At 66.3% G+C, this 55,873-nt stretch carries 56 protein-coding genes and 1 pseudogene (2 of these 57 running past the window's edge); 28 read left to right on the top strand and 29 right to left on the bottom strand.

Annotated features, from left to right (window positions below; genetic code table 11):
• Nucleotides 1–347 carry the beginning of an isocitrate/isopropylmalate dehydrogenase family protein gene (locus M0765_RS03280; protein WP_258502016.1) on the bottom strand. 685 nt of this gene lie to the left of the window's left edge, so the window shows 347 of its 1,032 coding nt (coding positions 1–347); its start codon is at nt 345–347; its stop codon lies beyond the left edge, outside the window.
• Between the two features lie 298 nt (nt 348–645).
• Here M0765_RS03280 and metG point away from each other — a divergent pair, with 298 nt between their 5' ends.
• The 3 genes from metG to M0765_RS03295 are packed head-to-tail and all read left to right on the top strand — an operon-like array spanning nt 646 to nt 4,695.
• On the top strand, nt 646–2,754 hold the full coding sequence (gene metG / locus M0765_RS03285) for a methionine--tRNA ligase (protein ID WP_258502017.1): 2,109 nt from the start codon (nt 646–648) through the stop codon (nt 2,752–2,754).
• Between the two features lie 20 nt (nt 2,755–2,774).
• Entirely contained in the window at nt 2,775–2,972 is a 198-nt protein-coding gene (locus tag M0765_RS03290; RefSeq protein ID WP_258502019.1) for a hypothetical protein, read from the top strand.
• A gap of 46 nt (nt 2,973–3,018) precedes the next feature.
• The gene (locus M0765_RS03295) at nt 3,019–4,695 is read left to right on the top strand and encodes a SulP family inorganic anion transporter (protein ID WP_258502020.1); all 1,677 of its coding nucleotides are present in this window, start codon (nt 3,019–3,021) and stop codon (nt 4,693–4,695) included.
• A gap of 16 nt (nt 4,696–4,711) precedes the next feature.
• On the opposite strand, the gene M0765_RS03300 is transcribed toward M0765_RS03295, so the two are convergent.
• Entirely contained in the window at nt 4,712–5,215 is a 504-nt protein-coding gene (locus tag M0765_RS03300; protein ID WP_258502021.1) for an outer membrane protein assembly factor BamE, read from the bottom strand.
• A 39-nt stretch (nt 5,216–5,254) separates the two neighbouring features.
• Between M0765_RS03300 and M0765_RS03305 the strand changes: the two genes are divergently transcribed.
• The 7 genes from M0765_RS03305 to M0765_RS03335 all read left to right on the top strand — a co-directional run bounded on the left by M0765_RS03305 (nt 5,255) and on the right by M0765_RS03335 (nt 10,836).
• Nucleotides 5,255–5,461, top strand: coding sequence for a DUF3460 family protein (locus tag M0765_RS03305; protein ID WP_126748409.1), 207 nt, complete (start codon nt 5,255–5,257; stop codon nt 5,459–5,461).
• Between the two features lie 70 nt (nt 5,462–5,531).
• Nucleotides 5,532–6,368 carry a segregation and condensation protein A gene (locus tag M0765_RS03310; RefSeq protein ID WP_258502022.1) on the top strand — a complete coding sequence of 279 codons (837 nt, stop codon included), beginning with the start codon at nt 5,532–5,534 and terminating at the stop codon, nt 6,366–6,368.
• A gap of 32 nt (nt 6,369–6,400) precedes the next feature.
• Entirely contained in the window at nt 6,401–7,984 is a 1,584-nt protein-coding gene (gene nadB / locus M0765_RS03315; protein WP_258502023.1) for an L-aspartate oxidase, read from the top strand.
• Nucleotides 7,985–8,055: 71 nt separating this feature from the next.
• Complete coding sequence (gene panB, locus M0765_RS03320; protein ID WP_258502025.1) at nt 8,056–8,955, top strand: 3-methyl-2-oxobutanoate hydroxymethyltransferase; 900 nt, start codon at nt 8,056–8,058, stop codon at nt 8,953–8,955.
• A gap of 12 nt (nt 8,956–8,967) precedes the next feature.
• A complete protein-coding gene (panC, locus tag M0765_RS03325; RefSeq protein ID WP_258502026.1) occupies nt 8,968–9,819 on the top strand; it encodes a pantoate--beta-alanine ligase in 852 nt (283 codons plus the stop codon).
• Entirely contained in the window at nt 9,816–10,454 is a 639-nt protein-coding gene (gene queE, locus M0765_RS03330) for a 7-carboxy-7-deazaguanine synthase (RefSeq protein ID WP_258502027.1), read from the top strand. Before panC ends, queE begins: the two co-directional genes overlap by 4 nt.
• A gap of 19 nt (nt 10,455–10,473) precedes the next feature.
• The gene (locus M0765_RS03335) at nt 10,474–10,836 is read left to right on the top strand and encodes a 6-carboxytetrahydropterin synthase (RefSeq protein WP_258502028.1); all 363 of its coding nucleotides are present in this window, start codon (nt 10,474–10,476) and stop codon (nt 10,834–10,836) included.
• Nucleotides 10,837–10,965: 129 nt separating this feature from the next.
• Here the strand turns inward: M0765_RS03335 and nadA are convergent, their stop codons facing one another.
• The 6 genes from nadA to M0765_RS03365 all read right to left on the bottom strand — a co-directional run bounded on the left by nadA (nt 10,966) and on the right by M0765_RS03365 (nt 15,332).
• The gene (gene nadA / locus M0765_RS03340; protein WP_258502029.1) at nt 10,966–12,087 is read right to left on the bottom strand and encodes a quinolinate synthase NadA; all 1,122 of its coding nucleotides are present in this window, start codon (nt 12,085–12,087) and stop codon (nt 10,966–10,968) included.
• 11 nt (nt 12,088–12,098) lie between these two features.
• Entirely contained in the window at nt 12,099–12,977 is an 879-nt protein-coding gene (gene nadC / locus M0765_RS03345) for a carboxylating nicotinate-nucleotide diphosphorylase (protein ID WP_258502030.1), read from the bottom strand.
• 26 nt (nt 12,978–13,003) lie between these two features.
• Nucleotides 13,004–14,050 (bottom strand): NAD(P)H-dependent glycerol-3-phosphate dehydrogenase, encoded by a 1,047-nt coding sequence (locus M0765_RS03350; protein WP_258502032.1) that lies wholly within the window; start codon nt 14,048–14,050, stop codon nt 13,004–13,006.
• Between the two features lie 24 nt (nt 14,051–14,074).
• Nucleotides 14,075–14,539: a protein-export chaperone SecB gene (gene secB, locus M0765_RS03355; protein WP_126748400.1), complete on the bottom strand. Its 465-nt coding sequence runs from the start codon at nt 14,537–14,539 to the stop codon at nt 14,075–14,077.
• A gap of 128 nt (nt 14,540–14,667) precedes the next feature.
• Complete coding sequence (grxC, locus tag M0765_RS03360; protein ID WP_126748399.1) at nt 14,668–14,928, bottom strand: glutaredoxin 3; 261 nt, start codon at nt 14,926–14,928, stop codon at nt 14,668–14,670.
• A 20-nt stretch (nt 14,929–14,948) separates the two neighbouring features.
• Nucleotides 14,949–15,332 (bottom strand): rhodanese-like domain-containing protein, encoded by a 384-nt coding sequence (locus M0765_RS03365; protein ID WP_274708855.1) that lies wholly within the window; start codon nt 15,330–15,332, stop codon nt 14,949–14,951.
• A 105-nt stretch (nt 15,333–15,437) separates the two neighbouring features.
• Here M0765_RS03365 and gpmA point away from each other — a divergent pair, with 105 nt between their 5' ends.
• The 3 genes from gpmA to M0765_RS03380 all read left to right on the top strand — a co-directional run bounded on the left by gpmA (nt 15,438) and on the right by M0765_RS03380 (nt 18,587).
• On the top strand, nt 15,438–16,181 hold the full coding sequence (gene gpmA, locus M0765_RS03370) for a 2,3-diphosphoglycerate-dependent phosphoglycerate mutase (RefSeq protein ID WP_126748397.1): 744 nt from the start codon (nt 15,438–15,440) through the stop codon (nt 16,179–16,181).
• A 104-nt stretch (nt 16,182–16,285) separates the two neighbouring features.
• Complete coding sequence (locus tag M0765_RS03375) at nt 16,286–17,728, top strand: S41 family peptidase (protein WP_258508102.1); 1,443 nt, start codon at nt 16,286–16,288, stop codon at nt 17,726–17,728.
• Nucleotides 17,729–17,825: 97 nt separating this feature from the next.
• Nucleotides 17,826–18,587, top strand: a complete 762-nt coding sequence (locus M0765_RS03380) for a HesA/MoeB/ThiF family protein (RefSeq protein WP_258502034.1) — start codon at nt 17,826–17,828, stop codon at nt 18,585–18,587.
• A 47-nt stretch (nt 18,588–18,634) separates the two neighbouring features.
• On the opposite strand, the gene M0765_RS03385 is transcribed toward M0765_RS03380, so the two are convergent.
• A complete protein-coding gene (locus M0765_RS03385; protein WP_258502035.1) occupies nt 18,635–20,644 on the bottom strand; it encodes an AsmA family protein in 2,010 nt (669 codons plus the stop codon).
• Nucleotides 20,645–20,875: 231 nt separating this feature from the next.
• On the opposite strand from M0765_RS03385, the gene M0765_RS03390 reads away from it, so the two are divergent.
• Nucleotides 20,876–21,280 (top strand): response regulator, encoded by a 405-nt coding sequence (locus M0765_RS03390; RefSeq protein ID WP_258502037.1) that lies wholly within the window; start codon nt 20,876–20,878, stop codon nt 21,278–21,280.
• A 67-nt stretch (nt 21,281–21,347) separates the two neighbouring features.
• Here the strand turns inward: M0765_RS03390 and M0765_RS03395 are convergent, their stop codons facing one another.
• Nucleotides 21,348–21,980, bottom strand: a complete 633-nt coding sequence (locus M0765_RS03395; protein WP_015866882.1) for a response regulator — start codon at nt 21,978–21,980, stop codon at nt 21,348–21,350.
• A 131-nt stretch (nt 21,981–22,111) separates the two neighbouring features.
• Between M0765_RS03395 and M0765_RS03400 the strand changes: the two genes are divergently transcribed.
• The 6 genes from M0765_RS03400 to M0765_RS03425 all read left to right on the top strand — a co-directional run bounded on the left by M0765_RS03400 (nt 22,112) and on the right by M0765_RS03425 (nt 25,689).
• Entirely contained in the window at nt 22,112–23,431 is a 1,320-nt protein-coding gene (locus M0765_RS03400) for a CHASE3 domain-containing protein (RefSeq protein WP_258502040.1), read from the top strand.
• Between the two features lie 207 nt (nt 23,432–23,638).
• A complete protein-coding gene (locus M0765_RS03405; RefSeq protein WP_157615369.1) occupies nt 23,639–23,803 on the top strand; it encodes a DUF1328 domain-containing protein in 165 nt (54 codons plus the stop codon).
• A gap of 54 nt (nt 23,804–23,857) precedes the next feature.
• Nucleotides 23,858–24,235, top strand: a complete 378-nt coding sequence (locus tag M0765_RS03410) for a hypothetical protein (RefSeq protein WP_258502042.1) — start codon at nt 23,858–23,860, stop codon at nt 24,233–24,235.
• A 35-nt stretch (nt 24,236–24,270) separates the two neighbouring features.
• Nucleotides 24,271–24,654: a phage holin family protein gene (locus M0765_RS03415; protein WP_258502049.1), complete on the top strand. Its 384-nt coding sequence runs from the start codon at nt 24,271–24,273 to the stop codon at nt 24,652–24,654.
• On the top strand, nt 24,641–25,135 hold the full coding sequence (locus M0765_RS03420; protein WP_258502050.1) for a hypothetical protein: 495 nt from the start codon (nt 24,641–24,643) through the stop codon (nt 25,133–25,135). Before M0765_RS03415 ends, M0765_RS03420 begins: the two co-directional genes overlap by 14 nt.
• On the top strand, nt 25,132–25,689 hold the full coding sequence (locus M0765_RS03425) for a ferritin-like domain-containing protein (protein WP_258502051.1): 558 nt from the start codon (nt 25,132–25,134) through the stop codon (nt 25,687–25,689). Before M0765_RS03420 ends, M0765_RS03425 begins: the two co-directional genes overlap by 4 nt.
• An 81-nt stretch (nt 25,690–25,770) precedes the next feature.
• On the opposite strand, the gene M0765_RS03430 is transcribed toward M0765_RS03425, so the two are convergent.
• The 19 genes and pseudogenes from M0765_RS03430 to serA form a co-directional block, all read right to left on the bottom strand.
• Nucleotides 25,771–26,292 (bottom strand): BON domain-containing protein, encoded by a 522-nt coding sequence (locus M0765_RS03430; protein ID WP_258502052.1) that lies wholly within the window; start codon nt 26,290–26,292, stop codon nt 25,771–25,773.
• Between the two features lie 150 nt (nt 26,293–26,442).
• Entirely contained in the window at nt 26,443–27,276 is an 834-nt protein-coding gene (locus M0765_RS03435; RefSeq protein ID WP_258502054.1) for a DUF429 domain-containing protein, read from the bottom strand.
• A gap of 1 nt (nt 27,277) precedes the next feature.
• Nucleotides 27,278–28,158: pseudogene (locus M0765_RS03440) on the bottom strand (EamA family transporter).
• 56 nt (nt 28,159–28,214) lie between these two features.
• Nucleotides 28,215–28,637 (bottom strand): BLUF domain-containing protein, encoded by a 423-nt coding sequence (locus tag M0765_RS03445; protein WP_126748385.1) that lies wholly within the window; start codon nt 28,635–28,637, stop codon nt 28,215–28,217.
• A 2-nt stretch (nt 28,638–28,639) separates the two neighbouring features.
• On the bottom strand, nt 28,640–29,371 hold the full coding sequence (gene folE / locus M0765_RS03450) for a GTP cyclohydrolase I (RefSeq protein ID WP_258502055.1): 732 nt from the start codon (nt 29,369–29,371) through the stop codon (nt 28,640–28,642).
• Between the two features lie 64 nt (nt 29,372–29,435).
• Nucleotides 29,436–30,188: an endonuclease/exonuclease/phosphatase family protein gene (locus M0765_RS03455; protein ID WP_258502056.1), complete on the bottom strand. Its 753-nt coding sequence runs from the start codon at nt 30,186–30,188 to the stop codon at nt 29,436–29,438.
• Nucleotides 30,185–30,658: a dihydroneopterin triphosphate diphosphatase gene (nudB, locus tag M0765_RS03460; protein ID WP_258502058.1), complete on the bottom strand. Its 474-nt coding sequence runs from the start codon at nt 30,656–30,658 to the stop codon at nt 30,185–30,187. Before nudB ends, M0765_RS03455 begins: the two co-directional genes overlap by 4 nt.
• A gap of 7 nt (nt 30,659–30,665) precedes the next feature.
• Complete coding sequence (gene aspS, locus M0765_RS03465; protein ID WP_258502059.1) at nt 30,666–32,471, bottom strand: aspartate--tRNA ligase; 1,806 nt, start codon at nt 32,469–32,471, stop codon at nt 30,666–30,668.
• 33 nt (nt 32,472–32,504) lie between these two features.
• Nucleotides 32,505–33,125, bottom strand: a complete 621-nt coding sequence (locus M0765_RS03470; RefSeq protein WP_258502061.1) for a DUF502 domain-containing protein — start codon at nt 33,123–33,125, stop codon at nt 32,505–32,507.
• Between the two features lie 23 nt (nt 33,126–33,148).
• A complete protein-coding gene (locus M0765_RS03475) occupies nt 33,149–33,490 on the bottom strand; it encodes an FmdB family zinc ribbon protein (RefSeq protein WP_157615393.1) in 342 nt (113 codons plus the stop codon).
• 183 nt (nt 33,491–33,673) lie between these two features.
• Entirely contained in the window at nt 33,674–35,113 is a 1,440-nt protein-coding gene (locus tag M0765_RS03480; protein ID WP_258502062.1) for a sodium:solute symporter family protein, read from the bottom strand.
• Between the two features lie 12 nt (nt 35,114–35,125).
• On the bottom strand, nt 35,126–36,691 hold the full coding sequence (gene ubiB, locus M0765_RS03485) for a ubiquinone biosynthesis regulatory protein kinase UbiB (protein WP_258502063.1): 1,566 nt from the start codon (nt 36,689–36,691) through the stop codon (nt 35,126–35,128).
• Nucleotides 36,688–37,257, bottom strand: a complete 570-nt coding sequence (locus tag M0765_RS03490; protein ID WP_157615399.1) for a ubiquinone biosynthesis accessory factor UbiJ — start codon at nt 37,255–37,257, stop codon at nt 36,688–36,690. Before M0765_RS03490 ends, ubiB begins: the two co-directional genes overlap by 4 nt.
• Before the next feature lie 48 nt (nt 37,258–37,305).
• Nucleotides 37,306–38,331 (bottom strand): Tim44 domain-containing protein, encoded by a 1,026-nt coding sequence (locus M0765_RS03495; protein WP_258502064.1) that lies wholly within the window; start codon nt 38,329–38,331, stop codon nt 37,306–37,308.
• Nucleotides 38,332–38,365: 34 nt separating this feature from the next.
• On the bottom strand, nt 38,366–39,097 hold the full coding sequence (gene ubiE / locus M0765_RS03500) for a bifunctional demethylmenaquinone methyltransferase/2-methoxy-6-polyprenyl-1,4-benzoquinol methylase UbiE (RefSeq protein ID WP_126748374.1): 732 nt from the start codon (nt 39,095–39,097) through the stop codon (nt 38,366–38,368).
• Nucleotides 39,098–39,251: 154 nt separating this feature from the next.
• Nucleotides 39,252–39,665 (bottom strand): DUF971 domain-containing protein, encoded by a 414-nt coding sequence (locus tag M0765_RS03505; RefSeq protein WP_258502065.1) that lies wholly within the window; start codon nt 39,663–39,665, stop codon nt 39,252–39,254.
• Entirely contained in the window at nt 39,665–40,120 is a 456-nt protein-coding gene (locus M0765_RS03510) for an HIT family protein (RefSeq protein WP_258502066.1), read from the bottom strand. The genes M0765_RS03505 and M0765_RS03510 overlap by 1 nt, the downstream gene beginning before the upstream one ends.
• Nucleotides 40,117–43,995: an FAD/FMN-binding oxidoreductase gene (locus tag M0765_RS03515; RefSeq protein WP_258502068.1), complete on the bottom strand. Its 3,879-nt coding sequence runs from the start codon at nt 43,993–43,995 to the stop codon at nt 40,117–40,119. The genes M0765_RS03510 and M0765_RS03515 overlap by 4 nt, the downstream gene beginning before the upstream one ends.
• 86 nt (nt 43,996–44,081) lie before the next feature.
• The gene (gene serA / locus M0765_RS03520) at nt 44,082–45,314 is read right to left on the bottom strand and encodes a phosphoglycerate dehydrogenase (protein ID WP_258502070.1); all 1,233 of its coding nucleotides are present in this window, start codon (nt 45,312–45,314) and stop codon (nt 44,082–44,084) included.
• A gap of 225 nt (nt 45,315–45,539) precedes the next feature.
• Between serA and ugpB the strand changes: the two genes are divergently transcribed.
• The 8 genes from ugpB to flhA all read left to right on the top strand — a co-directional run.
• Nucleotides 45,540–46,997, top strand: a complete 1,458-nt coding sequence (gene ugpB, locus M0765_RS03525) for a sn-glycerol-3-phosphate ABC transporter substrate-binding protein UgpB (protein ID WP_258502071.1) — start codon at nt 45,540–45,542, stop codon at nt 46,995–46,997.
• Nucleotides 46,949–47,830: a sn-glycerol-3-phosphate ABC transporter permease UgpA gene (gene ugpA / locus M0765_RS03530; RefSeq protein ID WP_258502072.1), complete on the top strand. Its 882-nt coding sequence runs from the start codon at nt 46,949–46,951 to the stop codon at nt 47,828–47,830. Before ugpB ends, ugpA begins: the two co-directional genes overlap by 49 nt.
• A 45-nt stretch (nt 47,831–47,875) precedes the next feature.
• A complete protein-coding gene (gene ugpE, locus M0765_RS03535; protein ID WP_258502073.1) occupies nt 47,876–48,724 on the top strand; it encodes a sn-glycerol-3-phosphate ABC transporter permease UgpE in 849 nt (282 codons plus the stop codon).
• A gap of 43 nt (nt 48,725–48,767) precedes the next feature.
• Nucleotides 48,768–49,775 (top strand): sn-glycerol-3-phosphate ABC transporter ATP-binding protein UgpC, encoded by a 1,008-nt coding sequence (ugpC, locus tag M0765_RS03540; RefSeq protein ID WP_258502074.1) that lies wholly within the window; start codon nt 48,768–48,770, stop codon nt 49,773–49,775.
• 6 nt (nt 49,776–49,781) lie between these two features.
• Nucleotides 49,782–50,528: a glycerophosphodiester phosphodiesterase gene (ugpQ, locus tag M0765_RS03545; RefSeq protein WP_258502075.1), complete on the top strand. Its 747-nt coding sequence runs from the start codon at nt 49,782–49,784 to the stop codon at nt 50,526–50,528.
• Nucleotides 50,529–50,616: 88 nt separating this feature from the next.
• Nucleotides 50,617–53,016 carry a DUF3772 domain-containing protein gene (locus tag M0765_RS03550; RefSeq protein ID WP_258502077.1) on the top strand — a complete coding sequence of 800 codons (2,400 nt, stop codon included), beginning with the start codon at nt 50,617–50,619 and terminating at the stop codon, nt 53,014–53,016.
• Nucleotides 53,017–53,150: 134 nt separating this feature from the next.
• Nucleotides 53,151–54,293 carry a flagellar biosynthesis protein FlhB gene (flhB, locus tag M0765_RS03555; RefSeq protein WP_258502078.1) on the top strand — a complete coding sequence of 381 codons (1,143 nt, stop codon included), beginning with the start codon at nt 53,151–53,153 and terminating at the stop codon, nt 54,291–54,293.
• Nucleotides 54,290–55,873, top strand: partial view of a flagellar biosynthesis protein FlhA gene (flhA, locus tag M0765_RS03560; protein ID WP_258502079.1) — the 5' portion only. The gene runs 504 nt beyond the window's last position; 1,584 of the gene's 2,088 nt are visible here — the first part of the coding sequence; the start codon lies at nt 54,290–54,292; its stop codon lies off the right edge, out of view. Before flhB ends, flhA begins: the two co-directional genes overlap by 4 nt.

Consider the following 55,873-nt stretch of genomic DNA (forward strand, 5'->3'; position numbering starts at 1 on the left):
ACCATCAGGTCGATCTTGTCGAAGCGGCCGCCCGGAACGATGGTGCGGGCGGGGCGCAGGTTGGCGTACAGCTGGAATTCTTCGCGCAGGCGCACGTTCGACGAGCGGTAGCCGCCGCCCGACGGGGTTTCGAGCGGGCCCTTGAGCGCCAGGCGGGTGCGGCGGATGCTGTCCAGCGTGGCCTGGGGCAGCGGATCGCCCGAGGCCTTGACGCCGCCGAGGCCGGCAATCTGGCGGTCCCACTCGAACGGGGCCTTCAGCGCATCGAAAGCCGCCAGCGTGGCGTCGACGATTTCGGGGCCGATGCCATCGCCGGGGATCAGGGTTGCGGGAATGGGGCTGGTCATCGGAAAACTCGCTTTCTGTGTATCTATCTTGTATATCTCTTCGCCATATCAGGAGGGAGCGTTGGCGAAATGCGCGGCATGGAGCATACGTCGCGCCGGAGACACCCCGCCGGCTTTCGGGTCACTCGGGGTCCGGCAGCTCGTATTTGCGGCGCGGCGGCGAAGCCGTAATCCCGGCCAATCGGGCGGTGAGATCGGCGGCATTGGGCAGGGTGCGATGCAGCCACCTAAAATGCCCGGTTCCCGGAAGCGGCCGCCTCTGAAGCCAGTCAGCCACTCCCCGAAAGCGCCCTTCCCGATGTCCGCCCCGCGCAAGCTCTTCGTTACCACCGCCCTGCCGTATGCCAACGGCAAGTTCCATATCGGCCACATGATGGAATACATCCAGGCCGACATCTGGGTGCGGAACCAGCGAATGAATGGGGCCGAGGTCAACTTCGTCTGCGCCGACGACGCGCATGGCGCGGCCATCACCATTGCGGCCGACAAGGCCGGCGTGACGCCGCAGGCCTTCGTGGCCGAGATCGCGGCGGGCCGCAAGCCCTACCTCGACGGCTACTACATCTCGTTCGACAACTGGCACTCGACCGACGCGCCCGAGAACCACCAGCTCGCGCAGGACATCTACCGCGACCTGCGCGCCAACGGCCTCATCGAAACCAAGAGCGTCGAGCAGTTCTACGACCCGGCCAAGGGCATGTTCCTGGCCGACCGCTTTATCAAGGGCGAGTGCCCGAACTGCCACGCCAAGGACCAGTACGGCGACAACTGCGAGGTGTGCGGCGCCGTGTACGCCCCCACCGAGCTGATCAACCCCTACTCGGCCCTGTCGGGCGCCAAGCCGGAGCTGCGCAGTTCCGAGCACTTCTTCTTCAAGCTCTCGGACCCGCGCTGCGAGGCCTACCTGAAGGACTGGACCGCGGCCCCCGGCCATGTGCAGCCCGAGGTGCAGAACAAGATCCGCGAGTGGCTCTACAAGGACGACGAGGGCAAGGGCGGCCTCGGTGACTGGGACATCAGCCGCGATGCGCCCTACTTCGGCATCGAGATTCCCGATGCGCCGGGCAAGTACTTCTACGTGTGGCTCGACGCGCCCGTGGGCTACCTTGCCTCGCTGAAGAACCTGCTCGACAAGCGCTGCATCGAGCTCGGCGGCGACGGCATCTCGTACACCGAGTACATGGCGGACCCCGACCTGGAGCAGGTGCACTTCATCGGCAAGGACATCATCACCTTCCACACCCTCTTCTGGCCCGCGATGCTGCACTTCAGCGGCCGCAAGGCGCCTGATGCGGTGTACGTGCACGGCCACCTGACGGTGAGCGGCGAAAAGATGAGCAAGAGCCGCGGCACCGGCATCGACCCGCTCAAATACCTCTCGATCGGCCTCGACCCCGAATGGCTGCGCTACTACATCGCGGCCAAGCTCAACGGCCGCAACGAAGACATCGACTTCAACCCCGAAGACTTCGTGGCGCGCGTCAACAGCGACCTGGTCGGCAAGTACATCAACATTGCGAGCCGCGCGGCCGGCTTCATCGGCAAGCGCTTCGGCGGCAAGCTGGGCGAGATTTCGGCGGACGGCGACGCGCTGCTGTTTGCGCTGCGCGACGCGGCGCCGCAACTGCATTCGCTGTACGACGGCCGCGACTACGCCCGCGCGCTGCGCGAAGTGATGGCGCTGGCCGACAAGGTGAACGAGTACGTCGACCAGAACAAGCCCTGGGAACTGGCCAAGAAAGAAGGCCAGGAGGCGCGCCTGCACGACGTGTGCACGGTGTGCATCGAGGCTTTCCGCCTGCTCACGCTGTACCTGAAGCCGGTGCTGCCGGCGCTTGCCGTGAACGTCGAGGCCTTCCTCAAGATTGCGCCGCTGACCTGGGCCGATGCCGCGCAGGCGCTGCCGGTCGGTCATGCCATCGGCGAATACAAGCACCTGATGCAGCGTGCCGACGCGAAGATGGTCGACCAGCTGTTCGATGCGCCCGAGCCGGTAGCGGCAGCGGCAGCGGCAACGGCCATTGAAGCCACCACCGGTGCGCTGCCCGGCGGCGAGGCCATTGCGCCCACCATCACCATCGACGACTTCGCGAAGATCGACCTGCGCATTGCGAAGATCGTGGCCTGCGAGAAGGTCGAAGGCTCGACCAAGCTGCTGCGCCTGACGCTCGACGCGGGCGAGGAAAAAACGCGCAACGTGTTCAGCGGCATCGCCTCGGCCTACCAGCCCGAGCAGCTCGTGGGCAAGCTCACGGTGCTGGTTGCCAACCTGGCGCCGCGCAAGATGAAGTTCGGCATCAGCGAAGGCATGGTGCTGGCCGCCAGCCATGCCGACGAAAAAGCCAACCCCGGCATCCATGTGCTCGAACCCTGGCCCGGCGCCACGCCCGGCATGCGGGTTCGCTGATTTCGCGAGAGGACCGCACCATGCTGAAACGCACCATCCTTCTGTTGTCATTCGCGGCCATGCTGAGCGGCTGCGCGGTGGTGACCGTGGCAGGTACCGCCGTGAGCGTGGGTGCCGGCGCCGTGGGCCTGGCCGCCGATGCCGCCATTGGCACCGCGCGCATCACCGGCAAGGCCGTGGGCGCGGCGGCCGACGCGGTGATTCCCGACAGCGACTGAACCGCGCGGCCGGCCATGCCGGCATGGGGTACACAATGGGTGCCCCATGCATTCACCGCTGAACATCACCCGCTTCCGCCCACGCCTGCTGGACGCCATGGCGGGCTACGACCGGGGGCGCTTCTTCAAGGATCTGGGCGCGGGCGCCACCGTCGGCATCGTGGCGCTGCCGCTGGCCATGGCCTTTGCCATCGCCTCGGGGCTCAAGCCCGAAGCGGGCATCTGGACGGCGATCATCGCGGGCTTCCTGATCTCGCTCCTGGGCGGCTCGGCGGTGCAGATCGGCGGGCCGGCCGGCGCCTTCATCGTGATCGTCTACGGCATCGTCGAACGCTACGGCCTGGCGAATCTTCTGATATCGACCGCCTGCGCCGGCGTGCTGCTGTTCGCGGCGGGGCTGTTCGGGCTCGGCCGGCTGGTGCGCTTCGTGCCGCTGTCGATCGTGGTCGGCTTCACCAACGGCATTGCGGTGCTCATTCTGCTGTCGCAACTCAAGGACCTGCTCGGGCTCACGGTGGAGAAGATGCCGGCCGACGTGTTCTCGCAGCTGCACGCGATGGCGCTGCAGATCGGCACCTTCAACCCCTACGCCTTCGCGCTGGGGCTGGCCTGCGTGGTCGGCCTGATGGTCTGGCCGCTGCTGCTGCAAGGTGAGTCGAAGGTGGGCCATGCGGTGCAGCGGCTCGCGGGGCGCATCGCGCGAACCCGCGCGGTGCAGGTGGGCGCGCGCATGCCGGGGCCCATCGTCGCGCTGGTCACGCTCACGCTGGTGTCGTGGGGTTTCGAGCTGCCGGTGGAAACCATCGGCACGCGTTTCGGCGGCATTCCCGAAGGCCTGCCGACCTTCGCGCTGCCCGATTTTTCGTGGGAAACGGTCAAGCAGCTGGTCACGCCGACGCTGACCATTGCGCTGCTGGGCGCCATCGAGTCGCTGCTGTGCGCCCGCGTGGCCGACCAGATCAGCGGACAGCCGCGCCACGACCCCAACCAGGAACTGATGGCGCAAGGCATCGCCAACCTGGTGACGCCGTTCTTCGGCGGCATGCCGGCCACCGGCACCATTGCGCGGACGGTGACCAACATTCGCTCGGGCGGCAATTCGCCGATTGCGGGCATCGTGCATGCGGTCACGCTGATGGTGGTCGTGCTGCTGGCGGCGCCGCTCGCGCGCCATGTGCCGCTCGCGGTGCTGGCGGGCATTCTGGTGTTCGTGGGCCTGAACATGGGCGAATGGCGCGAGTTCACGCCCGGCCAGCTGCGGCACTTCAGCCGCCATTACCGGCTGCTGATGCTCGGCACCTTCTTTCTCACGGTCGTTTTCGACCTGACGGTGGCGGTGCAGGTGGGCATCGTGCTGGCTTGTGCGCTTTTCATCCGCCGCATGAGCGGGCTTTTCAGCGTCGAGCTGGTCACGATGCAGCCGCCGGTGCTTACCTACCGGCTGTATGGTGCGCTGTTCTTCGGGGCTGCGGCCAAGCTGGACGAAGCCGTGAATGCGGCCGAGAGCGCGCCGCGCGGCATGACGGTGGTGCTCGACGCCACGCACCTCATCTACCTGGACGCGACGGGCGTCGACGCGCTGCGCCAGCTGCACCGCGCGGTGCTGGCGCGCGACGGGCTGTTGCGCCTGGAATCGCTGCAGCCGCAGCCGCTCGAGGTGATCGTGCGCTCGGGGTTTGCCGAGGAGCTGACGAGCGGCCGGCCGCACGACGCGGAGGGCTAGGGCCCCCGTTCAGGCCTCAGTTCGCCTCGGTACTCCGGTCGGGCGAAGAGCCGCTGCGCACCACGCGCTGGTCGTCGTTGAGCGTGGCGGTAAACACCATGGGCGAACTGGGCGGCTGCACCCAGCGCCATTCCCATTCGGTTTCGCGCTTGAGCGCGTAGGGCGTGACCTTGGCGGGCTTGCCGAGCATCTTGCGCAGGTCTTCCATCATCATGCCCGGCTGCACCCTGGCAAAGTTCTCGGGCGTGAGCACCTGGCGCAGCGCGCTCATCTTGCCGTCGGCGCCGATGGTGATCATGTAGTTTTTCTGGCCCTGCGGCTGGCGGTTGTACTCGAGCACGCGGCCGTTGGGCACGTCCCAGATGTTCTCGGGCTCGCCGAACCGGGCGCGCACATCGGCCTCGGTCGAGACGCCCTCCTCCAGTTCGTCGATGCGCTGCGGGTCGCATCCCGCAAGCCCCATAACCACCGCCAGCAAGGCCGCTGCCGTGCCGATCCGCCACTGTTGTCGTCGCTTCATGCCATCCCCGGTAAAATTCGCGCTACAAAGGTCCAGTCTATGTCCATCTTCCGCCGCCCCCACTACACCTCCGAGATCACCAGCTTCATCGAGGAGATGAAAGAAAAGAAGCCGACGCTGGAAGCCGAACAGCGCGCCGGCCGGGCCCTGCTGTGGGACAAGCACCTCGACCGCAGCCTGCTCGAGGAATACAGCGAAGCCCGCGTGCCGCAGCAGCCGTACGTCTACCAGACCCAAAGCAAGTAATGGTGCCCAGCCGGCATCCATCGTTGGCCGTCATCGCGCCTGCAGCTATTGAAATGATAGCAAGCGCCCGATGAAGGACAACGAGGACAACGACACGCTCGTGGCCAGCATGCCCGAGGTGGTCGACCAGGTCGCGCTCGCCAGGCTCTATGGCGAGCCGTTGTTCGCGATGCCGAAGGACCTGTACATCCCGCCCGAGGCGCTGCAGGTTTTTCTGGAGGCCTTCGAAGGCCCGCTGGACTTGCTGCTCTACCTCATCAGGAAGCAGAACTTCAACATTCTCGACATCCCGATGGCGGGGCTCACGCGGCAATACCTGAGCTACGTCGACGAGATTCGCCAGACCAACCTGGAGCTCGCGGCCGAGTACCTCCTGATGGCCGCGATGCTGATCGAGATCAAGTCGCGCATGCTGCTGCCGCCCAAGAAGGTGGCCGACGGCGAAGAGGCCGAAGACCCGCGCGCAGAGCTGGTGCGCCGCCTGCTCGAATACGAGCAGACCAAGCTGCAGGCCGCCTCCATCAGCGCCATGCCGACCTACGGGCGCGACTTCTGGAAGGGGCAGGTCTACATCGAGCAATCGCTCAAGCCCCGCTTCCCCGACGTGAACGTGGTCGAGCTGCGCGACGCGTGGGCCGACATCATGAAGCGCGCCAAGCTCATTCAGCACCACAAGATTTCGCGCGAAGAACTCAACGTGCGCGAGCACATGAGCATCGTGCTGCGGCACCTGCAGGGGCAGCGCTTCGTCGAGTTCGAAAAGCTGTTCGACGTGTCTCGCGGCGCGCCGGTGCTGATCGTCACCTTCATCGCGATGCTCGAGCTTGCGAAGGAAACGCTGATCGACATCACGCAGGCCGAAGCCTTCGCGCCCATTTACGTGCGGCTGGCGTACTCGCCGGCCTGAGCTTGCCGGCACTTGCCCCTGTGAATTCCGCCGTGCGCGACTTCGACGTCCTCATCGTCGGCAGCGGCCTCGCAGGCCTCTCGGCGGCGCTGCACCTGGCGCCGACGCACCGCGTGGCGGTACTGACCAAGCGCGCACTGAACGACGGCTCCAGCGCCTGGGCGCAGGGCGGCATTGCGGCCGTGCTGGCCGCGGGCGACAGCTTCGATGCGCATGTGGAAGACACGCTGGTGGCCGGCGCCGGGCTCTGCGACCCCGAGGCCACGCGCTTCGTCGTCGAGCATGCGCCCGAGGCCATCGACTGGCTGCGCGAACTTGGCGTGCCGTTTTCCGCAGAAGCCGACGGCGGGCTGCACCTGACGCGCGAAGGCGGCCACAGCCAGCGCCGCATCGTGCATGTGACGGACGCCACCGGCGCGGCCGTGCAGCAGACGCTGATCGAGCGCGTGCGCCGCACGCCGAGCATCACCCTCTTCGAGCACCACACGCTGGTCGACCTGATCACCGGGCCCAAGCTGGGGCTGGCCGACCCGGCTTGCCTGGGCCTGTACGCGCTGGACGACGAGACCGACGAGGTGCTGAGCTTTCGCGCGCCACACACCATCCTGGCGACGGGCGGGGCGGGCAAGGTCTACCTCTACACGACCAATCCGGATACGGCCACGGGCGACGGCATTGCCGCGGCCTGGCGCGCGGGCTGCCGGGTTTCGAACATGGAGTTCATCCAGTTCCACCCCACGTGCCTGTACCACCCGCATGCGAAGTCCTTCCTGATCAGCGAAGCGGTGCGCGGCGAAGGCGGGCTGCTGAAGCTGCCCGAATCGGCGGGAGGCACCCGCTTCATGCCCCAGCACGACGAGCGCGCCGAACTCGCGCCGCGCGACGTGGTGGCGCGCGCCATCGACTTCGAGATGAAGAAGCACGGCCTGGACTGCGTGTACCTGGACATCTCGCACCAGAGCCCGGCGTTTCTGAACGAGCACTTTCCCAACATCCTCGCGCGCTGCGCGGAGCTGGGCATCGACATCACGCGGGAGCCCATTCCCGTGGTGCCGGCCGCCCATTACACATGCGGCGGCGTGCTGAGCGACCTGGCCGGCCGCACCGATGTGCCGGGCCTCTACGCCATCGGCGAGACCGCCTGCACGGGCTTGCATGGCGCGAATCGCCTGGCGAGCAACTCGCTGGTCGAGTGCATGGTGTTCGCGCGTGCCGCGGCCGGCGCCATTGCGGCGGCTCCGGGGCGCAGCAGCGTCGATCTGCCGCAGTGGGACGACAGCCGCGTGACCGATGCCGACGAAGCCGTGGTCATTTCCCACAACTGGGAAGAGCTTCGGCGCTTCATGTGGGACTACGTGGGCATCGTGCGCACCAACAAGCGGCTGGAGCGCGCAAGCCACCGAATTGCGCTGCTGCAGGCCGAGATCCACGAGTTCTACGCCCACTTTCACGTGACGCGCGACCTGCTGGAACTGCGCAACCTGGTGCAGGTGGCCGAACTCATCGTGCGCTCGGCGCAGGCCCGGCATGAAAGCCGCGGGCTGCATTTCAGCCGGGACTATCCTTCGCTTGCCGAGCCCTCCGCGCCGACGGTATTGACGCCGCCGGGGCGCTGACACCCCACCGCTTCAACTTTTCTTCACTCAAGGATGCCCGGCCACCGACGCCCGCAGGGAGAACCCCAACCATGTCGAACACCACCGCAACCCCTTCGTCCGAGACGCCGGCAGCCGCCACGCCCTACGGCACGCTGCCCCCGGCCTCGCCACCCGCAACGCGCAAGCCCGTGAGCCTGCCGCGCCTGGCCGACATGCATGCGCGCGGCGAGAAAATCTCGATGCTCACCGCCTACGACGCCACCTTCGCGGCCATGGCCGACGCGGCGGGCGTCGATTGCCTGCTGGTCGGCGATTCGCTCGGCATGGTCTGCCAGGGCCTGAACAGCACGGTGGGCGTGAGCCTGGACACCATGCGCTATCACACCGACAGCGTTTCGCGGGGCCTGCGCCGTGTGCAGGGCACGGCCTGGCTGATTGCCGACCTGCCCTTCGGCAGCTACCAGGAATCGCGCGAACAGGCCCTGCGCAGCGCCACCGTGCTGATGCAGGCGGGCGCACACATGGTCAAGCTCGAAGGCGGCGGCTGGACCACGGAGACGGTGCGCTTTCTGGTCGAGCGCGGCATTCCGGTGTGCGCGCACCTGGGCCTCACGCCGCAGACCGTGCATGCGCTGGGCGGCTACCGCGTGCAGGGCAAGGGCGATGCTGGAGCACTGCTGAAGCAGCATGCGCACGCATTGCAGGACGCGGGCGCCGCAATGCTGGTGCTCGAGATGGTGCCGGCCGCACTGGCCGCCGAGCTCACCGCTGAACTGAAGCACTGCGCGACCATCGGCATTGGCGCGGGCAAGGGCACTGCCGGCCAGGTGCTGGTGTTGCACGACATGCTGGGCATCAACCTCGGCAAGATGCCGAAGTTCGTGCGCAACTTCATGGCCGATTCCTCGAGCATCGCGCAGGCCCTCGAAGCCTATGTGCGCGCGGTGAAGGACGGCAGCTTTCCCGACGACCGACTGCACGCCTGGTAAGGAGCACAGACCATGTACATCGCACACACCATCGCCGAGCTGCGCGAGCACCTTTCGGCTTTCAAGCGCCCGGCCTTCGTGCCCACCATGGGCAACCTGCACGACGGCCACCTGGCGCTGATCGAACAGGCCAGGCCACTGGGCGACGTGACGGTGGCGAGCATCTTCGTCAACCGCCTGCAGTTCCTGCCGCACGAAGATTTCGACACCTACCCGCGCACCTGGGACAGCGACTGCGAGAAGCTGCGCGCGGCCGGCTGCGACGTGCTGTTCGCGCCGGACGAAAAAGCGCTCTACCCCGAGCCGCAGACCTGCAAGGTGCACCCGGACCCTGCGCTGGCCGACATTCTCGAAGGCCATTTCCGCCCCGGCTTCTTCATCGGCGTTTGCACGGTGGTGATGAAGCTCTTCCAGTGCGTGCAGCCGCGCGTGGCGGTGTTCGGCAAGAAGGACTACCAGCAGCTGATGATGATCCGCCACATGGTGCGGCAGTTTGCGCTTCCCATCGACATTGTCGGCAGCGAAACCTTCCGCGCGGACGACGGGCTGGCCCTGTCGTCGCGCAACGGCTACCTGAGCGAGACCGAGCGCGCGGAGGCCGTGCAACTCTCGAAAGCGCTGAAGGCCATGGCCTCGGCCGTGCAAGCCGGCGAACGCGATTTGGCCGCAATCGAAGCGCGGGCAATGCAGACGCTCACAGAGCGCGGCTGGCAACCGGACTATCTTGTGTTGCGGCGGCGTGCCGACCTGCAGGCGCCCACTTTCGGGCTGGCCGGCGAACCGCTCGTGGCGCTGGCCGCGGCACGGTTGGGCGGTACGCGGCTGATCGACAACCTCGAAATCGAGAACCCGGCTTCTTCATGACCTACAGCGTCAAGGAAATCTTCTACACCCTGCAGGGCGAAGGCGGCCAGGCGGGCATGCCTGCCGTGTTCTGCCGCTTTGCGGGCTGCAACCTGTGGACGGGCCGAGAGGAAGATCGCGACACGGCCGTTTGCCGCTTCTGCGATACCGATTTCGTGGGCACCGACGGCACGCTCGGCGGCAAGTTCAAGACCGCCGACCTGCTGGCCGACACCATCGCTGCGCAATGGCCGGCCGGCGATGCCGAGCACCGGCTGGTGGTGCTCACCGGCGGCGAGCCGCTGCTGCAGGTGGACGCAGCACTGGTCGACGCGCTGCATGCTCGGCGCTTTCGCATTGCCGTGGAAAGCAACGGCACGGTCGCGGCGCCCGAGGGCATCGACTGGCTCTGCATCAGCCCCAAGGCCGGTGCGCCCTGGGTGCAGCAGCGCGGACAAGAACTGAAGCTGGTGTGGCCGCAGGCCGACTTCGACCTCGACACCATGGCGCGCACGGGCGAGTTCACGCATCGCTTTTTGCAGCCGATGGACGGGCCCGACCGCGTGGCCAACACCGAACTGTGCATTGCCGAATGCATGCGACAGCCCGTATGGCGTCTCAGCGTACAAACCCACAAGATCACCGGTATCCGCTGAGCGCGGGGAGACTTTTCAGATGCGATTCACCATCAGCCAACGCTTTTTCTTCGATGCCGCCCACACGCTGAAGCGCGACATCGAGGTGGAAGGCAGCCGCCGTATTCACGGCCATACGTACCACGCCGAAGTGTGGCTCGCGGGCCAGCGCGATCCCATCACAGGCATGGTGGTCGACCTGGGGCTGCTGCGCCGCCGGCTGGACGACGTGCGTGAGCTGCTGGACCATCACTTGCTGGACGACGTGGAGGGGCTGCATCCGCCGACGTTGGAGAACTTGTGCCTGTTCATTGCGGACGCCCTGCCGGACTTTCGCGCTTCGCTCGCGCGGGTGCGTGTGTGGAGAGAGGCGCTGGGGGACAGCTGCACGCTGGAGTTCTAGGGTTTTGCTCCCTCCCCTTCCGGGGAGGGTTGGGGTGAGGGCAAGCGGCCTTCACATCGCCGTCGGCCCGTTCGGCGCCGCGAGCCCCCATCCCAGCCTTCCCCCAGAGGGGGAAGGAGCAATGCGGGGTCAGGCGGCGCCTATGCCTGCCACCAGGCTTCCAGGCGCCTGGCCATTCTTGAGGCCCGCCGTAAACGCCAGCATCCGGTCAATCGGCACCCGCGCCCGCAACCCCAGCGCCGGGTCCACCTGAATCTCACCCGCGCCCGTTTCCAGCGCATTCGCCAGCTCCACCAGTCCGTTCATCGCCATCCAAGGGCAATGCGCGCAGCTTTTGCAGGTGCCCCCATTGCCCGCCGTCGGCGCCTCGATGAAAGTCTTGCCCGGATTCAGCGTGCGCAGCTTGTGCAGCATCCCGCTGTCGGTGGCAACGATGAACTCGTTCGCGTCCATGCGCTGCGCCGCACTCAAAATGGCCGAGGTGGAACCCACCGCATCGGCCAGCGCAATCACGTCGGCCGGCGACTCCGGGTGCACCAGCACCTTTGCAGCGGGGTGCGCCTTCTTCAGCAGGTCAAGCTCCAGCGCCTTGAACTCGTCATGCACGATGCAGGCGCCGTTCCAGCTGACCATGTCGGCGCCGGTCTGGCGCTGGATGTAGTCGCCCAGGTGGCGGTCCGGGCCCCAGAGAATCTTGCGGCCTTGGGCATGCAGCGCGCTCACCACATCGAGCGCGCAGCTGGAGGTGACGAGCCAGTCGGCGCGCGCCTTCACGGCCGCGCTGGTGTTGGCGTAGACGACCACGGTGCGGTCGGGGTGCTGGTCGCAGAACGCGCTGAACTCATCGACCGGGCAGCCGAGGTCGAGCGAGCAGTTGGCGTCCAGGTCGGGCATGAGCACGCGCTTCTCGGGCGAGAGGATCTTGGCGGTCTCGCCCATGAAACGCACGCCCGACACCACCAGCGTCTGCGCTGTGTGGTCGCGGCCGAAGCGCGCCATTTCGAGCGAGTCGCTCACGATGCCGCCGGTTTCCTCGGCCAGGTCCTGCAGGTCGGGGTCCACGTAGAAGTGCGACACCATCACCGCATTGCGCTCGCGCAAGAGGCGGCGAATGCGCTCCTTCAGGGCGATGCGCTCATCGGGCGAAGGTTCGGGCGGCACGCGCGCCCAGGCGTGGCGGGTGTCGCAGGCCGACCCGGCTTCTGCCACCGGTTGTTCGTAGTCGACGTCGATGACGAAAGAAGAAGCCACGGCCGCCGTCCTCAGCTTTCCTGGAATCGCATCGAAAAATCGATGGCCTTCACATCCTTGGTGAGCGCGCCGACCGAGATGCGGTCCACCCCGGTTTCAGCCAGGGTGCGCAGGCCTTCGAGCGTGACGCCGCCCGATATTTCGAGCACGGCCCTGCGTTCGTTGTCGGCCGCGTCGTTGATGCGAACGGCTTCGCGCAGCGTGGGCAGGTCCATGTTGTCGAGCAGCACCATGCGCGCGCCCGCATCCAATGCCTCGCGCAACTGCGCCAGCGTTTCTACCTCGACCTCGACAAAGGCCGCGCGATCCGCCACCGGCGCCACGGCACACAGCGCCGCAGCCACGCCGCCGGCCGCCGCAATGTGGTTTTCCTTGATGAGCACCGCGTCGTAAAGACCGATGCGGTGGTTCACGCCGCCGCCGGTGCGCACCGCGTACTTTTGCGCCAGGCGCAGGCCCGGCAGGGTCTTGCGGGTGTCGACGATGCTTGCGCGCGTGCCGCGAACGGCGTCGGCATACAGCGCAGTCTTGGTCGCAACCGCACTCAGCAGCTGAAGAAAATTGAGCGCGGTGCGCTCGGCCGTCAGCAGTGCGCGGGCCGAGCCTTCAATCTCGAGCACCGTCTGGTCGGCCGCACAGCGCTCGCCCTCGGCGCACAGCCACTCGATGCGGGCTTGCGGATCGAGCTGCCGCACCGTGGCTTCGACCCAGGGCGCGCCGCACAGCACGGCCGATTCGCGCGCCAGCACGCGGGCATGGGCCCTGCGGCCGGGGTCGACCAGCGACGCGGTCAGGTCACCGTCGGCCACGTCTTCCTGCAAGGCGCGTGCTGCGTCGGCCTGGGCCAGCGCGGCCAAGGCCGGCGCCGAAAAATCAAAGCGAGGGCTCATGGCTCTTTTTTGTCTCTTCTGTCTTGTCAGGGTGAACCGCGGGACCCGTGCGCCCGGACGGTTTCCGGCACCGGATCACGGCCAGTGAGCGAGGCGACGGCTTCCCGCGGGCTCACCCGGCCGTCGAGCAGCGCAACCACGCCTTCGGCGATGGGCATTTCCACGCCCAGGCCGCGCGCGCGCTGCACCACGGTGCGCGCGCAATACACGCCTTCGGCCACATGGCCGAGCGAGGCCACCGCTTGCGCCAGGGTCTGCCCTTGCGCCAGCAGCAGGCCCACCTTGCGATTGCGCGACAGGTCGCCGGTCGCGGTCAGCACCAGGTCGCCCAGGCCCGAAAGGCCCATGAAAGTCTCGGCCCGGGCGCCGAGCGCCAGCCCGAAGCGGGTCATTTCGGCCAGGCCGCGCGTGATGAGCGCGGCGCGCGCATTGAGCCCGAGCGCCAGGCCGTCGCACAGCCCGGTGGCAATGGCCAGCACGTTCTTGACCGCGCCACCGACCTCGACGCCGACGATGTCGTCGTTGGCATAGACGCGCAGGGCCGGGCCGTGAAAGGCGTCGACCAGCGCATCGCGCACCACGGCGTGCGGGCTCGCGGCCACCAGCGCGGTGGGGCGGCCTTCGGCCACTTCTTGCGCAAAGCTCGGGCCGCTGAGCACGCCTGCTATCAAATCTGGAGCAACCTGCGCCCAAATCTCGTGGGCGAGCAGGCCGAAGGAAGTGGGGGAAGAAGCGTCGAGCGCGGGCTCCACGCCCTTGCAGAGCCACGCAACGGGCACGGTGCAGCCACGCAGCGCAATGAGTTGTTCACGCAGGGCCGCCATGGGCGTGGCCACGATGACGAGGTCGGCGCCGGCATGCGCCTGGCCGATGTCACCGGCCCGCACGGCAAGCGAGGCCGGCAGCGCCAGCCCCGGCAGGTAGCGGGTGTTTTCGCGCGCCTTCGAAATGGCATTGGCCTGGGCGGCATCGCGCGCCCAGAGCGTGACCTCGTGGCCGACGGCGGTGCTGAGGGCCGCATTGACGGCCACCGCCGTGCCCCAGGCACCGGCGCCATGAACGCAGATCTTCATCGGCGTTGGCGGCGTTGTGCCGGTTTACTGTGCGAGGGTCGGGGCGGGCTGACCGGCGGCCTGTGCCTGCTGCTGCTCGTACATGGCCTGGAAGTTGATTTCGGCCAGGTGCACGGGCGGGAAGCCGCCGCGCTGGATCACGTCGGCCACGTTGCCGCGCAGGTACGGGTACACGATTTGCGGGCAGGCAATGCCGAGGATCGGGCCCATCTGGTCTTCGGGCAGGTTGCGGATCTCGAAGATGCCGGCTTGCTTGGCTTCGACCAGGAACACGGTCTTGTCCTGGATCTTGGTCTGCACGGTGGCCGACACGGTGATCTCGAAGATGCCTTCAGCCACGGGCTGGGCGTCCACGCCAAGCTGGATGTCGACGGTGGGCTGCTCTTGTTCGAGCAGGATGCCGGGCGAATTGGGCTGTTCGAGCGACAGGTCCTTGAGGTAGACGCGCTGGATCTGGAAGATGGGATCTTGGGCTTGCTGGTCGGCCATGGCTGAACTTTCGAGAATCAAAACAATGCCCGCTGGGGAGAGGTTCCCGCAGCGGGCTGCAGATGAATGAGCAGGCGATTATCGCCCGGCGCCCGGAACCGCTTCCGTGACACCCGGCCGATTCGTTTTCAGGCGGCTTGCAGCAGGGGCACCAGGCCGCCGCGGCTGTCGAGCGCCATCAGGTCGTCGCAGCCGCCCACGTGGGTGTCGCCGATGAAAATCTGCGGCACCGTGCGGCGCTGGGTGATTTCCATCATGGTGCTGCGGGCCTCGGGATCGGTGTCGATGCGAATTTCTTCGATCTCGTCGACGCCCTTGGACTTGAGGATCTGCTTCGCACGAACACAGTACGGGCAGAACGCGGTGGTGTACATCTTGACGGCTTGCATACGCTGTACCTTGGGAAGACTTAGGCTTTTTCAACCGGCAGGTTAGCCTCTTTCCACGCCTTGAGACCGCCGGAAACGGCTTGGGCCTGCTCGTAACCGAGTTTCTTGGCCATGGCCACGGCGCGCTGGGCACGGGCTCCGGTGGCGCACACCAGGAGCAGCGGCACGTTCTTGTTCTTGACCGCGCCGGTCAGCTTTTCTTCCAGCAGGTTCAGCGGCACGTTCTTGGCGCCGATCATGTGGCCGGTAGCGAACTCTTCGGGTTCGCGCACGTCCACCAGCACCGCGCGTTCGCGGTTGATGAGGTGCACCGCGCCCTGGGCCGTGAGGGTGCCGCCGCCGGCGCCGCGAATCAGCGGCCAGGCCAGCATGCCACCCGAGCTGAGTGCAATCAGGATCAGCATCCAGTTCGCGGTGACGAATTCGATCAATTTCACGGGGGTTCCTTGGATGGCAAACCCGGGATTTTAGAATGCTGGCTTTCCCAAGCGCTGCCAAAGGCCTCCCACATGCACAAACTGGTACTGATCCGCCACGGCGAATCGACCTGGAATCTCGAAAACCGCTTCACCGGCTGGACCGACGTCGACCTGACCGAAACCGGCATCGAGCAGGCCAAGCAGGCCGGCCGGCTGCTCAAGGCAGAGGGCTACGACTTCGACGTGGCCTACACCAGCGTGCTCAAGCGTGCCACCCGCACGCTCTGGCACACCCTGGACGAACTCGACCGCACCTGGCTACCGGTGGTGCACTCGTGGCGCCTGAACGAGCGCCACTACGGCGCCCTGCAGGGCCTGAACAAGGCCGAAACCGCCAAGAAATACGGTGACGAGCAGGTGCTGGTCTGGCGCCGCAGCTACGGCACCCCGCCGCCGGCCCTGGAAGCCGACGATCCGCGCAGCGAACGCAGCGACGTGCGCTATGCCAAGCTCTCGCCCGAGCAGATTCCGCTGACCGAGTGCCTGAAGGACACCGTCGCGCGCGTGCTGCCTTTCTGGAACGAATCGATGGCGCCGGCCATCCGCACCGGGCGCCGCCTGGTGGTGGCCGCGCACGGCAATTCGATTCGCGCGCTGGTCAAGTACCTCGACGGCATTTCGGACGACGCGATCGTCGGCCTGAATATTCCCAACGGCATTCCGCTGGTCTACGAGCTCGACGACGACCTGAAGCCCCTGCGGCACTACTACCTGGGCGACGCCGCGGCCGCCGAAAAGGCCGCCGCGGCGGTCGCCTCGCAAGGCAAGGGCTGAAGAATTAAAACCCCTCGGCGGCACTCCCCCGTGGAACCCCGGCAGGCAATTTGCTTCCAAGCTGTGTATATTGGTTCGACAGCCGACAAGGACAATCACTCATGATGGGCCACAAATTGAAGATTACCGGCTGGGTCGCCGCCGGCGCCGTTGCCGGCGTCTTGACCACCGTCTCCTTGCAGACGGTCGCACGCGGCTCGCTCGCGCCGCTCCCGCTCGAGGAATTGCAGCAACTCGCCGCCGTTTTCGGCATGGTCAAGAGCGACTATGTCGAACCCGTCGATGAGAAGAAGCTCATTTCCGACGCCATTTCCGGCATGGTTGCCGGCCTGGACCCGCATTCCCAGTACTTCGACAAGAAGTCCTTCAAGGAATTCAGGGAAGGCACGACCGGCCGCTTCGTCGGCGTGGGCATCGAAATCTCGCAGGAAGACGGCCTCATCAAGGTGGTGTCGCCCATCGAGGGCTCCCCGGCCTTCCGCGCGGGCCTGAAGCCGAACGACCTGATCACCAAGATCGACGACACGGCCGTACGCGGCCTGTCGCTCAACGAGGCCGTCAAGCGCATGCGCGGCGAGGCCAACACCAAGGTGCTGCTGACCATCTTCCGCAAGGACGAAAGCCGCACCTTCCCGGTAACGATCACGCGCGAGGAAATCCGTACCCAGTCGGTGCGCGGCAAGCTCGTGGAGCCGGGCTACGGCTGGATCCGCCTGTCGCAGTTCCAGGAACGCACGGTGGACGACTTCGTGAAGAAGGTCGAGGAAATCTACAAGGAAGACCCCAACCTGAAGGGCCTGGTGCTCGACCTGCGCAACGACCCGGGCGGCCTGCTCGACGCAGCGGTGGCCATCTCGGCGGCCTTCCTGCCCGAGAACGTGACCGTGGTTTCCACCGACGGCCAGCTGGCCGAAAGCAAGTCGGTCTACAAGGCGGCGCCCGAGTTCTACCAGCGCCGTTCGGGCAGCGACCCGCTGCGCAACCTGCCCGCGGCCCTCAAGACCGTGCCGCTGGTGGTGCTGGTGAACGAAGGCTCGGCCTCGGCCAGCGAAATCGTCGCCGGCGCATTGCAAGACCACAAGCGCGCCACCATCATGGGCAGCCAGACCTTCGGCAAGGGCTCGGTGCAGACGGTGCGCCCGCTCGGCCCGGACACGGGCCTCAAGATCACCACGGCGCGCTACTACACGCCGAGCGGCACCTCGATCCAGGCCAAGGGCATCGTGCCCAACGTGCTGATCGACGAGAGCGCCGAGGGCAGCCCCTTCGCCGCCCTGCGCATGCGCGAGGCCGACCTCGAAAAGCACCTGGCCAGCGGCCAGGGCCCCGAAACGAAGGACCCGGAGCGCGAAAAGGCACGCGACGAAGCCCGCAAGCGCCTCGAGGAAGAAGCCAAGAAGCCGCCGCAGGACCGCAAGGTGCCCGAGTTCGGCACCGACAAGGACTTTCCGCTGATGCAGGCGCTCAACCGCCTCAAGGGCCAGCCGGTGCTGGTCAGCAAGACGCAGGTCATCGTCGACAACAAGGAAGAGAAAAAAGAGAACTGATCGGGAGCTCGGCGCTTTCAGATCCGGAAATACCGCGGAACCGGCGCTGCCGGGCCGCGGTATTTTTTCGTTTGGCACAAGCCTGGGGTGAGCCACCATGAATGACGACGACCTGCTGCGCTATTCGCGCCATATCCTCCTCGAAGAATTCGGCATCGACGGCCAGGCGCGCGTGAGCGCCGGCCGCGCGCTGGTCATCGGCGCGGGCGGCCTGGGCTCGCCGGTGGCGCTGTACCTTGCCGCGGCGGGTGTCGGGCACGTCACGCTGGTGGACGACGACGAGGTCGACCTCACCAATCTCCAGCGCCAGGTGGCCCACACCCATGCGCGGGTGGGCAGCCTGAAGGTCGAATCGGCCGCGCAGGCCATGCGCGACATCAATCCCGGCATGTCCATCGAAACGCACGCCGCACGCGCCGACGAGGCGCTGCTGTCGCGCCTGGTCGAGGCGGCGGACGTGGTGATCGACTGCTGCGACAACTTTGCGACGCGGCAGGCGGTGAACCGCGCCTGCGTGGCGCACGGCAAGCCGCTGGTGGCGGGCGCCGCCATCCGTTTCGACGGCCAGTTGAGCGTCTACGACACGCGCGACGAGGCGTCTCCCTGCTACGCGTGCATTTTTCCGCCCGACGCGGCCTTCGAGGAAACGCTCTGCGCGGTGCTCGGCGTGTTCGGTCCCGTGGTGGGCACCATCGGCACGCTGCAGGCGAGCGAGGCGCTGAAGCTGCTCGCGGGCATCGGTCCTTCGCTGGCGGGCAAGCTGTTGATGTTCGACGGACGCCGCACGGCATTCGACACGCTGCAGATTGCGCGCGACCCGCATTGCAGCGTGTGCGCGCATCGCGCGGGCACCGCCTGACGGCAGCCCCATTCCTTCGGCGCCCTCCTCCTCGTCTCTTCCCGGCCTCAGCGCTGCTTTGCGCCCTTCGCCTTGGCCGCTCCGGCGGCTGCGCCGGAGCCGGGCTTGTTGGCCTGCGACAGCACGCCCTTGCAGTCCGCATCTTCGCCCGGCCCGGTCTCGATGGTCGCCGCCAGCGCCAGCAGCGGATTGAGCGCGCCCAGCACCAATGCGGCCAGGCCGCGCTCCGCCAGCGGAACCACCTGAACCCCGCCGGAAGGCGAACCGAAGGTGCCGCCGATGACCAGCGGCGTGCGCAGCGAGAGGAAGCTCGCGTCCTTGGGCTCGGGCCGCACCACGAAGTCGAGCTTCTCGGTGGCAAGATTGGCGTGGCCGGTGGCATAGAAAACGGTGTCGGCCGTGTCGAGCACCACGCTGCGGCTGGTCATGAGGCCCTTGTTGACGTCGAACGCCATCGCGGCGCAGCGCAGCTCGACGTTCTGGTCGCCGCGCAGCAGGAACTTGATGATCTCGGCGCCGTCCAGGCCCATGAACTCGAGCAGCAAATTGCTGAAGCGGCCCCGTCCGGTGAGGGCCGCCACGTCGCCCGAGGCGCCGCCGAGCCAGCTGGCCACCGAGTTGCCCCGCCCCGAAAGGTTGATCCGGCCATCGAGCCGGCTGAAGCTGCTGCGCATGGTCTCGATCTTCGGCACCACGCGATTGAGCTGCATGTTGCGCAGGTCGAGCGAGGCGCGAATGTCCGCCGGGTTCTGGGTAGCGTCTATGCGGATGGCGCCGGCCAGCTTGCCGCTGGCCACGCCCAGGTCAAGCGGGTCGAGGGCGAGCACGCCCTCGGTCAGCTTGACCTGCACGCTGCCGCGGTCGAGCGGCACGTCGCGCACGTTGCGGATGCGATCGGCGGTGTATTTGACGTCGGCGTTCATTGCGCGCAGGCGGTCGAAGTCGAGCGTGGCGGTGGGCAGCACCTTGTCGCCCGCCGCCCGCTTGGCCTGCTTGATCGTGGGCGGCGGCGCCACGCCTTCGACCGCCTTGGCCGAGCGCTCAGTGGGCGGCAAGCCGATGAGGGGGCCCAGGTCGTCCATGTCCATCAGGCGCGAGCGCAACTCGCCCGCGAGGCGCGGCAGCTTTCCGGCCTGGTCGAAACGCATGTCGCCCGCAATGTCGGAAAGGCCGAGCCTGCCCTTGAGCCCTGCCACTTCCCACAGCTTGGCGCGCTTGCGCAGGTCGCCGCTCAGCGCATAGGGCGAGGTCTCAGGCAGCGCGATGCCAAGCAGCGGAAACAGGGCACCGAGCGTCTGGCCCTTGAGTTCGAACTTCGCGTCGATGCCGTCGAGATCGGCGAAGTCGGTCACGGTGCCTTCGGCCTTGAAGCGGGTCTGCCCCGCCGCGGCATCGATCTCCATCGGAAACGGTTCCTGGCCGGCCGACTTGAGTTGCAGCACGTTGCCGGTGCGCCCCTCGGCCGTGAGCGGCTGGCCCTTGTAGCGGCCCTTGATGCGGTAGCTGAGCGGCAGCGTGCCGCGGCCCGTGTCGTAGCTCACGTCGGCGTGCAGATCGACGCCCAGGTGCGTGGCCAGGAAATCGATCGTGCCGTTGTCGACCTGCATCAGGCCGATGACGGGCACGGTTCCGGGATCCGAGGTGTCCTTGCCGAGCGCCCATGTGCGGCGCCCGTCGGGTTCCATCTGGAGCCCCAGCGTCGGCGAGAACAATGCCAGGCGCGGAATCACGATCTTCTGCGTGAGCAGAGGCCACAGCCGTATGTCGAACTCGGCGCGCTCGGCCTTCACCAGGTAGGGATCGCGGGCCCATGGAGGGTTGGCAAACTCGATGCCGTCGAACTTCACGGTGGCGCCGCGCAGGCCCACGCCCACATCGAGCCGCCGGGTGATCTCGAACTTGCGCCCGGTTTTTTCGCTGACGTAGCGGTTGATCGGCTCGCGCAATGTGTCCCACGGAAAGAACGCGACCACCACCGCCAGCGCAGCCAACAGCAGCACGAAAGCCGCAAGCAGCTTGAGCCAGAGTGGCCGGTCGCGAAGGACGTTCGTTGCCATGGTGTCTGGATATACCTGCCCCTCGACGGCCCGGGTCGGCAATGAACCGCAAAAACCGTGCGGCATTGCCTACGGAAGGGCGCGGCGAGCCCGACTCGTCAGAACCCGCCTACAACACCCATCCTCCGAACCCTGCATGATGCGTGGCGGCGACGCCTCAATCTTCGATGCGCAGGCAATCGCCAGCAGGGGCGGTCGCGACACCTGCCAACAGAGGAAGCGCGGTTCGGCATGGATACCAGATTGCAGACATACATCGTCGAAGACAACCTCACGATCCGTGAAAACCTCATCGGTACCCTGGAAGAACTCACCTGCACGACGGTCGTCGGCTTTGCCGAAACCGAAGCGCACGCGCGCCAATGGCTGCAGGACCACAGCGACGAGTGGGACCTTGCGGTGGTCGATCTTTTTCTCAAGCAGGGAAGCGGCCTGGGCGTGCTCCAGGCCTGCACGTCGCGCCGGCCGAACCAGAAGGTGGTGGTGCTCAGCAACTACGCAACGCCCGACATCCGGCGGCGCTGCGCCGAATTCGGAGTGGATGCGGTGTTTGACAAGTCGAACGAGATCGACGCGCTGGTCGACTTCTGCATCCTGGAGGCGGTGGCTCATCGCCCCGCCACCGGCACAAAATGAAAAAGAGGCCGAAGAAGCCGCGCCGGACCTCTTCGCCTCCTTCTTCAGCCGCCGGCCGGTTCTTTTCTCAATCGATCAGCTTGTTCTTCAGCGCGTAGTACGTGAGGTCGCTGTTGGAAGACAGGTTCATCTTCTCCATGAGGCGCGTGCGGTAAGTGCTCACGGTCTTGACCGACAGCGACAGCGTCTTGGCGATGTCGCCCGCGGTCTCGCCCTTGGCAAGCTTCAGGAACACCTGGAATTCGCGCTCCGAGAGCTGCTCGTGCGGCGCGGCGTCGTCCTTGCGGTCGAGCTGGCGGGCGAGCAGTTCCGCCACGGCCGGGGTGATGTAGCGGCGGCCCAGCGAGATGGTGCGGATCGCGTTGACGATCTCCATCGGATCGCACTCCTTGTTGAGATACCCGCTCGCGCCCTGGCGGATGAGGTTCATCGCGTAGTGCTCTTCGGGGTAGCCGCTGAGGATGAGAATTCCCACGTCCGGCGCCTTGGCGCGGATCATGGCAAGCGCGTCGATACCGCTTTGCCCGGGCATCGAAAGGTCCATCACCAGCACGTCGAGTTCGGTGGTGCGCACCAGCTCGATGGCCTCGCGCCCGCTGGCAGCCTCGCCGGCCACGCGCAAGTCGACGTGTTCGGAGAAGAACTGCCGCAGGCCCGAACGCACGATAGCGTGGTCGTCCACAATTCCAATTTTGATCATCTGTTACTTTCTTCGTTGTGTCGCGGCCCAGGAGGCCGCAACATGCCGATCCCCTGGTTGTTATCAATTATTCACGAACTTGTGCTGAAAGCACCTTTGAAAGTTTCATGCACTGGCTAGCTCCTCCAAAAATGGCCGTGAGCCTACTGCTCGCGGCACTGGCTGCGCTGGCCCTCGTCGGTATCAACGAGGCCGGCTATCGCCAATCGACCCAGGCCCTGGCGAACATCGACGAGGCGCAAAGGGTTCGCGCCACGGTCAACCTGATCCTGCAGAGCATGCTCGATGCCGAAACCGGACAGCGAGGCTACCTCCTGACCGGCGAAACCAGCTACCGGCAACCCTACGACATGGCCGTCAAGCAGGTCGATGGATACCTTGCCACACTGCGCCAACTTTACGCCGAACGGCCGGCAGAGCGTACCCAATTGGCGGAGCTCTCCAAGCACGTGCTGCGCAAGATAGCCGAAATGGACATGAGCGTGCGCCTGCGGCAGGACGGCAAGGAGGATGCCTGGAAGTTCGTCATCACCACCGACGTGGGGCGCGAGGAAATGGACGCCATCCGCAAGAGTGCCCACGACCTGGTGGCGGCCAGCAACAAGACCCTGCAGGAAAGCCAGCTGCAGGTGAAGAAGTCGCTGCGGCTTGCGCGAATCGGCACCGCCATCGTGGCGCTCGCCGCCCTCATCGCGTTCTTCCTGTACCTGCGGCAGACGCATGCATTGCGCTCCATCGGCGAGCGCCAGCAGGAAACGCTTCAGCGCGAGCGCAACGCACTCGAAGACGAGGTGCGCGAACGCACGGCCTCGCTGGCCGAACTGGCCACCCACCTGCAGGACGTGCGTGAAACCGAGCGCGGCTATCTCGCACGCGAGCTGCACGACGAGCTCGGCTCGCTGCTGACGGCGGCCAAGCTGGACGTCGCCCGCCTCAAGTCGAGGCTGCTGGAGGCACCGGACGCCACCCAGCGGCTGCAGCACCTGACCGAGCTGCTCAACAGCGGCATTGCGCTGAAGCGCCGCATCATCGAGGACCTCCGGCCGTCGTCGCTGTCGAACCTCGGGCTGGTGGCGTCGCTGGAAATCCTCGGGCGCGAATTCGCCGAGCGCTCGGGCATCCAGGTGCAGATGGCGCTGGAGCCCGTGACCATGGACGAGTCGCGCCAGCTCACCATCTACCGCATGGTGCAGGAGAGCCTCACCAACATCGGCAAGTACGCCGAAGCCAGCGAGGCGACGATCGTGCTGAAGAACTACGAGAACCACGTGATCGTGGAAGTTGCCGACAACGGCAAGGGCTTCGACCCGCAACGCATCCACCCTTCGACGCATGGCCTCGCGGGCATGCGGCACCGGGTGGAAGCCGCACGCGGCAAGCTCACCATCTCTTCCACGCCGGGCCGGGGCACGCGCCTGAGTGCGATGTTGCCGGTGGTCAAGCCGCGCTGAGGCACGGCCGGTTGCGCGGCCGGCGCAGCCGCAGGTGCGCATGAACGGCCTGCGCGCGAAGGGGAACTCGGTCGTCTCCTACGTTCCCCGCGCCCAGCCGCTGACAGGGCCTTGCAGGGGCGCCACTTAAGGTTGCTCCTGTGCCGTTCATTTCATCTTTTGAACGCGCAGTCCCACAACAACGAGCGAAGTCTCGAAGGAGTCCACATGTTGCATTACACGGTGGTGTTTCTGGTCATTGCGCTGATTGCCGCTGTGTTCGGCTTCGGCGGCATTGCCGCCAGCGCGGTAGGAATCGCAAAGATCCTTTTCGTGATCTTCGCCGTACTTGCCATTGCCAGTTTCCTGGCCGGCTTGCTACGACGCAAGTAGCGTAGTTACGATCAACAGGCTCCCGCAATTCATCTCCCCGGAAAGGAAATTCTCATGAACACGACGACCAAGACTCCCTCGCAACTCGCCGACGACGCACGCCAGACCGCCAACGAGGCTGTCGAGTCGACCCGCGCCTACGCACAGAACGCGGTGAATGCGGCCGGCGAGAAGGTCCGCGAGCTGCGCCGCGACGCAGAACCGGCGGTAGAACAGCTGGCAGCGCGCGTGCAGCAGGCCGTGCAGCGCGGCCTGGACGCAGCCTCGACCACCAGCGCTCGCGCACAGCGCCGCCTGGAGCAGGCAGCTGACGTCACCGGCCGCTACATCTCCGACCAGCCCGTGCGCTCGGTGCTGATTGCCGCCGCAGCGGGTGCAGCCATCACCGCGCTCATCGTGCTGGCCAGCCGCAGCCGCCGGGACGAATACTGATCCGCTGACGCCCCGTTCCACCGATTCCGCGCACCATGCTTCATCCGATTTTTTCCACGGTGCTCGGGCATCCGGAACTCATCGCCGAACACGCCGCCAATTACGCCGCTCTCGTGAGGCAAGAGGCCTCCGAGGCGGGACGCGGGCTCGTCGCCCGCATTGTTGCGGGCGTGGTCGCGGCCGCGAGCGCCATGCTTGCGCTCGGGCTCATCGGGGTTGCGGTGTTGATGGGCGTGCTGCATGGCAGCTTCCATTGGGTGCTGGTGGCGGTGCCCGGCGTTGCGCTGGTGATTGCCGGCATTTGCGCCTGGGTGGCAAGCCGTCCGTTCCCGGGCTACGCGTTCGACGATCTTCGCGCCCAGGTCGACGCAGACCTGCAGGCGTTGCATGAAGCAGGAGCCCGCCATGACCGGCACTGACCGCAGTTCACTCACGCCGCAGGAGCGCCTTGCGCTTTCGCGCCGTGCACTCGTGCGGCATCTGAACGGCGAAGACGACGAGCCGCGCGACAGCCGCTACGGCAGGCGGTACGCGGCGCAGGAAGATCATCCGGAGATGTACGCCTCAGACGGCGCGCAGCAAGAGGCGCCGCCTCGCAGCAGCCGCCATCGGTGGACGTCGATGGCGCGCAGCATGACCGAGCGCTGGTGGCGCCGGCACCCCGCCCATGCGGTGGGCCAGCTCGCACGCCCCTTGCTCGAACACTATGCGCGCAAGGAGCCGGCCAAGCTCATGGCCATTGCCGCCGCCACGGGCGCCGCCATCGTGCTGGTCAAGCCATGGCGCCTGCTCTCGTTCACGGCGGTGCTGGCGGCGGTGCTCAAGACATCCGATGTGGCAGACGTCGTCAACACGTTGATGCATCAGAAAAACACCAGCCCACGAAAGGACCCTCCATGAATGCGAACTCCCCGGGTACCAACCCGGCAAGGCACGAGCACCTGGTGCTCGACGAAAAAGCCATCGAGGCGGCGGCCAACAGCCTCGACGAAGGCGCGGTCACGCCGAGCTACGGCCCCTGGCGCGACGATGTCGTGAAGCTGCTGAACGATGCGCTGGCCACCGAACTGGTGTGCGTGCTGCGCTACAAGCGCCACTATTTCACTGCCAGCGGCGTGTCGTCGCCTGCCATCGCAGAAGAATTCCTGGTGCACGCCAACGAAGAGTCGGCCCACGCCGACCGCATTGCGGAACGCATCGTGCAACTGGGAGGCGAGCCCGACTTTGCGCCCACCCACCTGCTCGAACGCAGCCACGCCGGCTACGACGAATCGACCGACCTGCAGGCGATGGTGCGCGCCAACCTCGTGGCCGAGCGCATTGCGGTGGAAACGTACCGGCAGATGATCGCGCTGATCGGCGACAAGGACCCGACCACCCGGCGCATGCTGGAAGACATTCTTTCCGACGAGGAAGAGCACGCGGACGAGCTCAAGGACTGGCTCGGCCACTGATCTTCACGGGCCCTCGCGAGGGCTCTGCAACAAAAAGCCCGGACGAGCCGGGCTTTTTGTTTGGGACGAGGCAGAGCGCGTTCAGCTCTTCACTTCAAGCTGGTTGTCCACCGAGGTCACGCCCTGCACGCCCTTGGCGATTTCCTCGGCGCGTGCCTTTGCGGCGGCGGTGGGCGCGGGCCCCTTCAGGCTCACGGCGCCGGCCTTGGTGTCCACGTCGATCTTGATCGCGCTCAGGTCCGGGTCTTTGGCCAGGCCCGCCGCGACCGATGCGGTAATGGCGGCATCGTCCACCGTCGCGCTCGCGGCCGTACCGGCTCTCTTTGCGGCATCCGTCATGTTGGCCATGCCGTCCTTCACCTCGGCAGTGGTGCCGGAGGCATCGATCTTGGCCTTGGCGTCCTTGACGGCCTCGCCTGTCTTGGCCGCGGCAGTCTCCGCCGCCTTCTCGGTCTTTGCAATGGCGCTGTCGAGCTTCTCGCCCGCGGTGCGGTTGTCCGAGGCGTCGCAAGCGGCGAGCGTCAGTGCCGCGCCCGCCATCAGCAGCACGGCGAGCCATGTGCGTGGCGACGGCATGGCGAGGGTCTGAACAGTTCTTTTCATTGGAATCCTCCGTTTCGCTCTGAAGAGCGGGTGACGCGCGCGGGTTGCGCGCAGGGGGTCCGGACGAGACCGGACCGCCTTCCCAATCTAGCTTTCGGGCCGACGACGCGGGAGTCGTGACCGGCGCGAAACCCTGTAGGACAAGAAGGCTCAGGCCGTGACGATCCAACCCTCGATCGGATCGAAGTTCTCCGGCAAGCCGAAACCCGGCCCGGGAGTGGATACGCGTTGCGCGCTCCACGCGGCCTGAACAAGGCAAAGCACCGCATCGATGTGATCGCCGCGCGCATCTCCCGGCAATTCGGTGCGTTGCGCCTTGCTGAGCGCCACCCGCAGGCCCAGCCGCGTGTTGCCCGCCTCGAGCGCGGCGAGCAGGCTCGTGCGCGCCGCCAGCCGCTCGGGCGTTTGCTTGGCCGCCTCGTCGCTCTTGTAGCTGCGGCGGCCGATCAGCTCGCGGGCCAGCAGCCCGGGGTAGGCCTCGAGCGCGATGCGGTCTTTGTTGCTGCCGATGTGCAGCCCCGGAAGGCTCGCGCCGGCAGCCAGGAGCGGCGGCACGCCCGCATGGAGCATGAAAGCCACCGGCGGGTTGACCCATTTCATCGACGTGCTCGAACCGGCGGGCGCATCGGTGGCGCGGTGCGCAAACTTGCCGCCGACCGGGCGCGCCGCACAGAACGCGGCAAAGGTGGCGCGAATCTCCGCGCGGCTCAGGCCTGCATAGTGGGCCATGAGCGCGTTCCATTCCAGCGGCCACCGCAGGTGCTCGACCAGTTCGCGCGGAAGGCCGAACGGAAAATCGAAGCCGCCGATCCACGCCGGCTCGCTGCGCAGCCACTCGGCCCAGGCGCCGAGCGTGGTGAAGCGCTGGAGGCCCGTCAGCACCAGTTCGCCCGCCCCGCTGGTGCGTCCGGCGGCGACGACGATCGGCTTGCGCGACGTGGGTGCGCAGGAAAAATCGCATCCGAACAGCAGCGGCGAATTCATCTCACCCCAGCGCGAGTGCCACCACCCCGGCGGCAATGAAAGCTGCGCCCAGCAGCCGCAGCAGGCGATCGCCCTCGCGCAGCAGATGGCCGCCGATCAGCGCGGCGAAAAGCATCGAGACTTCGCGCGCCGGCGCAACATGGGAAATGGGCGCCTGCTGCACCGCATAGAGCACCAGCACATACGAAACGGGGCTGATCACCGCCACCAGCAGTGCGTACTTCCACTGCGCGCGCCACATCCGCGCCGTTTCGGTGCGGTCGTGCAGCCCGGCGGGCAGCAGCAGGCCCACGCGCACCAGGTTGCCGAAGTAGTCGAGCAGGATCGGGGACATCGCCAGGAATTTCACCGCATAGCTGTCGGCCACTGTGTAGGCCGCGATGAAGGCCCCCGTCAGCACGCCGTAGCGAACGCCCTTGTGAACCCGCGCGCGCTGGGCCGGGTCATGCTTCTTGCGCCAAAGGCCCGGTCCGCCGGCCACCAGGAAGACACCCAGCACCACGCCCGCAATGCCCGCGACGCCGACGAGGCTGATGCGCTCGCCAAGGAACAGGATGGCGACCAGCGAGGACAGCAGCGGTCCCGAACCGCGCGCCAGCGGATAGACCACGGTGAGATCGGACTTGCGGTAGCCGCGAAGCAGAATGACGTAGTAGATGACGTGCAACACACCGCTCAGCACGACGAAGCCCCACTCCTTCAAGCCCCAGGTCGGCACCACGCTCCAGCCCAGCGTGACGCCCACGGGGGCCCACACAACGGCCATGAAGACGCCGCTTTGCAACGCGAAGCGTGCGTCGCCGTTCGCCTTTTGGCGGCGATGTTCCAGCTGGCGTGAATGATCCCGGCAAGCAGGATCAATGCGAAGGCGGAGAGCGGCACCCCGGGTTATGCGAGGCCGGGAGAACGCGGAGTGCCTGGCGCGGGCACCACTGGCCTCAGTGGCGGCCGACGATGGCCGCGGTGGCCATCAGTTCCTCGAGCAGCGCCAGCGAGACCTTGCCCGACACCGCATACGGATTCAGCTCGGGCTTTTCCGAGTACTTGAGCAGCGTCGAGGCGTTGAGCTTGGAGAGGTTGACCTGCCCCATGGTCCAGCCACCGAAGCGGCGCTCGGAAATTTCTTCGTAGTGCAGCAGCACCACGTCCTTGTGGCGCGCATCGCGCTGGATGTGGCCGTAGAGTTCGCTCACGGCCATGCGCCCGCCTTCGATGGCCTGCAGGAAGGTGCCGGCACCGTAGCAAAGAATGCCCGTGATGCCGCAGGACGGGTTGTGCGTGCGCGATTGCGCAAGGATGGCGTCGATGGCCTCGGGGCTGGTATCGACGGCGCGGCTGGCGTAGAGAAGTCGGACCAGCATGTTCAGCTCCTCCTCGGTAGCAGCGAGAGGAATTCGCGGCGCAGGCTCGGGTCTTTGAGGAACACGCCGCGCATCACGGAGTTGATCATCTTGCTGTCCATTTCCTTCACGCCGCGCCAGGCCATGCAGAAGTGCTCGGCTTCCATCACGAGCGCCAGGCCGTCGGGCTGGGTTTTTTCCTGGATCAGGTCGGCCAGCTGCACCACCGCCTCTTCCTGGATCTGGGGCCGGCCCATGACCCATTCGGCAAGGCGCGCGTATTTCGACAGGCCGATCACGTTGGTGTGCTCGTTGGGCATGATGCCGATCCACAGCTTGCCTATGATCGGGCAGAAGTGGTGCGAGCAGGCGCTGCGCACGGTGATCGGGCCGACGATCATCAGCTCGTTCAGGTGCTCGGCATTCGGAAATTCGGTGAGCGAAGGCGGCGCCACGTAGCGGCCCCTGAACACTTCGTTGAGGTACATCTTGGCCACGCGGCGCGCTGTGTTGCCGGTGTTGTGGTCGTTCTCGAGGTCGATTACCAGGCTTTCGAGCACGCCCTTCATCTTCACTTCGACCTCGTCGAGCAGCGACTCGAGTTCGCCGGGTTCGATGAACTCGGCAATGTTGTCGTTGGCGTTGAAGCGCTTGCGCGCGGCAGTCAGGCGTTCGCGGATCTTCACCGAGACGGGGGTGCCCTCGTCGTCGTTGTTTCCGTCAGGGCGCGGTTCCACGTCGGTTTTCCTCAGCATCCGCGCATGGTATCAGCGAACGCATTTTGCAGGCCCGGCAGGGAGAAGCCAGCAAAAGCGCGCCTCATGCCAGCACAAAATCGGCCACCAGCGGCAGGTGGTCAGACATTCGCGCCCAGATCGGCCCGCGCGGCACCGAACAGGCCACCGGCTCCAGGTGCCGCCCATAGACGAAGTCGAGCTGCGCCACGGGCAGGCGCGAGGGATAGGTAAGGGTTCGCGACCCGCGCAGGTCGCTGGTGTCGCGCAGTCCCATGGCGTTCATGGCGTAGCGCATGCGCGCGCCCCAGTCGTTGAAGTCGCCCGCAACCACCACCGCCTCGCCGGCCGGCACTTCGCGCTCGATGAACTCCCGCAACCGCGCAACCTGCCGCACGCGGCTGCCCTTGATGAGCCCCAGGTGCACGACGATGGCATGCACGGGCCGGCCCTCCACCTCGATGACCACGTGCAGCAGCCCGCGCTGCTCGAAGCGGTGGTCGGAAATGTCCTGGTGGCCGGTGCGGATCACGGGCCAGCGGGTCAGCAGGGCATTGCCGTGCTCGCCGTGGCGCGTGATGGCATTGGTTTCATAAACCGCGGTGTAGCCCTCGGGCGCCAGGAAGTCGGCCTGGGGAAGCTCTGGCCAGCGCTCGAAGCGGAGCGCAGCCTGCCGGTTCATCTTGCGCACCTCCTGCAGGCAGACGATGTCGGCGTCGAGCTGCTCGATGGCGTGCCCCAGGTTGTGGATCTCCAGCCGCCGTGCCGGCCCGATGCCTTGCACACCCTTGTGGATGTTGTAGGTCGCGACCCGAAGGGTGTGTGCCGGCAGGTTCATCTGGCAAATTCTGGCAGCAACAGAATGGCTTCGGCATTCGACGGAGAAAAGCACGCGTCGGCCGCCTCGCGGTAGGGCAGCCATTTCCAGTCGGTGTGCTCGCGGGGCGCCAGGGTGGGCACCAGGCGCTCGGGCACGCACAGGCCGAACAGGTGTTCGGTGTTGTGCGTCACGCCCGGTTCATAGCGTGCGCGCCAGCCTGGGTAGATTTCGTAGACGTTGCTCAGCTGCCAATCGACCAGCCCCGCGGCCAGGGGCGTGCCCTCGCCGCATTGGATGCCGGTTTCCTCGGCCACCTCGCGCGCCGCGGTGAGCATGAGCGGCTCGTCGGCCAAGTCCTTGCTGCCGGTGACCGATTGCCAGAAGTCATTGGCATCGGCACGCCGGATCAGCAGCACGTCGAGCGCCGGCGTATGAATGACGACCAGCACCGACTCCGGAATCTTCCAGGGCCGGGTGCTCGTCGTCATGGGCGCATCAGGCGGTTTGGGGCGTGTTGCGCAGCTTGATGTGCAGCTCGCGCAACTGCTTCTCGTCGACCGGGCTCGGCGCCTGCGTGAGCAGGTCTTGCGCGCGCTGGGTCTTGGGGAAGGCGATCACGTCGCGGATCGACTCGGCACCGGTCATCAGCATGACCAGGCGGTCGAGGCCGATGGCGATGCCGCCATGCGGCGGGGCGCCGTATTGCAGGGCGTCGAGCAGGAAGCCGAACTTGAGCTGGGCGTCCTCGGCGCTGATCTTGAGCGCGCGGAACACCTTGCTCTGCACTTCCTCGCGGTGGATACGCACCGAGCCGCCGCCCATCTCGATGCCGTTGAGCACCATGTCGTAGGCCTTGGCAATGCACTTCTCGGGGGCCGTGTCCATGAGGTCTTCATGGCCGTCCTTCGGCGCGGTGAACGGGTGGTGCACGGCGCTCCAGCGCTGGCCTTCCTCGTCAAACTCGAACATCGGGAAGTCGACCACCCACAGGGGCGCCCAGCGGTCGTCGAACAGGCCGGCCTTCTTGCCGAAGGCGCTGTGGCCGATCTTCACGCGCAGCGCGCCGATGGCGTCGTTGACGATCTTTTCCTTGTCGGCACCGAAGAACAGGATGTCGCCGTTGCGGGCGCCCGTGCGGGCGATGATCTCGGCCAGCGAGGCGTCGTCGAGGTTCTTGACGATCGGGCTCTGCAGACCTTCGCGGCCGGCGGCTGCGTCGTTCACCTTGATGTAGGCCAGGCCCTTGGCGCCGTAGATCTTGACGAACTCCTGGTACGCGTCGATCTCGCCGCGCGACAGGCCGCCTTCGGCTCCGCCGCCCGGCACGCGCAGCGCAACCACACGGCCGCCCTGCATGGTGGCGGCGTTGGAGAACACCTTGAACTCGACGCGCTTCATGAGCTCGGTGAGTTCGGTGAACTCGAGCTTCACGCGCAGGTCGGGCTTGTCGGAGCCGTACTTGAACATGGCGTCCGCGTACGTCATGGTCGGGAACACCGGCAGGTCGATGCCCGCGGCATTGCGGAACACGTTGCGGATCATGCCCTCGAACATCTCGCGGATTTCTTCTTCGGCGAGGAACGAGGTCTCGATGTCGATCTGCGTGAATTCGGGCTGGCGGTCTGCGCGCAGGTCTTCGTCGCGGAAGCACTTCACGATCTGGTAGTACCGGTCGTAGCCGGCCACCATCAAGAGCTGCTTGAAGAGCTGGGGCGACTGCGGCAGCGCAAAGAAGCTGCCGTCGTGCACGCGGCTGGGCACCAGGTAGTCGCGCGCGCCTTCGGGCGTGGACTTGCCGAGCATCGGGGTTTCGATGTCGATGAAGCCGTTGGCGTCGAGGAACTTGCGCGTTTCCATCGTCACCTTGTAGCGCAGCATCATGTTCCGCTGCATGGCCGGGCGGCGCAGGTCGAGCACGCGGTGCGTGAGGCGGGTGGTTTCCGACAGGTTGTCGTCGTCCAGCAGGAACGGGGGCGTGACCGAGGGGTTGAGCACCTTGAGCTCATGGCACAACACTTCGATCTTGCCGCTCTTGAGCTGGTCGTTGGTGGTGCCTTCGGGGCGCGCGCGCACCAGGCCGGTGATCTGCACGCAGAACTCGTTGCGCAGGTTCTCGGCCACGGCGAAGGTGGAGGCGCGGTCGGGGTCGCACACCACCTGCACGTAGCCTTCGCGGTCGCGCACGTCGACGAAGATCACGCCGCCATGGTCGCGGCGGCGGTTGACCCAGCCGCACAGGGTGACGGTTTGGCCCATCAGGGCTTCGGTCACAAGACCGCAATAGTGAGTACGCATGGCCATATCTTGATTTCCAGCGCCGCGAAGGCGCGTTTCTTACTTGTTCGCGAGGGTCGAGGGGCCGCCGGGAACGACCACGCCCATCGAGACGATGTATTTGAGCGCTTCGTCCACGCTCATCTTGAGTTCGATGCAATCGCTGCGCTTGAGCATCACGAAATAACCGCCCGTCGGATTGGGCGTTGTGGGTACATAGACGCTGAGGTAGTCGCCGCCGCCCAGGTGCTCGACCACGTCGCTACCCGGCGCGCCGGTCACGAAGGCGATGGTCCACACGCCCTCTCGGGGCCACTGCACCAGCACCGCGGTGCGAAAGGCGTTGCCGTTTTCGGAGAACAGCGTGTCGGACACCTGCTTGACGCTGGAGTAGATCGAGCGCACCACGGGAATGCGCCGCACCACCGCGTCGCCCCAACCGAGCAGGCGCTTGCCCACGAAGTTGCTTGCAATGGCGCCGACGCCCAGCAAGATGGCCAGCGTGAGCAGCACGCCGAGCCCGCGCACGTTGTTTTCGTGCAGCCATGTCTGCCAGACCACCGGCAGCACCCAGAGCGTCTGGTCCAGCGTGTCGATGATCCACTTCAGCACCGCCAGGGTGATGAACAGCGGAACGATGACCAGCAAGCCGGAAAACAGCCATTTGCGCAGGGCGAGCATGGTGTGTTGTTCTCGGTCGCTCGTCAGTCGCTCTTGGCGGCAGCTGGCGCCGGCGCAGGGCTGGAGGCAGGGGCGGGTGCAGGCGCGGGGCTGGAAGCCTCCGCGGTCTTGGCGGCTGGCGCGGCGGCGCTGTCGCCATTGCTCGCGGGTGCAGCGGTGGCGGCTTCGGCCTTCTTGCCGCCGCCATCGCGGAAGTCGGTCACGTACCAGCCGGAACCCTTGAGCTGGAAACCGGCGGCGGTGACCTGCTTTTCGAAGGCACTCGCGCCGCATGCCGGACACACCGTGAGCGGCGCATCGGACATTTTTTGCAGGGCGTCCTTGGCAAAGCCGCAGGCGCTGCACTTGTAGGCGTAAATGGGCATGGAATTGAGTAAAAAAGCGGCGCAAAAACCGAGCAGAGGCCGCTCGCAAAGCCCTCGATTATAAGGGTGCCCCTGCAGGCATGAACCCGCATGGCCCGGCCAGTGCACCCGTGGAACCGGCTCTGCCAGGCCGCCGGGTGCGCCCCCAGTGGGGGAGGCGCCAAAGGCGCTTCGGGGGCGTTCCTAGGCTGCGAGCATCCGGTGCGGCGTGCGGGTGTTGGTCACCCACTGCGGCGCCAGCGATCCGGCCACCATGCCGCCGAACGAGGCGAGCACGCCGGCCAGCTGGGCCGGAAACTCGGCGCCCCAGGGCATCGACAGGAACAGCAGCCAGGTGCCGATGCCGAACAGGATCGAAGCGAGCGCCCCCTGCGTGGTGCCGCGGCGCCAGTAAAGCCCGCACACCAGCGGCACGAAGGCGCCGACCAGCGGCACCTGGTAGGCGCCCGACACCAGTTCGTAGATGGGCGTGCCCTGCATGCGGATGGCATAGGCCAGCACGGCCGCGCTGAAGACCAGCACCGTGATGCGCATGGTCATGAGGTTCTGGCGGTCGGTGCCCGCGGGCCGGAACTGGCGCCAGATGTTCTCGGTGAAGGTAACGCTCGGCGCCAGCAGCGTGGCCGAGGCGGTCGACTTGATGGCCGACAGCAGCGCGCCGAAGAAGAGCACCTGCATCACGAACGGCATCTTCTCGAGCACCAGGGTCGGCAGCACCTTCTGCGGATCGTCCTTGAGCAGCGCGGCGGTCTGCTCCGGCATGATCAGCAGCGCGCTGGCCACCAGGAACATCGGCACGAAGGCGAACAGGATGTATGCCACGCCGCCGATGACCGGCCCGCGCGTTGCGGCCTTGACGCTGTTGGCGGACATGACGCGCTGGAACACGTCCTGCTGCGGAATGGAGCCGAGCATCATCGTGATGGCCGCGGCAAGGAAGAACACCATGTCGTGCCAGTTGGGCTCGGGCCAGAACTTGAAGAGGTCCTTGCTGACCGCGAAGGCCACCACCTTGTCGGCGCCGCCGGCCATGTTGCCGGCGAACACCGCAATGATGGCAAGCCCCGCGACGAGGATGATCATCTGGATGAAGTCGGTCACCGCCACCGACCACATGCCGCCGAAGAGGGTGTAGGCCAGGATGGAAACCACCCCGATCACCATGCCCACCGGAATGCTGATGGCGCCGGCGGAAAGCACGTTGAACACCAGCCCGAGCGCCGTGACCTGCGCCGACACCCAGCCCAGGTAGCTCAGCATGATGATGAGCGAGCAGGCCACCTCCACGCCGCGGCCGTAGCGCTCGCGGTAGTAGTCGCTGATGGTCAGCAGGGTCATGCGGTAGAGCTTGCCCGCGAAGAACAGCCCGACCAGGATGAGGCAGGTGCCCGCGCCGAACGGATCTTCGACCACGCCGTTCAGCCCGCTTTCGATGAACTTGGCCGGAATGCCGAGCACCGTTTCGGAGCCGAACCAGGTGGCGAAGGTGGTCGTCACGATCATGAAGAGCGGCAGGTGCCGCCCAGCAATGGCGAAGTCGGTGGTGTTCTTCACCCGCTTGGCGGCGTAGAGGCCGATCGCAATGGTGACCAGCAGATAAACGACAACCAGCGTCAGCAACACGGGGACTCTCCTCTAGAACAACTTCACGCGCACCAGCAACTGCATGGCGAGCAATCCCAATACAAATCCTATGCCACCGTAGATGATGGTCTGCAGCAACCGGTTGGTGCGCTTTTGCGCGGCCAGCAGTTCGAGCAGCTCGCGGCGGTTGTCGGCCGGCCGATTTTCAAGGAAATCGTGCAGCAGCCGCGGCAGTTGCGGCAGCAGTTTTGCGTAGCGCGGCGCCTCGGCCTTGAGCTGCTGGAACAGCTTCCTGGGGCCGATCTGATCGACCATCCACTTTTCGAGGAATGGCTTGGCGGTGTGCCAGAGGTCGAGCTCCGGGTCGAGCTGGCGGCCCAGGCCCTCGATGTTGAGCAGGGTCTTCTGCAGCAGTACCAGTTGCGGCTGGATCTCGACGTGAAAGCGCCGCGAGGTCTGGAACAGCCGCATCAGCACCATGCCGAGCGAGATTTCCTTCAATGGCCGGTCGAAATACGGCTCGCACACGGTGCGGATTGCCGCCTCCAGCTCGTCGATGCGGGTGCCTTCGGGCACCCAGCCGCTTTCCAGGTGCAGCTCGGCCACGCGCTTGTAGTCGCGCCGGAAGAAGGCCACGAAGTTCTGCGCCAGGTATTCCTTGTCCGACTCCGTGAGCGTGCCGATGATCCCGAAATCGAGCGAGATGTAGCGCCCGAAGGTCTCCGGTGCCAGACTCACCTGGATGTTGCCCGGGTGCATGTCGGCGTGAAAGAAGCCGTCGCGGAACACCTGGGTGAAGAAGATCGTGACGCCGTCGCGAGCGAGCTTGGGAATGTCGACACCGGCCGCGCGCAGACGGTCGAGCTGTGCAATGGGCACGCCGTTCATGCGCTCCATCACGATCACCTCGGGGTGGCAGAAGTCCCAGAACATCTCGGGGATGAGCACCAGGTCGAGTTCGGCCATGTTGCGGCGCAACTGGGCCGCATTGGCCGCTTCCCGCACCAGGTCGAGCTCGTCGTGCAGGTACTTGTCGAACTCGCCGACCACCTCGCGCGGCTTCAGGCGCTTGCCGTCGGGCGATAGCCGCTCGACCCAGCCGGCCATCATGGCCATGAGGGCAAGGTCTTTCTCGATCACGCCGCGCATGCTGGGGCGCAGCACCTTGACGGCCACCTCCCGTACCTCGCCCTGATTGGTGCGGATGGTCGCAAAGTGGACCTGGGCAATGGACGCGCTGGCAATTGGCGTCTCGTCGAACTGCACGAACACATCGCCCACCGGTCGGCGGAAGGCCCGCTCGATGGTGGCAATGGCCACGGACGACGGGAACGGCGGCACGCGGTCCTGCAGAAAGGCAAGCTCGTCGGCAATGTCGGGCGGCAGCAGGTCGCGCCGGGTGGAGAGCACCTGGCCGAACTTCACGAAGATGGGGCCCAGCCGCTCGAGCGCCTCGCGCAGGCGCTGGCCGCGCGGCGCGTCGAGGTTGCGGCCGATGGAAACGACCCGCGCCACCACGCGCAACCAGGGTTTCTGGAAGCTCGTGAGCACGAGTTCGTCCAGGCCGTAGCGCAGCGCGACCCAGACGATGAAGAATCCGCGGTAGAAGCGCCTCATTCGGCCGTGCTCGCCGGGCCGGCCGCCGAACCGCCGGCTTGCGGGGGCTTGCCGCCGACGAACTGGCGCAGCGCGCCCGCCACCTTGCGGGCGCCGTTGGCGATGGTGTGTGCCGGCACGTCGCCAATCAGGCGCGCGAGGTCGTCCTCGACGTCCCAACGCACATGGTCGACCAGCCAGTTGACCTCGGCCGCAAGCTGCACGTCGCCGATGATCTGCACCGATGGCTTGTCGCCACGCAGCGTGGCGCGCGCCAGGTCGAAGGGGGACTCATCCGTGACGGTGAGTGTGAGCTCAGGCACCGAGCCCGGCGGCGCCAGGTCGAGCAGGCCGGCGGGCGTGGCCACCAGCTCCATCGTGACGAAGCGCCACTGGAAGCGCACCACCCGCCCCTGCTGCCGCAGCAGCCGCTGCTGGGCTTCGGGCTCCTGCTGCAGCACATGGTTGAGAAACAGCACCGCGCGGTGCTGGATCTCGTGCACAGCCCAGGCGGGTGGCTGCAGCCGTTCGCCGATGCGATTGAACAGGTCGTCGAGAAAAGAAAATGGGGACGATGGTGTGGCCATGTCCCCATTATCGGTTCTGTAAGCGGCCTCATGGCCGCCGGAATGCGCTTACTGCAGCGCTTGCACGCCTGCGACCAGCCAGCCGCTGTTGCCGCTGACGGGCTTGGTCATGTTCCAGACTTCGCGGAACGGGCCCGGGCCGGCCGAGTCGTCCTCGCGGATCATGCCGGAGAACTCCACGCTGGCCATGTAGGCGTCTGCCAGTTCCTCGATGCCGAGCAGCTTGGCGTCGAGCATCACCACCTCGGTCTTGTTCGGCGCGCCGCCGGTATGGCTGGCGCGGTCGGCCAGCTGCGTGCGGATTTCGTCGACCATGCTGTCGGTCATCATGGAGCGCAGCGTGGTGACGTCGGCGCGGTCCCAGGCGTCTTGCAGCGTGACGAAGTTGCGCTTGGCCGCGCCAAGGAAGCCGTCCACGTCGAAGCCGACCGGAATGCCCCACGACTGCGAGCCCGAGAGCGCCGAGCCGATCATGCTGCCGCCGGCCGCGGCACCCGCCGCGGAAAGGCTGCTGCCATGCCGCTCGTCGGTGTGCGCGGGCGAGGCGTCAAAGGCGGTTGCGTTGCGCTCCCACGGCCGTGCCGAGGCGTCGTTGCCGACGTTGGCGGGGCTGTACTGCGCAGGCGCGCTGGCGTTGGCCGGGTTGCCCGCGCCCTGGAAGGCGAAGCCGCCCTGGCGGCTGGCGCCCGACGAGGCGGCCGAACGCGCCTTGAACATGCGCCACACAAACAGGCCGGCCATGACCAGCAGGCCGATCAGCAGGATGTTGGCAAAGCCGGCGCCAAGGCCGAGCGAATTTGCAAGCCAGGCCAGGCCCAGGCCGGCGGCCAGGCCGCCGAGCATTGCACCCCATGGGCGCTTGGGTGCCGCGGCAGCGGGCGCCGGCGTTGCGGGCCGCGGCGCTGCGTTGGTTGCGTTTTGCTGCGCGGGCGCGCTGGGCGATGCGGCTTCGCGCTGCGTCACGTTGGACGATTGGCGACCGACCGATTTGCCGCCGCCGATGCGGGCTGCATCGGCCTGCACGCTGACCAGGGCCAGCACGCAAGCCAGGAACAAAGAACTCAAACTTTTCATGTCGTCTCCTCTTTAGAGCGAAGAATTCGCGTCATCAACACTTGATTCCAACATGAAGGGCGACCACGCCACCCGTCATGTTGTGATAGTCCACATGCCCGAAACCGCCCTCTTTCATGAGGGTCTTGAGCTCGTCCTGCGCGGGATGCATCCGGATCGACTCGGCCAGGTAGCGGTAGCTGGCGTCGTCGCCCGCCACCAGCTTGCCCAGGCGCGGCAGCACATTGAACGAATACCAGTCGTAGGCCTTTGCGAGCGGCTTGGCCACCTTCGAGAACTCGAGCACCAGGAGCTTGCCGCGCGGCTTGAGCACGCGGTTCATTTCCTTCAGCGCAATGTCCTTGTGCGTCATGTTGCGCAGGCCGAAGGCGACGGTCACCACGTCGAAGTGGTCGCTCGGAAAGGGCAGCTTCTCAGCGTCGCACACCAGCGTGGGCAGCGCGACGCCGGCATCGAGCAGGCGGTCGCGGCCAGTGCGCAGCATGGCTTCGTTGATGTCGGTGTGCACCACCTGGCCGCTGGCGCCGACCTTCTTGGAGAAAGCCAGTGCGAGGTCGCCGGTGCCGCCCGCGATGTCGAGCACGCGCGAGCCTTCGCCCACGTTGGCCACCATCACGGTGTAGGCCTTCCAGGCGCGATGCAGCCCCATCGACATCAGGTCGTTCATGAGGTCGTAACGCGTGGCGACGGAGTCGAAGACGCCGCGAACACGTTGCGCTTTCTCGCTTTCGTCGACTTTTTCGAAGCCGAAGTGGGTGGTGCTCATTGGCCTGATATTAGGCCGGAAGCACACACCTCAAGATGGCGACCCTGCGAAGACGCCGGGCATTTGTTGCTTTTTCTTCAAATAGCGGGGCGCTGCAGAGCGCGCCGCGCTTGCGTGCGCGGCTATCTTTTCGGTAGCGGAGGCCGTTTGGGGCTCAGTGGCTGCTGCAGGCGGAGCCGCCCTTGTCGATCATCGGCGCGTCGCGGTCCACGCCCGCGGCGGCAAGCCGGTGTTCGTATTCGGCCCAGAGCTCGGCCTGCTTGGCGCCGAGTTCATACAGCAGGTTCCACGAGAAGATGCCCGTGTCGTGCCCGTCGCTGAAGACCGGCTGCACGGCGTAGTTGCCCACCGGCTTCAGGTCGACCAGCTCGACTTCGCGCTTGCCGGTCTGCAGCACTTCCTGGCCCGGGCCGTGGCCCTGCACTTCGGCGGATGGCGAATAGATGCGCATCAGCTCGAACGGAATGCGGAAGGTGGCGCCGTCCGAGAACCCGACCTCGAGCATGCGCGACTGGCCGTGCACGGTGATCGATTGCGGCGTCGGTGCGCCGGCTTGCAAACCTGCCATCAGAAGCTCCTTGTGCCCAGTCGGGCAATCATCTCACTCTCGAGCGCGGGCAGGCGCGCGGCCACTGAGGCCTCTTGGGCCGCGTTCGCCTCGCGCTGCACCGGCGCCCACACGGAGCCGGGAAAATGGGTGTCGTCGGCAAACCGCGCAATCACATGCCAATGCAGGTGCGGCACCATGTTGCCGAGCGCCGCGAGGTTGATCTTGGCCGGCGAGAGGTGCTCGCGCAGGCACTGCTCGACCACCGCGACGGCTTCCATGCACAGCACGCGGTCAGCGGCGCTGAGGTCGGAAAACTCCGCCGCATGCTCGCGCCAGATCACGCGGTAGAAAGCCGGGAAGCCGGCCTCTTCGGCATGAATGACGCGAAGCTTCGCGCCTTCGAACACGACGCGGCCACCCGGGCCTTCGCAGAACGGACAGCCCGGGACCGGGCCGGTGGCGGCCATGGTCATACCAGCACTCGCTCGATGCCGCCATGGTTGGCGGCGGCCACGTATTCGGGCATCCAGTTCTTGCCGAGAATCTTGTTGGCCATTTCGACCACGATGTAGTCGGCTTCGAGCAGCCCGTTGTTCAAGTCGTTGCCGTAGCGCGAGAGGCCTTGCAGGCAGCTCGGGCAGCTGGTCAGGATCTTGACGTTGTCCTTCTCGCCGACCTGGCCGTTAGCGCGCAGCGCGGCCTCGCCCTTCTTGAGCTCTTCTTCCTTGCGGAAGCGGATCTGCGTGGAGATGTCGGGCCGCGACACGCCCAGCGTGCCCGATTCGCCGCAGCAGCGGTCGTTCTTGAGCACGTTGTCGCCGACCAGCGCCTTCACGGTCTTCATCGGGTCCTGCAGCTTCATGGGGCTGTGGCAGGGGTCGTGGTAGAGATAGCCACCACCCGCGGCATCGGCCAGCGTGATGCCCTTCTCGAGCAGGTACTCGTGGATGTCGATGATGCGGCAGCCCGGGAAGATCTTGTCGAACTGGTAGCCCTGCAGCTGGTCGTAGCAGGTGCCGCAGCTCACCACCACTGTCTTGATGTCGAGGTAGTTGAGCGTGTTGGCGACGCGGTGGAAGAGCACGCGGTTGTCCGTGATCATCTTCTCGGCCTTGTCGAACTGGCCGCTGCCGCGCTGCGGGTAGCCGCAGCACAGGTAGCCCGGCGGCAGCACGGTCTGCACGCCCGCATGCCAGAGCATGGCCTGCGTGGCCAGGCCCACCTGCGAGAACAGCCGCTCCGAACCACAGCCCGGAAAGTAGAAGACGGCCTCGGTTTCCGAGGTGGTCGCCTTCGGGTTGCGGATGATCGGCACGTAGTCGGCGTCCTCGATGTCGAGCAGCGCGCGCGCCGTCTTCTTCGGCAGGTTGCCCGGCATCTTCTTGTTGATGAAGTGGATCACCTGCTCTTTCAGCGGCGCCGGGCCCAGCGTGGCCGGCGGTGCGGCCGTCTGCTTGCGGGCAAGCCCGCGCAGCAGGTCGTTGGCCAGGCGCTGCGCCTTGAAGCCGATGCCCACCATGCCCGCGCGCACTGCCTTGATGGTCTGCGGGTTGGTCGCGTTGAGGAAGAACATCGCGGCCGCATTGCCGGGGCGGAAGCTCTTCTGCCCCATCTTGCGCAGCAGGTTGCGCATGTTCATCGACACGTCGCCGAAGTCGATCTTCACCGGGCACGGCGTGAGGCACTTGTGGCACACGGTGCAGTGGTCGGCCACGTCCTCGAACTCTTCCCAGTGCTTGATGCTGATGCCGCGGCGGGTCTGCTCCTCGTACAGGAAGGCTTCCACCAGCAGCGAGGTCGCGAGGATCTTGTTGCGCGGGCTGTACAGCAGGTTGGCGCGCGGCACGTGCGTGGCGCACACCGGCTTGCACTTGCCGCAGCGCAGGCAGTCCTTCACGCTGTCGGCAATGGCGCCGATGTCGCTCTGCTGCATGATGAGCGACTCATGCCCCATGAGCCCGAAGCTCGGCGTGTAGGCGTTGGTCAGGTCGGCATGCAGCTCGATGTTCTGCCCGGCGGGCGCGCGCAGCAGCTTGCCTTTGTTGAAGCGGCCTTCGGGGTCGACGCGCTGCTTGTAGTCCATGAAGGGCGCGAGCTCTTCGTCACTCAGGAATTCGAGCTTGGTAATGCCGATGCCGTGCTCGCCCGAAATCACGCCGTCGAGGCTGCGCGCCAGCGCCATGATGCGCACCACCGCGGCGTGCGCGGTCTGCAGCATGTCGTAGTTGTCGCTGTTGATGGGGATGTTGGTGTGCACGTTGCCGTCGCCCGCGTGCATGTGCAGCGCCACCCACACGCGACCCTTGAGCACCTGCTTGTGAATGGCCGTGCACTCGGCCAGGATCGGCGCGAACTCGGCGCCCGAGAAGATTTCCTGCAGCGGCTGGCGCAGCTGGGTCTTCCAGCTGGCTCGCAAGGTGTGGTCCTGCAGCTGCGGAAACAGCGTGTCGACGTCGCGCAGCCATTCGGCCCAGAGCGCACGCACGCCCTGCACCAGTGCCACGGCCTGCGCCACGCGGTCTTCCAGCAGCTCGGCCGCCGGAATCTCGTGCGCATCGTCGGTCTTGCCGAGCGGCAGGTTGCCGCGCAGCAGAAAGGCCTCGAGCGCATCGGTGAGCGCGAGCTTGTTCTGAAGCGAGAGCTCGATGTTGATGCGCTCGATGCCGTCGCTGTACTCGGCCATGCGCGGCAGCGGAATCACCACGTCTTCGTTGATCTTGAAGGCGTTGGTGTGCTTGCTGATGGCCGCCGTGCGCTTGCGGTCGAGCCAGAATTTCTTGCGCGCCTCGGGGCTGATGGCAATGAAGCCTTCGCCGCTGCGCGAATTGGCGATGCGCACCACTTCAGAGGTGACGCGCGCCACGGCGTCGGCGTCGTCGCCCGCGATGTCGCCGAACAGCACCATCTTGGGCAGTCCGCCGTGCTTCTTCGACTTGGTGGCGTAGCCCACGGCCTTCAGGTAGCGATCATCCAGGTGTTCGAGGCCCGCCAGCAGCACGCCGCTACGCTTCTGCTCGGCGAACATGAAGTCCTTGATCTCGACGATGCTGGGCACCGCGTCCTTGGCATTGCCGAAGAATTCGAGGCACACGGTGCGCGTGTGCGCCGGCATGCGGTGCACCACCCAGCGGCAGCTGGTAATGAGGCCGTCGCAGCCCTCTTTCTGGATGCCGGGCAGGCCCGAGAGGAACTTGTCGGTCACGTCCTTGCCGAGGCCTTCCTTGCGGAAGGTGCGGCCCGGAATGTCCAGGCGCTCGGTGCGCAGCTTGGTCTTGCCGTCGGCAGCGTAGTACTGCAGCTCGAACACGGCGCTCTCGGCGTCGTGGATCTTGCCCAGGTTGTGGCCGATGCGCGTGACTTCGAGCCATTCGGCCTGCGGCGTGACCATGCGCCAAGAGGCCAGGTTGTCGAGCGCCGTGCCCCAGAGCACGGCCTTCTTGCCGCCGGCGTTCATTGCCACGTTGCCGCCGACGCACGAGGCTTCGGCGGAGGTGGGGTCGACCGCGAACACATAGCCGGCACGCTCGGCCGCGTCGGCCACGCGCTGGGTGACCACGCCCGCTTCGGTCCAGACGGTAGCCACGGGCGCTTCCAGGCCGGGGAGCGAGACCATCTCGACCTCGGTCATGGCCTCGAGCTTCTCGGTGTTGATGACCACGCTCTTCCACGTGAGCGGAATGGCGCCGCCGGTGTAGCCGGTGCCGCCGCCGCGCGGAATGATGGTCAGGCCCAGCTCGATGCAGCCCTTGACGAGCAGCGCCATCTCGGCCTCGGTGTCGGGGCACAGCACCACGAACGGATATTCGACGCGCCAGTCGGTCGCATCAGTCACGTGCGACACGCGCGAGAGGCCGTCGAACTTGATGTTGTCCTTGGCCGTGAGGCGGCCCAGCACGCGCGTGGCCTTGCGGCGCAGGGCCGCCACGTCGCGAAAAGCGGTGTCGAAGGCGGCAACGGCCTGGCCGACGAGCCCCGTGAGCTCACCCACGAGCTGGTCGCGCGGCAGGTCGCTGTCGGGGGTGCGGCGCTTCTGGACTTCGGCCAGGCGGTGCTTGAGCGCATCGACCAGCTGGCCGCGGCGGCGCGGGTTGTCGAGCAGGTCGTCGACGAGGTAGGGGTTGCGCTGCACCACCCAGATGTCGCCGAGCACTTCGTACAGCATGCGGGCCGATCGGCCGGTGCGGCGCTCGGCGCGCAGGGTCTGGAGCAGTTCCCAGCCGCGCTCGCCCAACAGGCGGATCACGATCTCTCGATCGGAAAAGCTGGTGTAGTTATAGGGGATCTCGCGCAGTCGTACAGGCTCTGCGGCCTGCGACAACAGCGTGGTCAACGCGGTCGGAGCATTCATCGGGGTGGCACCTCGGCCGGGCGCTGCGCGCCCATAGCCGGGGGTGGGATTTTAGGCCAGCGCCCGCGGGTTTGCCCGGAGGGGCCTTAGAACAGCACGCGGCTGCGGATCGTCCCGTTCACCTTGGCCAACTTTTCCAGCGCCAGGTCGGAGTACGCCGCGTCGATGTCCATCACCACGTAGCCGATCTTCTCGTTGGTCTGCAGGAACTGCGAGGAGATGTTGATGTTGTTGTCGGAGAAGATCTTGTTGATTTCCGACAGCACGCCGGGCACGTTGCGGTGCACGTGCAGCAGCCGGTGCTTGCCGGGGTGGGCCGGCAGCGCCACTTCCGGAAAGTTGACCGACGAAGTCGAGGTGCCGTTGTCGCTGTACTTCACCAGCTTTTCCGCCACCTCGAGGCCGATGTTGGCCTGCGCCTCCATGGTCGAGCCGCCGATGTGGGGGGTCAGAATCACGTTGTCCAGGCCTCGCAAGGGCGACTGGAACTCGTCCTTGTTGGTGCGCGGCTCGACCGGAAAGACGTCGATGGCAGCGCCCAGCAGCTTTTTCTGCTTCAGGGCTTCGGCCAGCGGCTCGATCTCCACCACCGTCCCGCGCGAAGCGTTGATCAGGATGGAGCCCGGCTTCATGGCGGCGATTTCGGCCGCGCCGATCATCCACTGGGTGGCCTGCGTCTCGGGCACATGCAGGGTCACGATGTCGCTCTGGGCCAGCAATTGGTGCAGTTCGCGCACCTGGCGCGCATTGCCCAGCGGCAGCTTGGTGACCACGTCGAAAAAAGCCACCTGCATGCCCAGCGCCTCGGCCAGCACCGACAGTTGGGCGCCAATGGAGCCGTAGCCCACGATGCCCAGCGTCTTGCCGCGGATCTCGAAGGCGTTTTCAGCCGACTTGAGCCAGCCGCCGCGATGCGCCACCGCGCTTTTTTCAGGCACGCCGCGCAAAAGAAGAATTGCTTCGGCCAGCACCAGCTCGGCCACCGAGCGGGTGTTGGAATAAGGTGCGTTGAACACCGCCACGCCATGCTCGCGCGCGGCTTCCAGGTCGACCTGGTTGGTGCCGATGCAGAAGCAACCCGCCGCCACCAGCTTCTGGGCGGCCGCAAAAACCTCGGCCGTCAGCTGCGTGCGCGAACGGATGCCCAGGAAGTGAACGTCGGCGATCTTGGCCTTGAGCTCCGCATCAGGGAGCGCACCCGGCAGTGATTCCACATTGGTGTAGCCCGCGGCATGCAGGACCTCCACGGCGGAAGGGTGGATGCCTTCGAGCAAAAGGAACTTGATCCTGCTTTTGTCGAGGGAGGTTTTGCTGCTCATGACGTACTCGCGAAAGCCCCGGCCACGGCAACAGGCTAGGCCGAAAAAGGGGAAGGCGATGCTAGCATGCTGCGCCGCAGCATGAGGGAGCTCACCCCGCCGGAAGCCTTGTGCCAAAGGGGTTTTCCCGATTGGAAAATGACAACAGTCCGTGCGCCAATGTGACGCGGCCATGTCATCCATATGGCCTAGCATCCGCGCTTTCATTTCCCATCAGGAGTCTTCATGCGATTCAAGACGCTCGCGCTGGCATCGGCGCTGGCAGCCACCACGCTGTTCAATGTGGCCCACGCCCAAACCGAAATCCAGTGGTGGCATTCCATGAGCGGCCCGCTCGGCGAATGGGTCAACGACCTCGCCAAGCAGTACAACGCCAGCCAGAAGGAATTCAAGGTCGTGCCGACCTACAAGGGCCAGTACGACGAATCCATGACGGCCGCAATCGCGGCCTATCGCGCCGGCAATGCGCCGGATATCCTGCAGGTGTTCGAGGTTGGCACCGCCACCATGATGGCCTCCAAGGGCGCCATCAAGCCCGTGGGCGAGGTCATGAACTCCGGCGGCGCCAAGTTCGACCCCAGCGTTTACGTGCCGGCAGTGTCGGGCTACTACACCGCCCCCAACGGCCAGATGCTGAGCTTTCCGTTCAACAGCTCGACGACCATCTTCTATTACAACAAGGACGCCTTCAAGGCAGCCGGCCTCGACCCCGAGAAGGCGCCCACCACCTGGCCCGAAGTGATTGCCGCGGCCGACAAGCTCAAGGCCAGCGGCCACAAGTGCCCGTTCACCACCAGTTGGATGAGCTGGACCCAGCTCGAGAGCTTCTCGGCCTGGCACAACACGCTCTATGCAACGCAGAACAACGGCTTTGGCGGCACCTCGGCGCGCCTGGCCTTCAACTCGCCGCTGCAGGTGAAGCATTTCGAGAACCTGGCCAAGATGTCGAAGGACGGCACCTTCGTCTACAAAGGCCGCAACAACACGGCCGACGCCGCCTTCCCCTCGGGCGAATGCGCAATGATGACCGGCTCCTCGGGCCTGTACGCACGCGTGGCCAAGGACGCCAAGTTCAAGTACGGCATCTCTACCCTGCCCTACTACCCCGACGTGAAGGGCGCGCCGCAGAACACCGTCATCGGCGGCGCCAGCCTCTGGGTCATGTCCGGCAAGCCGGCCGACCACTACAAGGGCGTGGCCAGCTTCTTCAGCTTCCTGTCCGACACCAAGGTGCAATCCGAAAGCCACAAGCGCACGGGCTACCTGCCCATTACCACCGCGGCCTACAAGCTGACCGATGCCTCGGGCTTCTACAAGGACAACCCAGGCACCGACGTGGCCGTGACGCAGATGATCCGCAAGACCACCGACAAGTCGCGCGGCGTGCGCCTGGGCAGCTTCGTGCAGATCCGGACCATCATCGACGAGGAAACCGAGCAGATCTGGAACGGCAAGCGCACCGCCAAGGAAGCACTCGATGCCGCCGTCAAGCGCGGTAACGAGCAGCTCGAACGCTTCGAAAAAAGCCAACAAAGGCTGACGCCCCGTTCGGCTCGGCGCCGAAGTAGACTCGCCCGCCCGCCACTGCAAAAGCCGTGGGCGGGCGTTTCGTTTTTTGAGGGATTCGAGGGGCTATGGAAAAACGCGTTCTATTCCGATCGGCATGGCTGCCATGGCTGCTGATCGCGCCGCAAATGGCGGTGATCCTGGTGTTCTTTTTCTGGCCCGCCAGCCAGGCGATCTGGCAGTCGATGCAGACCGAGGACGCCTTCGGCACCTCCACCGTCTTCGTGGGCCTGGAGAACTTCAAGCACCTGTTCGACGACCCGGCCTACATCGAGTCGTTCAAGGTCACCGCGCTGTTCTCGGTGCTGGTGGCCGGCATCGGTATCGCGATCTCGCTGCTGCTGGCGATCTTTGCCGACCGCATCCTGCGCGGTTCGCTGTTCTACAAGACCTTCCTGATCATTCCGTACGCGGTGGCGCCGGCGATCGCGGGCGTGCTCTGGGTGTTCATGTTCTCGCCCAGCATCGGCGTGGTGAGCTACGGCCTGCGCAAGATGGGCATGGACTGGAACCACCTGCTCAATTCCAACCAGGCGCTGTCGCTGATCGTCGTGGCCGCCATCTGGAAGCAGATTTCCTACAACTTCCTGTTCTTCCTGGCCGGGCTGCAGTCCATTCCCAAGGCGCTGATCGAGGCCGCGGCCATCGACGGCGCCGGTCCGCTGCGCCGTTTCCTGACCATCCAGTTTCCGCTGCTGTCGCCCACCACCTTCTTCCTGCTGGTGATCAACGTGGTGTACGCCTTTTTCGACACCTTCGCGATCGTGCATGCCACCACCGAAGGCGGGCCGGGGCGCGACACCGCCATCCTGGTCTACAAGGTGTGGCACGACGGATTCCGGGCGCTCGACCTGGGCGGCTCGGCCGCTCAATCCGTGGTGCTGATGGTGATCGTCGTCGTACTCACGGTGGTCCAGTTCCGCTACGTCGAAAAGAAGGTCCAGTACTGATGGCGCACCCTTTCCCTTTTGCTTTTTTCCTCCGGAGCATCCGCCATGATTGAACGCCGGCCCGGCCTCACCGTCCTTTCGCACGTGGTGCTGATCCTGGGCATTGCCATCGTGGCCTTTCCCATCTACCTGGCCTTCGTCGCCTCGACCCACACACGCGACGAGATCCTGCGCGTGCCGATGCCGCTTGTGCCCGGTGCGCACATGGTCGAGAACTACACCGCGGCGCTCCTTGGCACCGAGACGCAGGGTGCGCGCGTGGTGGTGGGCCGCATGATGTGGATCAGCCTGGTCACGGCGCTGGTCATCAGCATCGGCAAGATCGCGATCTCGCTGCTCTCGGCCTTTGCCATCGTGTATTTCCGCTTTCCGTTCAAGAAGATCGTCTTCTGGATGATCTTCGTGACGCTCATGCTGCCGGTGGAGGTGCGCATCCTGCCCACCTACAAGGTGCTGGCGGACCTGAACATGCTCAACACCTACGCGGGCCTGACCGTCCCGCTGATCGCGTCGGCCACGGCAACCTTCCTGTTCCGGCAGTTCTTTCTCTCGGTGCCCGACGAACTGGTCGAGGCCGCTCGAATAGACGGCGCGGGGCCGATGCGCTTCTTCAAGGACATCCTGGTGCCGCTGTCGCAGACGTCGATCGCCGCGCTCTTCGTGATCCAGTTCATCTACGGCTGGAACCAGTACCTGTGGCCGCTTCTGGCCACCACCAGCGAAGACATGTACCCGGTGGTCATCGGCATCAAGCGCATGATCGCCTCGGGCGACGCCGCGGTCGACTGGAACCTCGTGATGGCCACCGCCATGCTGGCGATGATTCCGCCGGCCATCGTTGTGGTGCTGATGCAGCGCTGGTTCGTCAAGGGCCTGGTCGACACAGAAAAATGAGCCTCGGCGCGCCAGCCATAACCTGATATTTAAAACAGACAACATGTCAGCCATTTCCTTTCGCAACGTCATCAAGCGCTACGGCAAGGGTGCCAAGGCCAACCAGGTCATCCACGGCGTCTCGGCCGAGGTGAACAAGGGCGAATTCGTCGTCATCGTCGGGCCTTCGGGCTGCGGCAAGTCCACGCTGCTGCGCATGGTGGCCGGCCTGGAAGACATCTCGGCCGGCGACATCGCCATTGGCGGCCGCGTGGTGAACCAGCTCGAACCTTCCGAGCGCGACATCGCCATGGTGTTCCAGAACTACGCGCTCTACCCGCACATGAGCGTGTTCAAGAACATGGCCTACGGCCTGAAGATCGCCAAGCTGCCCGAAGCCGAAATCAAGACCCGCGTCGACAAGGCCGCCAAGATCCTCGAACTGGGCCACCTGCTCGAGCGCAAGCCGCGCGAGCTTTCGGGCGGCCAGCGCCAGCGCGTGGCCATGGGCCGCGCCATCGTGCGGCAGCCGCAGGTGTTCCTGTTCGACGAACCGCTGTCCAACCTCGACGCCAAGCTGCGCGCACAGACCCGCCTCGAAATCCAGAAGCTGCACCGCGAGCTCGGCATTACCTCGCTCTTCGTCACACACGACCAGGTCGAGGCCATGACGCTCGCGCAGCGCATCATCGTGATGAACGGCGGCGTGATGGACCAGTTCGCAACGCCCGAAGAGGTCTACAACCGGCCGGCCACCACCTTCGTGGCCAGCTTCATCGGTTCGCCGCCGATGAACCTGCTGCAGCATGCGCCCGGCGTGCGGGCGGGCCAGATTCTCGGCATTCGCCCCGAGCACATGAAGCTCGACGAAAGCGGCTGGTCCGTGCAGGTCGAGTCGGTCGAGCTGCTGGGCGCCGAACGGCTGGTGTATGGCCGCATCGGCGACGAGCAGATCATCATGCGCACCGACGAAGGCGATCATCCGCCGGTCGCGGGCGACACGGTAAAGATTGCGGCGCGCGAAGACAAGCTGCACTGGTTCGACGCCGGCTCCGGCAAGCGCGCGGACTGAAGCAAGATGCCGGAACTGAAACCCTGGCCCTACCCGCGCTGGGTAGCGCACCGCGGCGCCGGCAAGCTGGCGCCCGAGAACACGCTGGCCGCGTTCAGGCTCGGCGCCTCGCATGGCTACCGCATGTTCGAGTGCGACGCCAAGCTCAGCGCCGACGGTGTGGCCTTTCTCATGCACGACGCCGAGCTCGACCGCACCACCAACGGCCACGGCATCGGCGGAGAGCAGCCGTGGAGCGCGCTCTCGCAGCTCGACGCGGGCGGCTGGCACTCGCGCGCCTTTGCGGGCGAGCCGCTCGCCACGCTCGAGAACCTGGCCCGCTTCTGCCTGGCCAGCAACCATCTGCTCAACATCGAGATCAAGCCCACGCCCGGTACCGAGCGCAAGACCGGCGAGGCGGTGGCGCGGCAAGCGGCCAGGCTTTGGCACGGCGCGGCCATTCCGCCGCTGCTCACCTCCTTCCAGGTCGAGTCGCTCAAGGGCGCCCAGGCGGTCGAGCCCGGCTTGCCGCGCGGGCTGCTGCTCGACAAGCTCTGGAGCGGCTGGCTGGAGGCCGCCATCGGCCTGGAGTGCGCCGCCATCGTCTGCAACCACAAGCTCTGGGACGCCGACACGGTGGCCCAGGTGCACGGCGCCGGCATGCGCGCGCTGAGCTACACGGTGAATGACGAACAGGCCGCGCAGCGGCTGATCGCCCTGGGCACCGACGGCATCATCACCGACCGGGTCGACCTGTTCAGCCCCGCCGCCTGACCGCCCCGGCCACCGGCTGCGGCGGCTCGACACACGCTGTCACGAGCCGTTCCGCGGGCCGCAAATGGCGCCTTCTATGATGGCAGCCATGAGTTTCATCCCACGCCTGATGGCCTTTTGGCTGGCGGCCCTGCTGTGTTGCGCCGCCGCGGTGGCGCAGCCGGACGCCGGCACCGGCGCCAACAGCGCCGCAGCCGCGGCGCTCGCGCCCGAACCCACCGTGGCCGAACTGCGCGAGCAGCTCTCCAAGATCACCGCTTCGTCCGAACCCGACGCCGACGTTCGCAAGCTCGTCGCGCAGATCAACGAGATCGGCACCCAGGCCGACAAGTTCGTTGCCGCGCGCACCGGCGAACTGGCCGACCTGAACGCCCGGCTCGGCGAGCTCGGCAACCCGCCGGCCGCGGGCACGACGGAAGACCCCGACATCACGCGCCAGCGCGCCCGCCTCACCAAGGAGCGCAATGCGCTGGATGCGGACATCAGGCTCGCGCGCCTCCTGGCCATCGACGTGCGGCAGCGCAGCGCCGAGCTTCTCACCCAGCGCCGGGCGCTTTTCGAGGCGCAGATCACCGAGCGTGCCCCTTCTCCGCTCGGCGGCGAGTTCTGGCGCGACCTGCGCGAGGCATGGCCCAGCGATCTCGAACGCCTGAGCGCGCTGGCGTCCGGCCTGCAAGACGGACTTGCGCTGGCCATGCAGCAGGATGGAGCCCGAACCGCGGTTCTCGGGGCGCTGTTGCTGGCGGTGCTGCTCGCAATACTGGGCAACTGGGTGGCCGAGCACCTGCTGACGCGCATTGCCGCACGGCTGCTGCCGGCGGGCCGGCTTCGGCGTTCGCTGCTGGTCATCGCCATCGTGGCAAGCCATGTGCTGCTGGTTGCCATTGCGGCGCACGGCTTCGTGTGGGTGCTCGAGGAATACGCCACCTGGGAGCCGCAGGCACGCAAGGCCATGCGTTCGATGGCGCAGGCGCTGGTGTTCATGGCTTTCGTCATCGGGCTGGGCCGCGCGCTGCTGGCCACCAGGCGCCCGACCTGGCGCCTGCCGCCCATTCCCGATGCGATGGCAACACGCCTGGCCGCACTGCCGTGGCTGGTCGCGCTGGTGGCCGCGCTGGCCTGGACGCCGGCTGAAATCAACCAGCTGGTGAACGCCAGCTTCGCCGCCGTGGTGGCCACCCATGTGCTCACGGCGCTGGTGCTCACGGCGCTGGTCGGCGCGGTGATGTATCGCCTGAAGGCGCTGCGCGCCGATGCGCCCGAGGCCGGCCTGCCCGAGCGGCCGATGTGGGTGGGCCTGCTGGTGGCATGCATCGGCGTGCTCATCGTCACGATCTGGGTGCTGGTCGCGGTGGGGTATGTGGCGCTTGCGAGCTTCCTGGCTTCGCAGCTCACCTGGAGCGGCATCGTCGCGGCCGCTTTCTATGTGCTGTTCAAGTTTGCCGACGACGTTTTCATGGCCGGTGTGTCGTCGCGCAGCACCTTCGGGCAGCGCCTGCAAAAGAGCTTTGGCCTTGCGCCGCAAACGCTCGACCAGGCGGCCACGGTGCTCTCCGGCCTGAGCCGCGTGGCGCTGTTCTTCTACATGCTGATCGCGCTGGCGGCGCCCCTGGGCACCGGGCCCGGCGAAGTGTTCCAGCGCAGCGGCAAGTTCGGCACCGGCGTGAAGGTGGGCGAGTTCCAGCTGGTGCCCGGCGCCATCTTCAGCGCCATTGCCGTGGCGCTGGTGGGCTTCATCGTGCTGCGGGTGTTCAAGCGCTGGCTGGCGCGCAGCTACCTGCCGAGCACGCAGTTCGAGCCGGGCATGCAGAGTTCGATCACCACGCTGCTGGGCTACGTGGGCGGCATCCTGGTGGTGGCGTTCTCGCTCTCGGCGCTGGGCATCGGCATCGAGCGCATCGCGTGGGTGGCCAGCGCGCTGTCGGTGGGCATCGGCTTCGGCCTGCAGGCCATCGTGCAGAACTTCATCTCGGGCCTCATTCTCCTGGCCGAGCAGCCGGTGAAGGTGGGCGACTGGGTGGTGCTGGGCACCACCGAGGGCGATGTGCGGCGCATCAACGTGCGCGCCACGGAAATCCAGCTCGGAGACCGCTCGACGGTCATCGTGCCCAACTCCGAGTTCATCACCAAGACCGTCCGCAACATGACGCTGGCCAATGCGGAAGGCCGGGTGCTCATTCGCCTGCCGCTGCCGCTGACCACCGACGCCCAGCGCGTGCGCGACCTCATCCTGGAGGCCTGCCGCGCGCACGAGGGCGTGCTGGAAACGCCCGCGCCTTCGCTCACGCTCGAAGGCATCGAGGGCGGCCTGCTCATCTTCCAGGCCATTGCCTATGTGCCCAGCCCGCGCCTGGCGGGCAGCGTGCGCAGCGACCTGCTGTTCACCATCCTGGAGCGCCTGCGCGCGGAACGGATCGAGCTGGTGCCCTATGCGGCCGTGGCGCCGCCGGTTGCCGCTTCGGACGGCGCCGCGCCGGCCGCGGCCTAGCCGCCTGTTACATCCCGATCACCCAAGCAGGGGGCAAATGCCCGCCCTGATCGATCAATTGTCCGGAGCCCTGAAAACGAACAATCTACAGCCATGAGCAGGCGATCTCTCGCCAAGGCTCGCCCGGAGCATGAATGGCTGAAGAAAGCGACCTCGAAAAAACGGAACCCGCCTCACCGCAGCGCCTTGAAAAGGCCCGCGAGGAAGGGGACGTTGCCCGGTCGCGGGAGCTGGTCACCTTCGTAATGCTGGGTACGGCGGTTGCCGGCCTGTGGCTCACGGCGGGCTCGCTCGGCGGCACCTTGCGAGGCGCGCTGGCCCAGGGCATGCACTTCGACCGCGCCTCGGCGTTCGACCCCACCTACATGATGGCCCGCGCCGGGCTCATGGCGTACGAGGCGCTGATCGCGCTGGCGCCGCTGTTCGGCATGATGGTGGTGGCCGCGGTGGTCGCCCCCATGATGCTCGGCGGCTGGCTGTTCTCGGCCAAGGCCATCGGCCCCAAGTTCAACAAGCTCGACCCGATTGCCGGCATCGGCCGCATGTTCTCGACGCAGGCGCTGTCGGAGCTGATCAAGGCGCTGGCCAAGTCGCTGCTGATCGGCTGGGTGGCCTGGCTGGTGATCATGGGCAACATCGAAGAGGTCAATGCGCTCATGGCGCAGTCGGAGCGCGCCGCGCTGCCGCAGATGATCGCCCTGGTGGCGCGCAACTGCGCCCTGATTGCCTCCGCCCTGCTGCTGGTGGCCCTCATCGACGTGCCCTACCAGCTGTGGAGCTACCACCGCAAGCTGCGCATGTCGCGCGAAGACCTGCGCCAGGAGCACAAGGAAAGCGAAGGCGACCCGCACATCAAGGCGCAGATCCGCCGCCAGCAACAGCAGATGGCGCGCCGCCGGATGATGGCCGAGGTGCCCAAGGCCGACATCGTGGTGACCAACCCCACGCACTTTGCGGTGGCACTCAAGTATGTGGACCACGACATGCGTGCACCGCGCGTGGTGGCCAAGGGAAGCGACCTCGTCGCGGCGCGCATCCGCGAGCTTGCACGCGAGAACAACGTCGCCATTCTCGAAGCCCCGCCGCTCACGCGTGCGCTGTTCAAGCACACCCGCCTGGGCGACGAAATCCCGGCCGGCCTGTACACCGCGGTGGCCGAAGTGCTGGCCTGGGTCTACCAGCTCAAGCGCTGGAAGAGCGAAGGCGGCGAAGCGCCGCGCACGCCCGTCGACCTGCCCATTCCCGAATCGCTCGAATACTCGTTGGACGCCGCATGAACGCCACGCTGACCCGCCTGCAGGCGCAACTGTTCTCCGGAGCCCAGTGGAAGGGCCTTGCCGGCCCGGTGCTGATCGTGCTCATCCTGAGCATGATGGTGCTGCCGCTGCCGGCCTTCCTGCTCGACCTGCTGTTCACCTTCAACATCGCGATGTCGGTGATGGTGCTGCTGGTGAGCATGTACACCATGAAGGCGCTGGACTTCGCGGCCTTTCCCGCCGTGCTGCTGTTCTCCACGCTGCTGCGCCTGTCGCTCAATGTGGCTTCCACGCGCGTGGTGCTGATGCACGGCCACACGGGTCCGGATGCCGCGGGCAAGGTGATCGAGGCCTTCGGCCACTTTCTCGTGGGCGGCAACTTCGCGGTCGGCGTGATGGTGTTCATCATCCTGGTGCTGATCAACTTCATGGTGATCACCAAGGGCGCGGGGCGCATCGCCGAGGTGGGCGCGCGCTTCATGCTCGACGCCATGCCCGGCAAGCAGATGGCGATCGACGCCGACCTGAACGCCGGCCTCATCGGTGAAGACGTGGCACGCAAGCGCCGCCAGGAAGTCGCGCAGGAAGCCGACTTCTACGGCTCGATGGACGGTGCCAGCAAGTTCGTGCGCGGCGACGCGGTGGCCGGCCTCCTGATCATGGTGATCAACATCATCGGCGGGCTGGTGGTCGGCATGGTGCAGCACGGGCTGGACTTCAGCACCGCCGGCAAGACCTACACGCTGCTGGCCATCGGCGACGGCCTGGTGGCGCAGATTCCGGCGCTGGTGATCTCCACCGCCGCCGGCGTCATCGTTTCGCGCGTGACCACCGACGAAGACGTGGGCCGCCAGCTGACCGGCCAGCTGTTCTCCAACCCGCAGGTGCTCTTTCTGACGGCCGGCCTCATCGGCCTGATGGGCATGATCCCCGGCATGCCGAACCTGGCGTTCCTGCTGATTGCGGGTGGCCTGGTGTGGCTGGGCCGGCGCATCCTCAAGCGCGCACCGCAGGCTGCCGCCGAGCAGGCCGCCGCAGCGCAGGCCGCCGCCGCACCCGCGGTGGAAGCGCCCGAGGCCACGTGGGACGACGTGGCGCTGGTCGATCCGCTGGGCATGGAAGTCGGCTACCGCCTGATTCCGCTGGTCGACCAGACGCAGAACGGCGAACTGCTGGGCCGCATCAAGAGCATCCGCAAGAAGACCGCGCAAGAAATCGGCTTCCTGGCGCCGGTGGTGCACATCCGCGACAACCTCGAGATTGCGCCCAACACCTATGTCATCAGCCTGAAGGGCGTCGAGATCGGCCGCGGCGAAGCCTTCCCCAACCAGTGGATGGCCATCAACCCCGGCCAGGTGACCGGCACCCTGCCCGGCACGCCGACGCAAGACCCGGCCTTCCACCTGCCCGCGGTGTGGATCGACGCCAGCCTTCGCCAGGAGGCGCAGGTGCTCGGCTACACGGTGGTCGATGCCTGCACCGTCATGGCCACGCACCTGAACCACCTGATCCAGACCCACGCCGCCGAACTGCTGGGCCGCCAGGAAGTGCAGCAGCTGCTCGACCAGATCGGCAAGACCGCGCCCAAGCTCACCGAAGAC

Source organism: Variovorax sp. S12S4, assembly GCF_023195515.1.
GTDB lineage: Bacteria > Pseudomonadota > Gammaproteobacteria > Burkholderiales > Burkholderiaceae_C > Variovorax.

Coding starts and splice junctions, on each gene's coding strand:
- nadC (WP_258502030.1), bottom strand. CDS start 12,977: ATGAGCCCTCGCTTTGATTTTTCGGCGCCGGCCTTGGCCGCGCTGGCC.
- M0765_RS03310 (WP_258502022.1), top strand. CDS start 5,532: ATGAAGGACAACGAGGACAACGACACGCTCGTGGCCAGCATGCCCGAG.
- folE (WP_258502055.1), bottom strand. CDS start 29,371: ATGCTGAGGAAAACCGACGTGGAACCGCGCCCTGACGGAAACAACGAC.
- M0765_RS03415 (WP_258502049.1), top strand. CDS start 24,271: ATGCTTCATCCGATTTTTTCCACGGTGCTCGGGCATCCGGAACTCATC.
- M0765_RS03430 (WP_258502052.1), bottom strand. CDS start 26,292: ATGAAAAGAACTGTTCAGACCCTCGCCATGCCGTCGCCACGCACATGG.
- panB (WP_258502025.1), top strand. CDS start 8,056: ATGTCGAACACCACCGCAACCCCTTCGTCCGAGACGCCGGCAGCCGCC.
- ugpE (WP_258502073.1), top strand. CDS start 47,876: ATGATTGAACGCCGGCCCGGCCTCACCGTCCTTTCGCACGTGGTGCTG.
- M0765_RS03420 (WP_258502050.1), top strand. CDS start 24,641: ATGACCGGCACTGACCGCAGTTCACTCACGCCGCAGGAGCGCCTTGCG.
- grxC (WP_126748399.1), bottom strand. CDS start 14,928: ATGCAAGCCGTCAAGATGTACACCACCGCGTTCTGCCCGTACTGTGTT.
- M0765_RS03350 (WP_258502032.1), bottom strand. CDS start 14,050: ATGAAGATCTGCGTTCATGGCGCCGGTGCCTGGGGCACGGCGGTGGCC.
- M0765_RS03490 (WP_157615399.1), bottom strand. CDS start 37,257: ATGGCCACACCATCGTCCCCATTTTCTTTTCTCGACGACCTGTTCAAT.
- M0765_RS03475 (WP_157615393.1), bottom strand. CDS start 33,490: ATGCCCATTTACGCCTACAAGTGCAGCGCCTGCGGCTTTGCCAAGGAC.
- M0765_RS03365 (WP_274708855.1), bottom strand. CDS start 15,332: ATGCTGATCCTGATTGCACTCAGCTCGGGTGGCATGCTGGCCTGGCCG.
- M0765_RS03510 (WP_258502066.1), bottom strand. CDS start 40,120: ATGACCATGGCCGCCACCGGCCCGGTCCCGGGCTGTCCGTTCTGCGAA.
- M0765_RS03550 (WP_258502077.1), top strand. CDS start 50,617: ATGAGTTTCATCCCACGCCTGATGGCCTTTTGGCTGGCGGCCCTGCTG.
- panC (WP_258502026.1), top strand. CDS start 8,968: ATGTACATCGCACACACCATCGCCGAGCTGCGCGAGCACCTTTCGGCT.
- serA (WP_258502070.1), bottom strand. CDS start 45,314: ATGAGCAGCAAAACCTCCCTCGACAAAAGCAGGATCAAGTTCCTTTTG.
- M0765_RS03470 (WP_258502061.1), bottom strand. CDS start 33,125: ATGCTCGCCCTGCGCAAATGGCTGTTTTCCGGCTTGCTGGTCATCGTT.
- M0765_RS03410 (WP_258502042.1), top strand. CDS start 23,858: ATGAACACGACGACCAAGACTCCCTCGCAACTCGCCGACGACGCACGC.
- M0765_RS03495 (WP_258502064.1), bottom strand. CDS start 38,331: ATGAAAAGTTTGAGTTCTTTGTTCCTGGCTTGCGTGCTGGCCCTGGTC.
- gpmA (WP_126748397.1), top strand. CDS start 15,438: ATGCACAAACTGGTACTGATCCGCCACGGCGAATCGACCTGGAATCTC.
- ugpQ (WP_258502075.1), top strand. CDS start 49,782: ATGCCGGAACTGAAACCCTGGCCCTACCCGCGCTGGGTAGCGCACCGC.
- M0765_RS03380 (WP_258502034.1), top strand. CDS start 17,826: ATGAATGACGACGACCTGCTGCGCTATTCGCGCCATATCCTCCTCGAA.
- M0765_RS03405 (WP_157615369.1), top strand. CDS start 23,639: ATGTTGCATTACACGGTGGTGTTTCTGGTCATTGCGCTGATTGCCGCT.
- M0765_RS03455 (WP_258502056.1), bottom strand. CDS start 30,188: ATGAACCTGCCGGCACACACCCTTCGGGTCGCGACCTACAACATCCAC.
- flhB (WP_258502078.1), top strand. CDS start 53,151: ATGGCTGAAGAAAGCGACCTCGAAAAAACGGAACCCGCCTCACCGCAG.
- ubiB (WP_258502063.1), bottom strand. CDS start 36,691: ATGAGGCGCTTCTACCGCGGATTCTTCATCGTCTGGGTCGCGCTGCGC.
- M0765_RS03505 (WP_258502065.1), bottom strand. CDS start 39,665: ATGGCAGGTTTGCAAGCCGGCGCACCGACGCCGCAATCGATCACCGTG.
- ugpB (WP_258502071.1), top strand. CDS start 45,540: ATGCGATTCAAGACGCTCGCGCTGGCATCGGCGCTGGCAGCCACCACG.
- M0765_RS03385 (WP_258502035.1), bottom strand. CDS start 20,644: ATGGCAACGAACGTCCTTCGCGACCGGCCACTCTGGCTCAAGCTGCTT.
- M0765_RS03425 (WP_258502051.1), top strand. CDS start 25,132: ATGAATGCGAACTCCCCGGGTACCAACCCGGCAAGGCACGAGCACCTG.
- ugpA (WP_258502072.1), top strand. CDS start 46,949: ATGGAAAAACGCGTTCTATTCCGATCGGCATGGCTGCCATGGCTGCTG.
- nudB (WP_258502058.1), bottom strand. CDS start 30,658: ATGACGACGAGCACCCGGCCCTGGAAGATTCCGGAGTCGGTGCTGGTC.
- queE (WP_258502027.1), top strand. CDS start 9,816: ATGACCTACAGCGTCAAGGAAATCTTCTACACCCTGCAGGGCGAAGGC.
- aspS (WP_258502059.1), bottom strand. CDS start 32,471: ATGGCCATGCGTACTCACTATTGCGGTCTTGTGACCGAAGCCCTGATG.
- M0765_RS03305 (WP_126748409.1), top strand. CDS start 5,255: ATGTCCATCTTCCGCCGCCCCCACTACACCTCCGAGATCACCAGCTTC.
- M0765_RS03300 (WP_258502021.1), bottom strand. CDS start 5,215: ATGAAGCGACGACAACAGTGGCGGATCGGCACGGCAGCGGCCTTGCTG.
- M0765_RS03395 (WP_015866882.1), bottom strand. CDS start 21,980: ATGATCAAAATTGGAATTGTGGACGACCACGCTATCGTGCGTTCGGGC.
- M0765_RS03435 (WP_258502054.1), bottom strand. CDS start 27,276: ATGAATTCGCCGCTGCTGTTCGGATGCGATTTTTCCTGCGCACCCACG.
- M0765_RS03390 (WP_258502037.1), top strand. CDS start 20,876: ATGGATACCAGATTGCAGACATACATCGTCGAAGACAACCTCACGATC.
- M0765_RS03400 (WP_258502040.1), top strand. CDS start 22,112: ATGGCCGTGAGCCTACTGCTCGCGGCACTGGCTGCGCTGGCCCTCGTC.
- ugpC (WP_258502074.1), top strand. CDS start 48,768: ATGTCAGCCATTTCCTTTCGCAACGTCATCAAGCGCTACGGCAAGGGT.
- M0765_RS03445 (WP_126748385.1), bottom strand. CDS start 28,637: ATGCTGGTCCGACTTCTCTACGCCAGCCGCGCCGTCGATACCAGCCCC.
- M0765_RS03335 (WP_258502028.1), top strand. CDS start 10,474: ATGCGATTCACCATCAGCCAACGCTTTTTCTTCGATGCCGCCCACACG.
- M0765_RS03375 (WP_258508102.1), top strand. CDS start 16,286: ATGGGCCACAAATTGAAGATTACCGGCTGGGTCGCCGCCGGCGCCGTT.
- M0765_RS03515 (WP_258502068.1), bottom strand. CDS start 43,995: ATGAATGCTCCGACCGCGTTGACCACGCTGTTGTCGCAGGCCGCAGAG.
- metG (WP_258502017.1), top strand. CDS start 646: ATGTCCGCCCCGCGCAAGCTCTTCGTTACCACCGCCCTGCCGTATGCC.
- M0765_RS03290 (WP_258502019.1), top strand. CDS start 2,775: ATGCTGAAACGCACCATCCTTCTGTTGTCATTCGCGGCCATGCTGAGC.
- M0765_RS03295 (WP_258502020.1), top strand. CDS start 3,019: ATGCATTCACCGCTGAACATCACCCGCTTCCGCCCACGCCTGCTGGAC.
- ubiE (WP_126748374.1), bottom strand. CDS start 39,097: ATGAGCACCACCCACTTCGGCTTCGAAAAAGTCGACGAAAGCGAGAAA.
- secB (WP_126748400.1), bottom strand. CDS start 14,539: ATGGCCGACCAGCAAGCCCAAGATCCCATCTTCCAGATCCAGCGCGTC.